Raw genomic sequence first — 57,671 nt, 5'->3', positions numbered from 1 at the left:
CTACGATTTCATCATCGACGGCACCGACAACTTCGCGGCGAAGTTCCTCATCAACGACGCCTGCGTCCTCGCCGGCAAGCCCTACTCCCACGGCGGGATCCTGCAATTCGACGGGCAGACCATGACGATCAAGCCGGGGGAGTCCCCTTGCTACCGCTGCATCTTCCCGGAGCCTCCCCCGAAGGACGTGATACCGACCTGCTCGCGGGCAGGGGTCATCGGGGTGCTGCCCGGGGTGCTCGGCACGCTCCAGGCGACCGAGGCGATCAAGTACCTCCTGGGAGCGGGGGATCTTTTGACCGGGCGCCTGCTTACCTACAACGCCCTCAGGATGCGCTTCAGGGAAATTCCGGTGAAGAAAAGCGCCAAGTGCCCGATCTGCGGCGACCACCCCACCATCACCGAGCTGAAGGACGAGCTCGAAGCCATGACCGTCTGCGACCTAGGGCACTGACATGGTCGAGATCCCCAAAGAGATACTGGCGGCGGTGATAAGCCACGCGCAGAGCGGGTTTCCGCTGGAGGTCTGCGGCATCCTGGGCGGCAACGGCAAGGTGGTCGCGAGCCACCACCCGATGACAAACACCGACGCCAGCAACGACCATTTCATGATGGACCCGAAGGAGCAGTTCGCCGTGGTCAAGGCGCTGCGGGCCAGCGGTGAAGAGATGCTGGTGATCTACCACTCGCACCCCGAGTCCCCCGCCCGCCCCTCCCAGGAGGACATACGGCTGGCGCTGACCCCCAACGTCCACCACCTGATCGTGTCGCTTGAGGCACGGGACAAGCCGGTCGCCAAGGTGTTCCGCATCAATGGCGGCGTGGTCGAACCGGTGGAGATCGTGGTAGCGTGATAAACATCAAGCGTTTTTATGATTTTTAGTCCTTAGGAGAGAAACGTGGCAGAGCAGAAAATAGACCTGAAAAATCTGAAGGCCGGCGGCTTTATCAAGGAGCGCGGCAAGGACATGTTCACAGTGCGTCTGCGCGTGCCCGGCGGCAGGATGTCGGTGGACCGCCTGGCGAAGATCGCGGCGGTGGCGCAGAAATACGGCAAAGGGTTCGTCCACCTTTCCGTGCGTCAATCCATCGAACTGATCAACATCAACTTCACCGATTTCGACGCGGTGGTAGCCGAACTGGGCGAGGAACAACAGAAGGTCGCCTCCTGCGGCGCGCGCGTCCGGGTCCCTACGGCCTGCGGCGGCTGCGAATATAACCCCAACGGCCTGGTCGATACCCAGAAGTCGGCGCTCGAGGTCGACGAGAAGCTCTTCGGCACCGTCACCGGCCACCATAAGTTCAAGGTCGGCTTCGCCGGCTGCCCCTTTGACTGCCCCAAGTCCGCCACCAACGACGTCGGCCTCCAGGGCGCCGTGTGGCCCGTGCTCGACGCCTCCGGCTGCATCAGCTGCGGCCTCTGCGCCAAGTCCTGCACCGAGGGGGCGCTCACCATGGGCGCGGACAACAAACCTGTCTTCGACACCGCCAAATGCATTTACTGTGGCGACTGTATCAAGGTCTGCCCGACCGGCGCTTGGAAAGCCGAGAAGAAAGGTTACACCGCGCGCATCGGCGGCAAATGGGGACGGCGCCCGCTGGTGGGAACCGTGTACGCCACCTTCCTCCCGGAAGATCGGGTCGTCGACTTCATCGGGTCCGTCCTTGCCTGGTACCAGGAGAAGGCCGAAGGCGCAGGACGTGTCAGGATCGGCGATATCATCCTGCGCGAGGGGAACCAGTCGATTCTCGACCATCTGCGCAAAGGGTTCCCCGAGGTCGTCGTAGCCAGCACCATCGACCCGCAGGTCATCAACACCCAGCTGCCGCTGGGTAAGCCCTAGAAGCCCGGAGAGAAAAATGGAAACCATAGATTTACGCGGCGTCTCCTGCCCCACCAACTTCGTTAAGGCTAAACTGGAGCTGGAAGATATCGAAGCCGGGACCACGGTGGAATTTCTTCTGGACGACGGCGAGCCGGTAAAGAACGTTCCCCGCAGCCTCAAGGATGAAGGGCACAAGCTCCTCGGGCTCAAAGAGGTGGACGGCTACTACGTGCTGACTCTGGAAAAAGTGGAAGAGTGATTTCGAACAGAGGCAACTGAACCAAATTGAACAGGGATAAAGGGGATGGATGGGATGGCGCCAAGGCGGCTATTCCCGCATCCCCTTTATCCGTGTTGCAGCAGTTGGTTTTCCAGCTGCAGCTCGGGAGAAGCTTTAATAAATGAGCGATAACTCAGTGAAAAAACGGATACTGGTGGCAATGAGCGGCGGCGTGGATTCATCGGTAACCGCGGCGCTCTTGAAGGAACAGGGACACGACGTGATGGGGGTGTCGCTGCAGCTTTACGAGCGCCCGGAATCGACCAAGAGCGGCGGAAAGACCTGCTGCTCGCTCACCGACGTGATGGACGCGGCCAGGGTCGCTAAAAGGCTCGGCATCCCCTTCGAGGTCGTCGACCTGAGGGAGCGTTTCAAGGAGTTGGTGATCGACAACTTCACCGCCGAGTATGCCTCCGGCAGGACCCCCAACCCCTGCGCCCGCTGCAACGAAAGGATCAAGTTCGGCCTGCTGCTGGAGATGGCCGCCTCCTTTGGCGCGGATCTCCTCGCCACCGGGCACTACGCGCGGATAGAGCAGGATGCCGATGGTACCTACCAGTTGCTGAAAGGGCTCGATCCCGGCAAAGACCAGAGCTACTTCCTTTTCGGGATGAATCAGGAGCAGCTCTCCCGCATCATCTTTCCGGTGGGAAACCTGGAAAAGCGCGTGGTGCGCGAGCACGCGGCACGCTTCAACCTTCCGGTGGCCCAAAAGCAGGAAAGCCAGGAGATCTGCTTCATTCCCGACAACGACTACGTCAGGTTCCTGGAGGAAGCGGGAGTTAGGCCCGAGGCCGGCGACATCGTGGACAAAAGCGGCAACAAGCTCGGGAGCCACGTCGGCATCCACAAGTACACCATCGGACAGCGGCGCGGCCTGGGGATCGCCTGGAAGGAGCCGCTCTACGTCACGGCGATAGACGGCGCTGCCTCGCGCGTCGTAGTGGGCCCGGAGGAAGATCTGAAGAGAGGGGGGCTCGTCGCCGAGGAACTGACTTGGACGGACAAGCCCATCAGCGGCACCTTTAACGGCAGCTGCAGTATCCGCTACCGGATGCAGCCGGTCCCCTGCTCCGCGCGGCTTATCGAAGACGGACGCATGCAGGTGGAGTTCGAGACCCCGCAGCGCGCTGTCACCCCGGGGCAGGCAGTCGTCCTTTACCAGGGCGATAAAGTCATAGGCGGCGGCTGGATAGGTTATGGGTGTCACCACCTGGATGGTCGGCGCGGTGTAGTTGCATAGCGCATAGCTGCAAATTGTGAAGGGAACTTGAGGGCTATGACTTGAGGGTTTTGCCTGCGAACAGTTCCGCAGCTGCGGCAGCACCGATCTCGGCGGCTATGGCCTCGCTGCCGGCGGCGAGCATCTCGGGGAGTTTTTCCGATCTGTGGGCGTCACTCCCCAGGCAATCATAGATTCCTTCCCTCAGGAACAGCAGCGCGTGGTCCCGGACTTCCTTGCCGTAGATGCCGGCGAAGCTGCCGAGATTTCCCTGAAACCGGCACCCTGAACGCTTCAGGATGCGGACGAGGAGATCCTCGCACTCAGGCTCCTTGGCTTTTCCAAGGATGCGGCTGAAGGCGCTGCGGAATCCGCCGCTGCCGGGGGTGGCGGGAGCGAAGGCGGCGCACCTCTCGGGGTGGGCGATGAGGGGTTGCCTGCCGCGGGTTATAAGCTGCGACAGCATGACGGTAAGCATCTCGGACCCACCCCGGAACGGGACTTCCACCAGCATGGTCTTGCCGGCTCCGAAGCAAAGGGCATCGGGAAGTAGTTCAGGGAGGAACTCGTCAAGGTAGTGCTCGGTTCCTGCGATAAGCTGCAGCCCTATCCCCGCCTCTTGCAACAAGCACTGCAGTATCTCCGTGGTTCGGGTGACGCGGGTCGGGTCGTTTTCAAAGCCCCCCTTGATCCAGTGGGGAGTGCAGTGCACGGTGGCAAAGCCGAAGTCATAGAGGATGCGGGCCATCTCCAGAGATTCATCGAGATCGGTGGCGCCGTCGTCAAGGGAGGGAAGCAGGTGGCAGTGGTAATCGATCATCACTTTTTCCATGGACATTCTCTAGCATTAAAGGGGTCTCAAGTCAAAACCATTCGCCAAAGAGAAGGTCTCGAAAAATCTGAGAGAAAAGCAGCTTGAGTTAAAACATCCGGCTGTCCCCTGAGGTTCTCCGATTTTCTCCGGGGCTAACGGTTTGTAGTCATTGCGGGGTTGCCATTGAAAACCTCCTCGGTAGAATTGTGCTTTGTGCGCCGGAGGGGAAATGGCCAAAACAACGTTAAAAAACATACATTTATCTCACTTTCTGGAACTCCTCCGCCTCTTCGGCGAACTCCATGGGCCGGTACTCTCGGACCAGGGGGTTTTCTCCTTCGCACCGCTTGCCTCAGCCTCCGACCTGCAGCTCAATTACTCTAGAACGCAGATTCCCCCCAAGAAATACCTGCTCCCCTTCCGGGAGGAGATCCTGCATTACCAAAAGGGAGCCTACCGGCAAGCTGTCCCGTACGGCTCCGAGACCGTCCTCTTCGGCGTTCACCCCTGCGACCTCGACGCCATGGCCTACCTGGACCGGGTCTTCCTCGCCGAAGCCGCTGACTCCTGCTACGCGACCCGGCGCGCGAACCTCACCCTGGTAGGGCTCTCCTGCCGCCCGGACGATTTCTGCTTCTGCTCGGGACCACGGGAGAGCGCCGCCTGCGATCTCTTCCTGCAGGCCGGCGAGGACGGTTTTAGCCTCACGGCCCGCAGCGCCAAGGGGGAAGCGATAACCGCCGCGGCAGCCGATCTCCTGGTCGAAACGGAAAAAGAGATAGAGCCCCCCGCCTGCGGGTCGTGCAATGTGCTCCCCCAGGACCCGCAGCTGCGCTTCTCCGCCCATCCGCTTTGGGTGAAATTCGCCGAGGCCTGCGTTTCCTGCGGCGCCTGTTCAGTCTGCTGCCCCACCTGCTACTGCTTCGACTTAAGGGAATATCCCTCCCTTTCCGGCGGCGCAGAGAGGGTGCGCGAGTGGGACAACTGCCTTTTCGTTACCCACGGCGAAGTGGCGGGGGGAAACTTCCGGGCCACCAGGCTGGAGCGGCTTCGTTACCGCTTCCTGCACAAGTACTGCGGTTTCACCCCCTTAACCGGGATAACCTCATGCGTTGGTTGCGGCCGCTGCAAGGAATTCTGCCCGGTCGGCATCGACCTGCGCGAGCTGTTCCAGGATCTCCCCCTCGATTGCGGGAGGACGCCATGACCCTCCTGGCAAACCATCCGGACACCCCCTTCGCGGCCAAGCTTTTGCAGCGGCGCCAGCTCTCGGAGGACACTGCGCTCTTCACCGTCGCTCCGGAAGCCGCTGCGCTTCCCTCCCTTTCCAGATTCATCCCCGGGCAGTTCGTCCAGCTCTCGGTTCCCGGCGCGGGCGAAATTCCGATCTCGCCCGCCGATCTCGCCCACGAAGACGGCACCGTGGATCTCTGCGTGCGCCGGGTGGGGCACGTGACCGATGCGCTGCACCAGGCGCCGGAAGGAAGCACGCTGGGGCTCCGCGGCCCGTTCGGCGCCGGCTTTCCCCTGGCGGAAATGACAGGGCACCCGGTGCTCCTCTTGGCGGGAGGGCTCGGCATCGCGCCGCTGCGCTCCCTGCTGCTGCACCTGTTGCAAAACGGCGAGCGCTTCGGGGAGATCACGCTGATGTACGGCGCGAAAAAGCCCACGCTGATGCTCTTTCGCGAAGAACTGGCGGAACTCGCCGCGCGCGGTGGGCTGCGGCTCTACCTGACGGTCGATTTCGCGCCCGAGGAGCCTTGGGGCGGCTTCTCCTGCGCCGTCGGGCTCCTCCCCGACCTCTTGAAGGGGTTCAGCTTCGACGCCGCCAACAGCTACGCCGCCATATGCGGCCCCCCCGCCCTCTACCGCTGCCTGGGCGCCGACCTGGAAAGGGCCGGCGTCGCGCCGCAGCGGATCCTTTTGAGCCTGGAGCGCAGGATGCGCTGCGGCATCGGGCGCTGCTGCCATTGCGCGCTGGGGCAGAAACTTTGTTGCGTGGACGGCCCCGTCTTCCGGCTCAGCGAGCTGAAAGAGATACCGGAGGCGCTATGAACCGCCCAAGGCTTGCCATAGCCGGGCTCACCGCCTGCTCGGGGTGCCAGCTGACCCTTCTCAACTGCGAGGAGGAGTTGGCCGAGGTGGCCGCCCGTTTCGATCTGGTCTCCTTTCCCATGGCGGAGAGCGTCGAGGGGGGAGCGCCCTTCGACGCGGCGATAGTGGAGGGTGCGGTCTCAACTCCGGGCGACTTGGCCAACCTGTTCCGGCTGAGGAATTCCAGCAGGCTTTTGGTGGCCCTTGGCACCTGCGCCATCTTCGGCGGGGTGGCGGCCATGAACAACGGGGTCTCGACGAGAGAAGAACTGGTCGCAGCCGTCTACGGAGATGGGGAGAAGACAGTGGAGAGCTTCGCCCCCGCCCCGCTTACCAACTTCGTAAGCGTCGACTTCTCCATCACCGGCTGCCCCCCGGAAAAGCAAGAGGTCATGGCCCTACTCTGCGCCCTTCTTAATGGAACGCTCCCCCCGCTCGCTACCTACCCGGTCTGCACCGAGTGCCGCAGCAGGGAAAACCTCTGCCTGCTCTTGGAGCGAAAGGAGCTTTGCCTCGGCCCGATCATCCAGGGGGGGTGCAACGCAAGATGCCCGGCGACGGGGATAGTCTGCGAAGGTTGCCGGGGACCGGTGCGCGAGGCGAACGTGGCGCAGGAGTTGGAGCTGTTGTTGGAGCGCGGGTTTGGCAGGAAGGAAATCGAGCGCAGGATGAGCCGATTCAAGCCGGAGTGGGACTATGGGCAGCGTCGTTGAGTTGAACCTGGCCCGGGTGGAGGGTCACGGCAGCGTCAAGGTCTACCGCCAGGGGTCGCGCGTGGAGCGGGTGGAGCTATGCCTCGCCGATTCCCCGCGCCTCTTCGAGGCGCTCCTGGTCGGCAAGAGCTATCTGGAAGTGCCGGAGATCATCTGCCGCATCTGCTCTCTTTGCTCGACGGTGCACAAGGTGACCGCCCTCCTGGCGGTGGAGAACGCCTTTGGGGTGGAAGTCTCGTGGGCGACGGCCCTGACCCGCGAGCTCATCATGCAGGGGGGAATGATCCAGGACCACGCGCTGCACCTGTACTGCCTGCTCCTTCCTGACCTTCTCGGCGTGCCGGGAGTGACCGGGCTGGCCCAGAAGGCGCCCGAACTACTGAAGACGGGACTTGGCATCAAGAGGGTCGGCAACATGATCCAGGAGACGGTCGGCGGCCGCCTGATCCACCCGGTCAACATCCGGCTGGGTGGGCTGGGGCAGAGGGTGAGCAAAAAGGAACTGCTGCGCCTGCGCCATGAGCTTGAGTCGGTCCTTCCCGCCTGCCGCGACGCCTACCGGCTCTTCCGCACCCCCTTCCCTTTCCCGGAACTCCCGTCCCCGAACGCGCTGGCGGTGGACCCAGGCGGCGACGGCCGTTCCGCCGCCATCCGATGCCGCATGGGCGGAGGGGAATCCTTCGCCGTCTCCGGGTACCGCGAGGCGATCAAAGAAAGCGTCCTCCCCCACTCCAACGCCAAATATTCAAAGGTGATGGAAAAAGAAGCCACGGTGGGCGCGCTGGCCAGGCTCTCCCTCGGCGTCCGCCTCAGCGCGCAGGCTCAGGGCGTGTTCGACGAGGTAAAGCACGAGATCCTCGGCAGGGACATCCGGGGCAACACCCTGGCACAGGCAATCGAGCTTTGTGACGCAGCTGAGCGCGCGATAGAACTCATCGACCGACTTCTCGAAAAAGGCCAGGGTTCCCCCGACGACGTCGGACCGGTCCTGCGCGCGGGGAGAGGGAGCGCCGCCTGCGAGGCGCCACGCGGCCTGCTGATCCACAGTTACGACTTCGACTCGGACGGCATCTGCACCGAAGCCGACGTCGTCACCCCCACCGCCTTGAACCAGGGGGCCATGGCGCGCGACCTGCTGGCGCTGGCGCGGGGAATGGAGGGGGAAGAGACGAAAAAGATGACCACGGCGCTGGAGCGCCTGATCAGGTGCTACGACCCCTGCATCTCGTGTGCGGTGCACGTGCTGAAGCTCTGACAGGGGCTCACGGTGCTACTTGCACAGCGTCTGCGACACTGGCATTGCATGCCGTCGCTGCCGCTTCACGTGATGAGGCTGCAACGTTTATTGCCACCGCAACTCTCATACCACAATTTGCCGATTGCACTGTGACAGAGGAGGGCCGACCGGCCCACTAGCAGGCAAAACGATTGAAATGATTTATGGTTCGACCGACTCACGCGGCTCAAAAAATAACTATTTATCGTACACTTGGATCAGATGAAATTAATCTCATCTTTATCTTGACACATAAAATGGCGTTGATAGACTTGCTCACAAGTTTCGCATGTCAGTGCGAGCCGCTCTGGGATACTCGTAGCGCATCCCGTTGAGTCCCTGACTACCTTTCTTTGCCAAAATGTTCCCGGTTTCAGACGTGGTGAGCAGGCCCTCATACAGCAGAGGGAAGCCTGAAGCGTTTCACCGGGCGATATTGCGACTGAGGTCAGTAACTCGGCACTTCCCGCAACGGTATCCCGGAGCAACTTCAAGATTGGCGTTATTCGGGCAACGCTAAACGCGATTTGTCTCATCCGCCAGGCGGCCTCACACCCCGCCTCAAAAAGGAAAAAACCGAAACCGGGTCAACCGCACGGTCGGCAACACCGTACGGCGCCACCGGGGAAGTTTCACCGACGGATTGGTAGAAAGTGTCCCGTTTTAACGCCAATGCAAACCGAAAAGGCCCTGGTTTTCCGAACCAGAGGCCTTTTTTCTGGATTAGGCGCCGCCAGCGCCCGTAATATACCTGCTTTCCGGGCCTGGCTTGGCGCCCGCTTCCATCTTCAATTCAACTGGTTATATTCAGTGGGGATTTGACTGAGGAAGTCTTCCACAAAAGCTGTGGATAACTCTGTGGGAAAAGCCGCATCGGGGAAAAGAAATCTCTGAGTAATCGCCCCCCGATGGCTTTTTGCCTAAATTATAGGCAGCCGAAAACAGGAGGCAGACAAAAGTAATGGCCGCGGTTTTCGCCGCGGCCATTTCGGTTTCCTACCCGTGGGAAAATCATTCCACGTTCAGCTTCTTGACCCTCTGGGTCGCCGCCTCGCTCTTCAATATCCGCACCTCCAGGATGCCGTCCTTGAAGCTTGCGCGCGCCGTGTCGGTGATGGTTTCCACCGGAAGCCTGCACGTTCTCATGAACGAACCGTAGGAGCGCTCAACCCGGTAGAAATCCTTCTATTCGATCCGCTCTGCCTTGCTCTTCTTCCCCGAGATGGTGATGCTGTCGGGGGAAAGCTGCACGTCGATGTCTTCCTTGCGGATTCCAGGGATCTCTGCCTTGACCACCACGGAGTCCCCTTCCTCAAAGACATCGACCGGCAAGTAGAGCTCCTCCATCTCCCCCCCAGCCATCCTCTGCGACCAGAGGGAGAAGAAAGGCTTCTTGAAAACCTCGTCGAACATCCGCTCCATCTGCGCCATGGGGGAGGTCGAGTGCCGCCCCTGCAGTTCGCCCTTCTCGCTCTCGCGCTCTAGCTGCCGTCTCTCGCTTTGCGGCCGGTCGTCACGTCTCAGAATATCCCGTTCTTTTTCGAGCATTTCGCTGTCCTCCGATTAAGGTTGGCGTAAAGATTGGAAAACCTTAATTCGGCGACCACGAAAGTCAAGCCATACGACCCTGCAGGTAAGGCTACCCCTTGAGCCCCGACTCGAGGTCCGGGTAGAGGAGCTCTATCCCCAGCTCCTCGATCAATTTGCGGTTCGACACCACCCTCCCCTCGGAGAAGTAGGAGATCATCAGCGGGCTCATCACCTGGCGCGCCTCCTCCATGGTCACCTGGCGCGGCCTCGGGAGCCCGAGCCGATCGGCGGCGGCATTGAAATAGCTGGTCATGGTGGTGGACTGGCCGTCGCTCACGTTGAAGATTGCGCCGTCTTTTCCCCGCTCCAGTGCGGCGAGGCAGATCCGCGACAGGTCGTCGGCATGGATCCTGTTGCTGGGAAGCGATTCCTCCTCGCGCAACACCGGCTGCCCGGTAGTGAGCTGGGTGACGGGGAGGCGGTCCGCAGCATAAATGGCCGTTACCCTCAGGATTACCACTGGGACGTGGCGCTCCCTCCCCCACTCGCTTACCAAGCGCTCGGCATGCAGCCGGCGCTTTCCCCTGCTGGTCTGCGGGTTGGCCTCGCTCTCCTCGGTGACCGTCGCCGTCCCGCAGTCCCCGTAGACCGCGCTGGTCGATATGTAGACTATCTTTTCCGGCTCTTCGCCGGGGGCGATGGAGGCCAAGAAATTGCGCATCCTGGTATCCTCGTTGCCTCCCCCGGGAGGGGGTGCCAGGTAGATAACTCCAGCACCTTTGACCGGCAGTCCCGCAAGCGTCGCCGGCTGGTCCAGGTTCCCGGTATATGTGGTCGCGCCTGCGACCTCTTCTTCGTTCCTTCTGAAGCTGGAGACCTTCATCCCCCGCGCCAGCGCCAGCGCTGCAACCCGTCGCCCGATGGCGCCGCAACCGACTATCAGCAGTTGTTCCATGTCTGTCCCTTTCCCTATACTGAGTATCGATCATCTTTCGCGCGGAGAGAATGCTGCGCCACTTCGATTGCCCTTGCCGAAACCGAATCCGGGTGCAGACCTCTGGCGCAACCCACCGCTAATGAACACTCCTGTCGGCTCTCTCTATCTACCAGAAAATACACCCCGATGACCAGCAAAATTGCCCCCCTGCAACCGACCAGCCCCACTTTCCCGGTTTCTTTTAAATAATTTTTAATATGCTAAGGTTTACCTTTTTCCGCGAGGGACCCACATGAGACAAGCAACCGGGACATACGTCATGCTGCTCTTGGTGGCCGGACTGGCCACGGGAGATCTGAACCAGAAACCGCAACGGCAGCCGATCGATCAGGAGGAATACCTGGAGGCGGACGACTGGTTCGAAGCGGGGGTGCTCATGAACAGCCAGGGGCGCTACGGCGAAGCGGCCGAGGCCTTCAGCAAAAGCATCGCCCTCTCTCCCGGGAACGCCGTCTCCTGGCTCAACCTGGGGACCGCCCAGGCGCTTACCGCGGACTACCCTCGCGCCGTCGAATCCCTCAAAAGATCAATAGCGCTGGATCCAAAGCTAGCCCTCGCCTTTTCCAATTTAGGGGAAGTCTGTTTCAGGACCGACCGCTATGAGGAAGCCGTCGAAGCTTACACTTCGCTGCTGGAATTATGGCCCGGCAATGCCAATGCCCTCTATAAGCTGGGACTGTCACATCTCTTTCTGAACCAGTGGGGGAAAGCACAGGCCGAGTACCTCACACTGAAACTTGTCGACCCGGAACTGGCAGAAAAGTTGAAAAACGCTATTATCCAGAGTAGTAGTGATTAGAAAGGAGGGATTTCATGCGCTATTCACCGCTGCTCACAGACCTTTACGAGTTGACCATGCTGGCAGGTTACCTGGACCAGGGGATGCAGGAGCACCGCGCCGTCTTCGATCTGTTTTTCCGCACCCCCCCTTTCAACGGAAGCTACGCCGTCTTCGCCGGTCTGGAAAACGCGCTTTGCTACCTGGAGGAACTCCGCTTCAACGAGGAGGAGTTGAGCTACCTGGACGGGCTCAAGATCTTCCGCCCCGCATTCCTGTCGTACCTGGAAACCTTCCGGTTCCGTGGGAGCGTCACCGCCCCGGCCGAGGGGAGCGTGGTCTTCTCGCGCGAACCGCTCCTTACGGTGGAGGGGAGCCTCGCCGAGGCGCAGTTCGTCGAGACGGCGCTCCTGAACATCATCAATTTCCAGACGCTGGTCGCCACCAAGGGGGCAAGGATCACCCTGGCCGCGGCAGGCGGCACCGTCCTCGAATTCGGGCTGCGCCGCGCCCAGGGCCCGGACGGGGGGCTCTCCGAGGCACGGGCCGCCTTCATCGGCGGCGTGCGCTCCACCAGCAACGTCATGGCCGGCAAGTGCTACGGCATCCCGGTCCGGGGGACCCATGCCCACAGCTGGATCATGGCGTTCCCCGACGAGCTTGCCGCCTTCCGCCACTACGCCGGCACCTTCCCAGATTCCTGCATCCTCTTGATCGACACTTACGACACCCTTAAAAGCGGCCTCCCCAACGCACTCACCGTCGCCCGCGAACTGAAGGCAAAAGGGCACGACCTGGTAGGGGTGAGGATAGATTCAGGCGACCTCGCCTACCTCTCACGCCAGGTTCGCGCCGCTTTCGACGCGGCCGGTTTTCCCGGGGTGAAGATAGTCGGCTCCAACGAGCTCGACGAGTACGTGATCGAGTCGATCCGCAGCGAAGGGGGAAAGATCGACATCTACGGCGTCGGGACCCGGCTCGCCACCTGCGCGGGCGAAGGGGGGGGCGCTCTCGGCGGGGTCTACAAGCTGGTCCGGATAGGGGAGGAGCCCAAGCTGAAGCTGACCAGCGACCTGTCCAAGGCTACGCTTCCCGACCGGAAAAAAGTGCTGCGAGCCGTGGCGCCAGACGGCTCCTACATACAGGACGTCATCACCCTGGAAGACGAGGAGCTGCAGCCGGGCGCACTGGTGTTCGATCCGGTCAACCCATTGCAGCATATCCGCCTCCCAGCGAACGCGAGGCTCGTGGAAGTGAGAAGCCAGGTGATGCACGAAGGGGTAAGGTGCGCCCCCTCCCCCACCCTGAACGACTGCGCGGACCGCGCAGCGCGCGAACTGGCCCTGCTCCCGCAGGGGTGTCACCGGCTGGTCAACCCGCACCTCTACAAGGTATCCATCAGTCAGGGGCTGAACACCCTGCGGCTCAAACTCATGTCCCGGATTCAGAACCGGTATGCGGCGGGGCAAACAGAAGGGGATACGGCATAGGAGGCGATCATGCAACGAAGAGGAGCACTTCTTGTTGTCGACGCGCAGGTGGATTTCTGTCCGGGAGGGGCGCTCCCCGTCCCCCGTTGCGACCAGGTGATCCACGCACTGAACCGGTACCTGGATCTGTTCAAGCGCAGGAGCGCGCCCGTCTTCGCCTCGCGCGACTGGCATCCAAAGCAGAGCAAGCACTTCAAGGAAAACGGCGGTGAATGGCCGGCCCACTGCGTCCAGGGGACCCTCGGCGCCGAATTTCACCCGGCACTGGTACTTCCAAGCGACACCATCGTCATCTCCAAGGGGATGGCCTCCTGGGACGACGGATACTCGGCCATGCAGGGGGTAACCGAGAACGGCACCCCATTCGTCATGCTGCTGCGGCACATGGAGCTGGACCGGCTCTACGTCGGGGGGCTCGCCACCGATTTCTGCGTGAGACAGACGGTGCTCGAGGCGTTGAAGGCGGGATTCGAGGTGACCCTCCTGACCGATGCCGTCGGGGGAGTCGACCTCAGGCCGGGGGATTCGGAGCGGGCCGTGGCGGAGATGATCCACTCTGGCGCCGACGTCGCCACCCTCGCCTCCATCGGCACCGCCGTGGCGTGGGATGGCGCGCCGCAGCGACAGCAGGGACGCGGATAGCAAACAAAAATATGCCCTCGGCAAAATTCACCACGCCGGGGGCATTTTTTTTTGACACTACATGAGAAACGCGCTAGATTACAGCACATTAAAAACTGCTAGCGCGGGAGTCTCAGATGATCAAGACCAACAATCTCAAGGTAAGAAGCATCACTCCGATCATTGCACCTACCGATCTCAGACAGGTCTTCCCCATGTCCGAGAAATCCGGGACCTGCGTGAGCAACAGCCGCGCGGCCATCACCAGGATCTTGAGGGGAGAGGACAAGCGGCTCATGGTGGTCGTCGGCCCCTGCTCCATTCACGACCCCAAGGGAGCCCTGGAGTACGCGGAGAAGCTCGCGGCGCTCGCCAAGGAGGTCTCCGAGGAAATGCTGCTGATCATGCGCGTGTACTTCGAGAAGCCGCGCACCACCATCGGGTGGAAGGGGCTCATCAACGACCCTGACATGAACGGCACCCACCAGATCTCCAAGGGGCTCGGCATCGCCCGCGGCCTTCTCTGCAAGATCACCGAGATGGGACTTCCTGTCGCAACCGAGATGCTCGACCCGATCACCCCCGAGTACCTGGCCGATCTCCTCTCCTGGGGCGCCATCGGGGCCCGCACCACCGAATCACAGACCCACCGCGAAATGGCAAGCGGCCTCTCCTTCGCGATAGGGTTCAAAAACGGCACCGACGGTAACCTCCAGATCGCCATCGACGCCATGAAGGCGGCGCTTCATTCCCACAGCTTCCTCGGCATCAACCGCGACGGCCTGACCTCCATCATCCAGACCACCGGCAATCCCGACGTGCACATGGTCTTGCGCGGCGGAAGCAAGAAGCCGAACTACTCCCCGGAGGACATCGCCAAATCCGAGGAGATGATCGCCAAGGCGGGCCTTGCCCCCACCATGATGGTCGACTGCAGCCACGGCAACTCCGAGAAGAAGTACGAGCGGCAACCCGAGGTGATGAAGAGCGTGATCGACCAGATCGCCGCTGGCAACCGCAGCATCTCCGGCGTGATGATCGAGAGCTATTTGAAGGAAGGGAACCAGCCCATGCCGAAAGACGGCGACCCCTCCTCCTTGACCTACGGCGTATCGATCACCGACAGCTGCATCAGCTGGGAAACCACCGAGGCCACCCTGCGCGAAGCCCACCGCAGATTGAAAGCCTGCGGCGGCAGGAAGATTTCTTAGTTAGTTAAAGGCTACAGGCGGAACAGAGAGTTCACGGAGGTTCGCAGAGGACGCTGAGGGAGAACAAGGCATTGAACAGGGATAAAGGGGATACAGGGCCGTTGCAGTTTTAGGGTCTGGTTTCTCCTCTGTGACCGCCTTGGCTTTTCCCCTGTGCCCTCTGTGTTCCGCCTTACGCTTTCAGGTTAAAAAAAAGGCCCCGAGCTTTCGCCGGGGCCTTTTTCTTTGCCTGTGGTTTCCTTCCTACTTCGCGGTCACCAGGTAGAGCGGTTTGACGAAGGTCGCCTCGGTGGCGCCTCGCACCTCTTCCACGACTTCCGGGGTTACGGCGGAGTCGAGGGAGAGGATGACCATCGCCTCCCCTTTCTTCTCGCGACGACCCAGGTTCATCGAGGCGATGTTGATCTCGTGGGTGCCGAGGATGGTGCCGATCTTGCCGATGATGCCCGGACGGTCGCCGTAAGCCATGAGCAGCATGTGCTCTTCGGGGCGGAAGTCCATCTGGTAGTCGCGCAGCTTGACGATGCGCGGGATCCCTTCGAACAAGGTGCCGCTGATGAGCCTCTTCTCGCCGGGGCCCTCGATGGCGATGGTGATCATGTTGGAGAAGGCCTCGGTCTGGTTGGACTTCACCTCTTCGACGACGATCCCCATGCTGTCGGCGACGAGCTGCGCGTTGACCATGTTCACGTCCTGCTCGACCCTGCGGTTCAGAAGCGACGCCAGACCAAGAACGGTGATGGGCGTGCAGTCGTACTGGGCGAGGTTGCCGGTGTAGGTGAAGGTGATCTTGTTCAGGTTGGTGTCCACCAGCTGGATGACGAAATCGGACAGCACGTTCATCAGGTTCAGGTAAGGACGCATCTGCCCCATGAGGGCTGCGTCGAACCTCGGGATGTTGATGGCGTTCTCCAGCGGCTGCTCGTCCAGGTAGTGGATGATCTCACGGGAGACGTCCACCGCCACGTTCACCTGCGCTTCAAAGGTGTTGGCGCCCAGATGCGGCGTGACCACCATCTTCTCGTGGCCGATCAGCTTTTTCAGGGTATCGGTGTCGGGGGGCTCCTGGCTCCAGACGTCGAAGGCTGCGCCGGTTACCTTGCCGGAATCGAGCGCCTCAAGCATCGCCTCCTCGTTGATGATGCCGCCGCGCGCCGCGTTGATGACGATGACCCCTTCCTTCATGGCGGCGAGCTCTTTCTTGCCGATCATGTTGCTGGTCTCCGCGGTAAGCGGGGTGTGGACGGTGATGATGTCGCAGACGCGGACGATTTCATCCAGCGAAACCAGCTTGACGCCAAGGTCGTGCGCCCTTTTCTCTGCGATGTAGGGGTCGCAGGCGAGCACTTCGCACTCGAAAGCCTTGAGGCGGGTAGCCACCCTCCCCCCTACCTTGCCCAGACCGATGACGCCGGCGGTGCGCCCTTTAAGTTCGTAGCCGGTGAAGGGGGCGCGCTTCCAGGCGCCTCCCTTGAGGGACGAGTTAGCCTTGGTGATATTGCGGCAGAAGGAAAGCAGCAGCGCCATGGCGTGTTCCGCCGCGCTGTTGGTGTTGCCGAAAGGTGCATTGACGACGATGACGCCCTTGGCGGAGGCATAGTCGACATCCACGTTGTCGACGCCGACGCCGGCGCGCGCCACCATTTTCAGGTTGGTCGCTGCGTCAAGCAGGGGCTTGTCCACGGTGGTGCCGCTTCTGGTGATGATAACGTCGTAATCACCAATGATCGAGTAAAGCTCTTCCTTCTTCAGTCCCAGCTTGATGTCCATCTGCACGCGCGGGTCGCGCTGCAAAAGTGCCAGTCCTTCCTGAGCCACTTCATCGGTTACGATAATCTTCATTGCCACTCCTTTGGTTTGGGTTAAAACCGCTCATGCTTCAAGGTTCTACGTTATCAGGTACAAACTCCCCCTGCCTTGTGGAAAGGGTCGGGAGAGGGTTCGACTTAAATTAAGGAGACCTTCTTCGCCTCAGCAACGAAACGCCTGACTTTCTCTGGGTCCTTGCGGCCGGGGGCAAGCTCCACGCCGCTGGAGACGTCGACCGCATAAGGGGCGACCTTGGCCACCGCCTGGGCGACGTTGTCAGGGTCGAGCCCTCCTGCCAGAACTATCCTCCCCTGCCCTTTGGCGGCTACGGCGTGATCCCAGTCGAAGCGCTCGCCGGTCCCGCCGGGGGAAGCCGGGGAGTAGGCGTCAAGGAGATAGGCCGAAACCTTGTAGTTGGGAAGTGCGGCAAGGCTCTCGGCGCTGCGCACCCGGAACGCCTTCATCACCCTTCGCCGCACCAGCCCGCAGTATGCCGGGCTCTCCTCTCCGTGCAGCTGAACCAGATCGAGGCCGCAGGTGTCTGCGGTACGGTTGACGAAGTCGAGTTCGGCGTTGACAAAGAGCCCCACCACCTGGACGAAGGGGGGAAGCTCCCGGATGATCCGGGCGGCAGCTTCAGGCGCGATATTGCGCGGGGACTTCTCGAAGAAGACGAACCCAAGGGCGTCTGCCCCGGCGTCGACTGCCATGAGAGCATCCTCAAGCGTTGTTATGCCACATATCTTCACCTTTGTCATCGGCGTATACCCTTAAAATTGCTCAATTTCCCACCTGCCGCCGGGGAATTCCGCCCGAAACGGCCCTTCTTTTCGGCGGAAAGAAACATCCTTTCCAGCAGGCCGATCTTCACGACCCTTGGCATGGGCAATCGCCTCGAAGACATCCCCCCGTCCCGTCAAGGGAGGGGGCAGGGTTCTGCAGAGGCTTAAAAGCAGATCACTGCTGATCGCGAAGGCGGGTGAGGGTTGTCCCTAGCAGCAACGGGGACAGGCACCTTCGGAGCCAGTCCCCTATCGTCCCTAGAAGGAAACCTTCGGCAGCCGCTCCAGCGATTGCCGGATCATCTCCTCCGGATACTCGAAGTCCTCGAGCGCGCCGGAGAGATAGGCGTCGTACGCCATCATGTCGAGCTGCCCGTGGCCGGAAAGCCCGAAGAGGATGGTCTTCTCCTTCCCCTCCTCCTTGGCCAGCACCGCCTCGTCGATGGCGGCGCGCACCGCGTGGGAGGATTCCGGCGCCGGCACGATCCCCTCGCTCCTGGCGAAAAGCAGCGCCCCTTCGAAGCAGGCGTTCTGCTTGTAGGACTTCGCCTCGATCTCTCCGGCGTGGTAGAGCTGGGAGATGAGCGCGGACTCACCGTGGTAGCGCAGCCCGCCGGCATGGATCCCCGGCGGCATGAAGTCGTGCCCCAGGGTGTACATCTTGGTGATGGGGGCAAGCTTCGCCGTGTCGCCGTAATCGAAGGCGTAAATCCCCTTGGTCAGGGTCGGGCAGGAAGCCGGCTCCACGGCCAGGCAGCGCACCTTTTTCCCGTTGGCGCGGTCGGAGAGGAAGGGGAAGGCGAGCCCGGCGAAGTTGGAGCCGCCGCCGCAGCAGGCGATCACCACATCGGGGTAATCCCCGGCCAGCTCCATCTGCTCCTTCGCTTCCAGCCCGATCACGGTCTGGTGCAGGCAGACGTGGTTCAAGACGCTCCCCAGCGCATAGTTCGTGTCGTCGTGGGTCGCCGCGTCCTCCACCGCCTCGGAGATGGCGATGCCGAGGCTCCCCAGGTTGTTCGGGTCGTGCGCCAGAATCGAGCGCCCCGCGTTGGTGAACTCGGAGGGGGACGGGATCACCGTCGCGCCCCAAAGCTGCATCATGCTCTTTCGGTACGGCTTCTGGGTACAGGAGACCTTCACCATGTAGATGGTGCACTCCAAGCCGAACATGGAGCAGGCCAGGGCCAGCGAGCTCCCCCACTGCCCCGCGCCGGTCTCGGTAGCGAGCCTGCGGATCCCCGCCTGCTTGTTGTAGTAGGCCTGCGGGATGGCGGAGTTCGGCTTATGGGAGCCGGCGGGCGAGACCCCTTCGTATTTGTAATAGATCTTCGCCGGGGTCTGCAGCGCCTGCTCCAGCCTTCTGGCCCTGAAAAGCGGGGCCGGCCGCCAGAGCCTGTATTTTTCGCGCACGTCTTCGGGAATATCGATCCAGCGCTCGGTCGACATCTCCTGCTCGATCAGCGACATGGGGAAGATGGCGGTCATATCCTCGGGTGTGACCGGCTTCAAGGTCTGCGGGTTGACGACAGGATGCAGCGGCCCGGGCATGTCGGGGATGATGTTGTACCACTGTTTAGGGATGCGTGATTCATCGAGCATAAACTTGGTATTCATAGCCACTCCTTTGGGACGGATTGTCGTAGTTAACCCAGCAGTTCGCGCAGCTTCGAGCCGAAGTCGTCCTCGCGCATCAGCGACTCGCCGATGAGAAAGGCGTGCAGCCCGTTCGACATGAGGTGCACGATCTCCTCGCGCCTGTTGATGCCGCTTTCCGCTACCACCAGGCGCCCCTGCGGCACCAGCGCGGCCAGACGCTCCGAGGTGCGGATGTCGACCACGAAGCTCCTCAGATCGCGGTTGTTGATGCCGATCATGCTGCAATCGGTCTGCAGGGCCGTCTCCAGTTCCTTCTCGTCATGCACCTCCAGGAGCACGTCCATGGAGAGCTCCTGCGCCAGCGCGGCGAAGTCCCGCAACTGGGGGAGATCCAGCATGGCTGCGATCAGGAGGATGGCGTCGGCCCCGGCGGCGCGGGCCTGGTAGATCTGATAGGGGTCGAAGATGAAGTCCTTGCGCAGAAGCGGGAGCGAAACCTCTTCGCGGATAGCGGCCAAGTAGCTCAGGTGCCCCATGAAGAAATGCTCGTCGGTGAGGACGGAGAGGCAGCTGGCCCCGTTTTCCTGGTAGGTCCGGGCGATCTGCAGCGGGTCGAAGTCGGGCCGGATCAGCCCCTTGGACGGGGACCCCTTCTTCACCTCCGCGATGATAGGGGTCCATCCCGAGGAGAGCGAGTTGATAAGCGCCGCCTGGAACCCCCGGGGGTGGTCCTCCAGTTCGGCGAGCCGGTCCATGATCTCGTTTAGCGGCACTTCCGCCTTCATGGCGGCGACTTCGCCCTGCTTGTAGTCCACTATTTTCTTCAGCACATCGGGGAGCTGCGTCATAAAGTAAATCCTTCGTGATCCTGTGATCCATGACCTAGTCCCCCCTCCCCTAGGGGTGTGCAGACCGAGTCAAGGGTGACATGTGTTCGGGGACATGGGTTACAGTTTCAGTGAAAATTGCTTCAACTTCTGATGGCAGAACGCTGCGTCCATGCCCCCTCTCCCTCTGGGAGAGGGTTGGGGTGAGGGGCGCCGTTCTAGCTTGTGGCATCTCCCTCAACCCTCCCCCAGGGGGGGAGGGTATAAAGGAGCTTCCAGTCTATGCTCTCTCCCCCAGAGCGGGAGGGGGGGAGAACTCTATTCCACCTCGTTGGTAAGCGCGACCAACCGCTCAAGCTGCTTCATCGCCGCGCCGGAGTCGATGGTCTCGGCGGCGAGACGTATCCCCTCGGCGACCTCCTTCGCCTTCCCGGTAGCGACCAGCGCATACCCTGCGTTCAAAAGCACGATGCGCCTCTTGGCGCCGTCCTTGCCGGAGAGGATGTCTCTAACGATAACCGCGTTTCCCAGTGCGTCGCCGCCGTGCAGTTCGGCAAGCGGAGCGCGCTCCAGGCCGAACTGCTCCGGGGTTACCTTGTAGAGCTTCACGCCGTCGGCGGTGATCTCGGCCACGGTGCTCTCGCCGGTCAGGGTGATCTCGTCCATGCCGTCGCAGCCATGCACCACGAAGCCGCTGCGGCAGCCGAGTTTCTTCAAGACCTGCGCGAGCTTCTCCACCAGGTCCTCGCGGTAGACGCCGAGCACCTGGCAGTCGGCGCCGGCGGGGTTGGTCAGGGGGCCCAATATGTTGAAGATGGTACGGATGCCGATCTCGCGCCTGGGGCCGATGGCGTGCTTCATGGCGCCGTGAAGCGCCGGGGCGAAGAGAAAGCCGATGCCGATCTGGGCGATGCTCCGCTCGACCACATCGGGGGTGACGTCGAGGTTCACCCCCAACGCCTCCAGGACGTCGGCCGAGCCGCAGGAAGAGGAGACCGCGCGGTTGCCGTGCTTGGCGACCTTGACGCCGCAGGCGGATACGATGAAGGCTACGGTAGTGGAGATGTTGAAGCTGTTGGTGCCGCTGCCGCCGGTGCCGCAGGTGTCGAGGATGGTCTCGCGGTCGAGGTTGATGTCGTCGCGGTCGATGCCGAGCACGCTCTTCCCCACCCGGATGGGAAGCGCCCGGTCGCGCATGACGCGCGCGGCGCCGGTGATCTCGTCAACCGTCTCCCCCTTCATCCTGAGGGCGGTGATGAAGGAGGCGATCTGCGCCGGGGTGGCGCCGCCGGACATCACCTGGTCCATGACCTCGATCATCTCTGCTTCGGAAAGATCCTGCCGTTCCACTACACGCGCGATTGCCTTGCGAATCATAGCCGCTCCTTTTCAACCAAAGATCAAAAGCATCACCACAGAAAAAAGAAAGGCAGCACTGGGGAAAACAGCGAAGGACGGGGTGATCCGGTGCGGGACGTTCTCCTTGCTGGCCATGCATTTGCGGCGCCAGCCAGGGAACCGGGCCCGGGCGGATGCCATCCGGGTCCCTGGTAGCGCAGAGGTTACTTCGTCATCTGCAGAAAGTTTTGCAAAAGCTCCATCCCGCCCTCGGTGAGGATAGACTCCGGGTGGAACTGCACGCCCCAGATCGGGAGGGTGCGGTGCCGCATCCCCATTATCTCCCCCTCGGCAACCCAGGCGGTCACCTCCAACTCGGCGGGAAGCGACTCGCGCTCGACGATCAGCGAATGGTAGCGCGTGGCCGCAAACGGGTTGGGGAGGCCGGCGAAGAGTTCCTTGCCGTCGTGCAGGATGGGGGAGGTCTTGCCATGCATCAAGGTGGCGCTCTTGACGATCTTGCCGCCGAAGGCGTAGCCGATCGACTGGTGCCCGAGACAGACCCCCAGGATCGGAATGCGCCCGGCGAAGCGGCGCACCACCTCGACCGAGATCCCTGCCTCCTCCGGGGAGCAGGGGCCCGGGGAGATCACGATGCGCTCCGGCGCCAGGGCCTCGATCTGGTCCAAAGTGATCTTGTCGTTTCGGTGCACCCCGACCTCCTCGCCCAGCTCGCCCAGGTACTGGACGATGTTGTAGGTGAAGGAGTCGTAGTTGTCTATCATCAGGAGCATATGAGTAACCTGTCGGAATACAGAAGTTTTATCGGACACTGCGTGGGAAGGAGACGCGGGAGGCCCCGATCCCCACTCGTTTGGTGTTTAATCGGAATCGCAGAAATATATAGGTTTTGCCGACAAAACTCAAGTTATTCCGACAGGAAGTAGGGAGGAGGGTGCAACCGGGAGGCTGCCCGCAAGGCGAAGCAGCCGTTTTTCCGGTCCAGATGGGAGGGAATTTGGAGGGCTACCAGGGGCGTTTGTTCCAGGCCAGCCAGTAAAAGCCCATGTCGCGCAAAAGCTCGCTGAAGGAGTCGAAGTCCACCGGTTTGGTCAGGTAGCTGTTGGCGTAATTCTGATAGGCCTGGGCAAGATCGCGCTCCGCCGCCGAGGTGGTCAGTATCACCACGGGGATCGCCTTAAGCTCTTCCGAGGCCTTCACCGCCTTCAGCACCTCGATGCCGTCCACCTTGGGAAGACGCAGGTCCAAAAGGATCAGGTGCGGGCGCGGGTACTCACCCGGGTCGGCATAGACCCCCCTGTGGTTGAGGAAATCGAGTGCAGCCTCGCCGTCTTCCACATGAAAGATCCTGTTGGCCAGCTTGCCGTCGTCCAGGTTGCGCATCGCCAGTTCGGCGTGATCTGGGTTGTCCTCGACCAGCAGGATGCAAAGCGGTTCGCCGTTCATGTTGTCCCTCCCTTTGTAGCATTGTCATTGTCAGCGGGGTTCTTGGCCCCCAGGGTAAAGCAGAAGGTGCTCCCGAGGCCTGGGCCTTCCGACTCCACCCAGAGCCGTCCGTCGTGGAGTTCGACGATGCGGCGCGCCAGCGCGAGCCCGATCCCGGTACCCTCCGAGTGCGGATCGAGCTTATTGAAGAGCCCGAAGACGGTTTCCCGATACGGCTCCGCGATCCCCATGCCGTTGTCCCGTACCCAGAAAACCTGCTCGCCCTCCCCTTCCCGTACGCCGATCTCCACCAGCGGCTGCAGTTGATCCCCCATGTACTTCACCGCGTTCTCCACCAGGTTTTGCAGCACCTCGGCAATGCGCGGCGCATCTCCCCATACCGCGGGAAGTCCCGGCTGCAGGACCACCTCCACACCGCCCTGCGCGAGCGGGCCGGAAAGCTGTCCCAGCACCTCCTGCGCCAGCAGGTTCAGGTCGATCTGGGAGGGAGGGTTCATGATGCGGCCGATCCTCGATAACTCCAAGAGATCGCTTAAAAGCGCGGCCATCTTGTCGGCGGCCCCCATGATCCTTTTCACGTCCGAATCGAGCCGCGTCAGCTTCCCGGCCTCGAAGTCCTTAAGGACCGCACCGGCGAAACCTTTGATGGTGATGAGCGGGCTCTTCAAGTCGTGGGAGACCGTGTAGGTGAAGCGCTCCAACTCCGCGTTCTTCGCCTCCAGTTCCACCTCGCGCACCATCCGCTCGCGCACCTCGTTCTCCAGGAGCGCTGCCTGTTCCTTCACTGCAGCCTCGACCTTCTTGCGATCGGTGATATCCCGGTTGCTGGCGCGGATGCCGTTCTCGGCCCCTTCGCTTGTGTACACTATCTGGCATATGTGCGAGATCCACCTCACTTCGCCGTCGCGCCTGACGATGCGGAAGTCGATCGGCTCGCCCTTCCCATTCCTCGCCGCATGGAAGTGATTGTCGAAGGCAGCAAGGTCGTCCGGATGGACGATCCGCTTTATAAGCGCTGGGTCGTCATGGAACTCGTCGTGGCTGTAATCCGAGATCTCCTTGCAGGAGGGGGATATGTACTTGAAGGAGCCGTCGAGCCCCTGCCAGTATTCCCAGTCTGCCGTGTAGTTCGCCACGGTGCGGTAGCGCTCCTCGCTCTCCTCCAGGATGCTCAAGTTCCTGGTAACCACCCTGGCACCGACCAGGATCAACCCCATCCCGAAGATCCAGAGCACCCCGTAGCTCAGGAGGCCCGCGACGACTGCGCTTTTGGCATACTCCGCCTTGTTTTCAAGCGGAACCAAGACGCTTACCCCTCCCCGCACGTCGCCCGCCTTGTATCCCTGCACCGCGTGGCATTTGAGGCATCCCTCCTCCGTTATGAAGGGGCGCATGAGCCTCAACTGCTCGTGGCCGCCCACATTTTGGACCTCGCTCACCTCCTGTACCCCGTTCTCGAACTGGCGGAGCGCCTTCGCCTCCCAGGGATCCGGGGTGTTTTCGGGGCGCAGCGGTTTCAAGCTGGTGATGTGGCCGCGAATCTGATCGCCATGCCCGTCCGCGAGCTCGAAGACCTGACGCATCATGTACGCGGGGTTGACGAGGGTAAGCCGCCTTCCGGAGGGGGTGGTTATGTCACGTTCGGCTATGTGGGCCAGGTAAGGATTCGGGAGGGTGGCCTCGGTCACCGGGACGTAGACGCCGCCATGCCTGTTTCCCCAGCGGCGAAACAAGGCGTCCTTGTTGAAGGAGGCGCGGGCCTCGGCACGCGCCACTTCCACCACGCTGTCCATTTCGTGATGATAGAGCCAGGCATACGAGATCGCGATGGCTATGGTCCAGAAACCGGCCAAAAGCAGCGCGAAGCTGCGAATCCGGTGTTTCTGCTTGATCATGCTTCCCCTCCCCTGCCTGATATCCGCGGGGGCCGGTCCAGCATCTCCCGCACCTTTTTGAGCAGGAGCGCAGGCTTGACCGGCTTCATGATCAATTCGGCACTCTCCTCCAACTCGCATCTGCTCTTGATTATTTCAGCCGTGTAGCCGCTGGTGAAAAGAATCCTGGCCTCGGGCCGCAGCCGCCGGATCTTTTCCGCTGCCTCCTTGCCGTTCATGACGGGCATGATGATGTCCATCAGCACCAGCGCTATCTGGTCGTTCTCCTGGAACTTCTGCACGGCTTCCTCCCCGTTGGCAGCGTGGATGATGCAGTAGCCGTACTGCATGAGGACGCTCGTCACCAGCTCCAGGACATACAGATCGTCCTCGGCCACCAGGATGGTCTCGCAGCCGCGCACCTCATCCTCGATGGTGACGGCCTCGGCGCCGGCGACCTGCTCCGGCTCCACCACCGGGAGATAGATGCGGAAGGTGCTGCCGACACCGGGCTCGCTGTAGACGTTGACGAACCCCTTGTGCTGGATGACGATGCCGTAGACGATGGCAAGACCGAGTCCGGTCCCCTTTCCCGACACCTTGGTGGTGAAAAACGGGTCGAAGATCCTGTTTCTGGTCTCCTCGTCCATCCCCTGGCCGGTATCGGAAACGGTCAAGAGGGCATAGCTGCCGGGGGTACCGAAGCCGTGGGCTTGCACGAATCCGGCGTCGATCTCCTGGCGCTCCAACGCTACGAACAGGCTCCCCCCCTTGGGCATGGCATCCCTCGCGTTGGCCGCGAGGTTCATCAGCACCTGGTCGATCTGCCCCGAGTCGACCACGGCCCAGACGGAGCTCTCGGGGACCTTGGTGGAAAGGGTGATGTCCTCGCCGATGATGCGCTGCAGGAACTTCTCCACCCCTCGCAACAGCAGGTTCAGGTCGGTCGGAACCGCCTTCACCTCCCCCTTGCGGCTGAAAGCGAGCAGACTGCGGGTCAGGTTGGAGGCGCGCTCGGAGGCGGCGGATATCTGCAGCACCTTGTCCCGCAGGGGATGGCACGGCGCGAGGTCGAGTTTGAGCATCTCGCAATACCCGCCGATCACGGTGAGGATGTTGTTGAAGTCGTGAGCCACCCCGCCTGCCAAAAGACCGACCGCTTCCAGCTTCTGGGAATGGCGCAACTGTTCTTCGAGCTTGTGCCGCTCAGTGACGTCGATGGCGATCCCCAAAAGGCGATCGCTGCCGTCCACGGTGAGGGTCTCGATGTAGAGTTCGGCCTTGATGGTCCGCCCGCCCCGTGGGTGGAGGCTCAATGCCATCCCCGAGACATGCCCTTCCCGATTGAGGATCTCGAATACGGTTGCCCGATCGTCGCTGCTGATCCAGCCGACCTCTGTGGTGGACTTGCCTATGACCTCTTCCCGGCCCCAACCCGATACTTCAAGGAACCTGTTATTGACGTCGAGGAGGGTGCCGTTTTCCCGCGTCGTGATGGTCATGATCATGGGAGCGTTGTCGAAGGCCTTCGAGAATTTTTCCTCGGAGAGCCGCAGAGTCTCCTGGGCCTGCCGGCGCTCCGCGATCTCGTTTTGCAAAACAACAGCTTGCGCCTGCAGCGCCTCCTGGGCGATCTGCCGCTCGGTCACCTCATGTTCAAGTTGACGGGTCTGCAACAGCAGCGCGTCCACAGCGTGCTTGTGTTCGAGCATCAGGTCCCATTCGCGCAAGGCGCGTTCTATGATGCGCGGCATCGCCTCGAAAACCTCAGGCATTTTGACCACGTAATCGAGCGCGCCGGCCTTCATGGCGTCGACTGCTAGTTGCTCGTTGCCGTGCGAGGTCATGATCACTACCGGCGTGGTCTGCCCGCTTTTCAGCACAAGGTCCACGCCTTTGCCATCGGGAAGGAGGTAATCGGTGAGCACTATGTCGAAGTCGCGAGTCTGCACCCTCGCGAGCGCTTCCTGAAAACTGGTGGCAACAGTCAGACGATACTGGTCGGAGGTGTCGTTGAAACCTCTCCTGATCAGTTCCGCGTGGGACTCGTCATCTTCCACTACAAGGATTTGCTTGATCTGGGATGAAGGGTGCATAGCGTCAGCTCCTGCTCTGGTACAACCAGGGCTCTTTACCGCACCTGTCAGAGCAGACAATGAAACGCTGCTCAATGGATACAGGTTGCAAGTCCATAGTCTTTTCGGGTTGTGGAGAGAGAAGTTTAGAAATTTATGAGATTTCTACAGCGAAAGGGGGGGGGAAATGAGTATAAAGAGGCAGGTGTGGTCCATCAGGTCCATCGGTCCATCGTGGTTCCCAAGGTCCACCTTGGGAACCAGACACTACCTTTACCGTACCTGCTGCCGGGTGACGAAGCGATAGGCGTGCCACGAGTACAGGGCCAGGCCGCTCCAGATGAAGAGGAAGCTCACCATGTGCGTATGGGTGAAGGTCTCGCCGAAGATGGTGATGGCGAGCAGGAAGTGCATGGTGGGGGTGATGTACTGCAAAAATCCGATAGTAGCCAGCCGCAGTTTCTTGGCAGCGGCGGCAAAGAGAAGAAGCGGTATGGCGGTGACGATGCCGGACATGGGGATGAGCAGATCGAGACGGGTGGAATGGGTCAGGAAAACCCCGGCGCCGGTTTGGTTCAGGTGGACCAGGTAGTACAGCGCAAAAGGTGCGAGCAAGAGCGTCTCGACGGTGAGCCCGACCAAAGGCTCCACATGAAGCGCCTTGCGGATCAGGCCGTAAAGCCCGAAAGAAAGCGCCAGCGCCAGGGCGATCCAGGGCATGCTGCCGTACTCGATGGCCAGGTACAGGACGCCGGCAACGGCGAGGGCCAGGCTGATCCACTGCGGACGCTCCAGCCTCTCCCGCAGGAACAAAAACCCCAGCAGCACGCTCACCAGCGGATTGATGAAATAGCCAAGGCTCGACTGCAGCACCTCCCCCACGCTGATGGCGTAGATGAAGACCAGCCAGTTGGTGGCGATGAGCAGGGTGGTCGCAAAGAGCACCGCCAACGATTTGGGGAGGGTGAGAAGCTCCAGCATGCTCCGCCACGCCTTTTTCCAGGTGATGAGCAAAAGCAGGAAAGCCAGCGACCAGACTATCCGGTGCGACACCATCTCAAGCGGCGGCACGACCTTGACCGATTTGAAGTAGAGCGGGAAAAAACCCCAGCAAAGGTACGCGGCAAGACCGTAGATGACGCCAAGGCGCCGCGCCTCGGTCGCAGCCAGTTCGGAAGTGTCGGCAGGTTTGGTCATATCGGGTTCCGGTAATTTAGCGCCCCCTGCGGGAGGGGGCGCTAAGTAGCTAGATGATTTTCAGTCCGCGCAGCAGGATGACGCCGATGGTGATGGGCGCCACATACTTCACCAGGAAGAAGAAGATGCTTATTACGGCACCGTTTCGCAGCGTGCCGTCGTTGGACAATGCCCCCCTCACCTTCTGCTCCCCCCACACCCACCCTACGAAGATGCAGATGAAGAGCCCCCCCACCGGCATCAGCAGGTTCGAGGTAAGGAAGTCGTACAGGTCGAACATGGTCATGCCGAACAGCTTGAAGTTTGCGAGGACGCTGTTGGAGAGTGCGGCAGTGGACCCGATCAGAGCCAGTAGAGTGCCGGTAGCAGCCGTGGCCTTGAAGCGGCTCACGCCGAAGCGCTGGTGCAGATAGGCGACCGGCACCTCCATGATGGAGAGCATGGCGCCCGTCGCGGCAATGGCCCCGAGGACGAAGAAGAGAACCACGAAGACGTTGCCGAAAGGCATCTGGGAGAACACCGCCGGGATGGTGATGAAGAGAAGCGACGGCCCGGCCTCCGGTTTGAACCCGAAGCTGAACACGGCAGGGAAGATGGCGATCCCAGCCAGGATGGAAACGGTGAGGTCCGCAAGCATCACGCGCAGAGCGGTCATGGGAACGTTCTGGTCGTCCCTGAAGTAGCTCCCGTAGGTGATCATGGTCCCCATCCCGACCGAGAGCTTGAAGAAGGCAAGCCCCATGGCGGTGAGCACCACGGCGCCAGTGACCTTGGAAAAGTCGGGGCGGAATAAGAAATCGAGCCCTTGGGCTGCGCCCGGGAGCATCAGGCTGCGCACGCCGATCATAACCAGGATCAGGAACAGGACCGGCATCAGCCGTTTGGTGGTCTTCTCGATCCCCTTGGAAACCCCCATGACGATGATGGCTCCGACGAAGATGATGACCGCGCACTGCCAGAAGACCGACTGCACCGGGTCCGCGATCAGCTTCTCGAAGGCGGCCGAAGTGACCTTGGGATCGGCCGAGAGGATGCTCCCCGAAGCCGCCTTGAAGATGTAGGCGAAGACCCACCCTGCGACCTCCGTGTAAAAGGCAAGGATGAGAAAGGCGGAAAGGACGCCGGCCGCGCCGATGAGCGACCAGGTTTCGCGTTTGGGGTGCAGCACCCGGAACGTGGTCAGTGCGTCGGACTTCGAGCGGCGGCCGAGCATCAGTTCCGCGATCATCACCGGGAGTCCGGCCATAAGCGTCGAGAGGAGGTAGACGACGATAAAAGCCGCCCCGCCGTTAAGCCCAGTCAGCGCCGGGAACTTCCAGATGTTGCCCAGCCCCACCGCGGAGCCGAGAGTAGCGGCGATGACGCCCAAACCCGTGGTGAAACTGTCGCGTGCCTTCACTGCCTTGGGTGTTTCCATGCTTTCCATGCTTGCCATTTTTCCTTTGTCTGCGGCATTAAAAGTCCCCCTCCCGTCAAGGAAGGGGGGGAACTGTTGTCTGCGGTATGCCCCGATGCCCCGTTGCCCCGATGCCCCTTTGCGAAGGCGAGGCTATAGCGTCCCCCCCTTTGCGAAGGGGGGACAGGGGGGATTTGATTGTGAATCTCCCTACGCCGCCAGTACTTTCTTTATGTTCACTACTTCCCCCGAAGTGATCAGGCAGAGCTGTTCCGGGGTCAAAGAGAAGAGCGCGTGAGGTGTCCCCGCCGCTGCCCACAATTCGTCGTAGCCCAAGAGGTCCTCGTCCACGTAGGTGTGCAGTGGAGCCGGGTGCCCCACCGGCGACACCCCGCCGATGGCGAATCCCGTCTGTTCCCGCACGAAGTCGGCGTCAGCCTTCCCTATCTTCTCGCCCACGAGGACCGCCAAGCTCTTTTCGTTCACCTGGTTCGCGCCGCTTGCGACGACGAACACGGCCTTGCCACTCGACTTGCCCCTGAACACCAGCGATTTCACAATCTGGCCCACATCGCACCCGACAGCGTTGGCCGCGTCGACCGCGGTGCGCGTGCTTTCCGCAAGTTCCTTCACCTTGCAATCCAGGCCGAAGCCATGGAGCGCGTCCTGCACCCGTTTGGCGCTTGCACTCAAATTGGAATCCATACCCGCCTCCTGTCGTATAGTTTCAAAAGCCGCACAGCCAAACTGCCCGCACCCCCGCCCTCTCCCAAAGGGGGAGGGGTTCTAGCCCCTACCCCCTCCCCCCTGGCCCCTAGCCCCTGCCTGCTAGCCCCGCCTTTTGCCTCTCGCCGTCACCCTGGTGAAGAGGTAGAGTCCCGAGAAGATGATGGCACCCCCCACGGCCTGGCGCGGGGTCGGGTTCTCGCCCAGGAAGACGGCGGCCCAAAGGATCGCCCCGAGCGGTTCGCCAAGGACGCTCACCGAAACCACGGAAGCCTGCACATACCGGAGCACCCAGTTAAATACGGTGTGCCCCAGGATGGTGCAGACCAGAGCCAGCGCCACGAAGATGAGCCAGTCCCGGGCGGGATGGGGATACATGGGAAACCGTGCGGCCAGAGCGGTCGCGGTCAGCACGATCGCACTCGATCCATAGGTGACGAAGGTGTAGCCGGTAAGGGGGACGTCGCCTCTGAGCCTTCTCCCGATCAAAAGGTATCCGGAGACCATCACGGCGGCAAAAAGGGCAAGCATGTCGCCGATGAAGGCGCTTCCTCCCAGCTGGAAGTCGGTGGCGCCGATGACGACGCTCCCGGCAAAGGCGAGCGCGCCGCCGTAAAGCGCCAGGCGCGGCACCCGCTCCTTGAAAAAGATCCAGGAACCGAGCACGACGAAAAGCGGCTGGGTGGTGACCAGCACGACCGAGCTGGCGATGGAGGTGTATTTGAGCGAGATGAACCAGGTGACGAAATGAAAGGCCAGGAAGACGCCGCTCGCGGCGGACAGGAGTACCTGCCGCTTCGTCATTCCCCTGAGTGCGGGGGCGCCTCCCCAGAGCGTAAACGGCGCCAGGAAAGTGAAGGTGAAGATGAGCCTGTAGGCGGCTATCACCAGCGGCGGCGCGGAGCAAACCCGCACCAGGATCGCGGAGAAGGAGACAGCAAAAACCCCTACCAGGATGGCCAGGTAGGGGTTGATCCAAGGCTTGATGGTGGCGGTTTCGGACACCCTACTCTCCCAGGTACGCCTTCCTCACCTCGGGGTTGGAGGCAAGCTCCTTGGCGTCCCCCTGCAGCACGACCTCGCCGGTCTCAAGGACGTAGGCGCGGTGGGCGATGGAGAGCGCCATGTTGGCGTTTTGCTCCACCAGCAGGATGGTGGTGCCGCCGGCGTTGATCTCCTGGATGATCTGGAAGATCTGCTCCACCAGCATCGGGGCGAGGCCCATGGAGGGCTCGTCGAGCAGGAGCAGCTTCGGACGGGACATGAGCGCCCGCCCCATGGCCAGCATCTGCTGCTCGCCGCCGGAAAGGGTCTTGGCCGCCTGCTTCTTGCGCTCGTTCAGGCGCGGGAAACGCTGGAAGATCTTCTCCATGTCGGAGCCGACCTCGCTGTCGCTGCGGGTATAGGCGCCCATCTCCAGGTTCTCCAGCACGCTCATCTTGGCGAAGACGCGGCGCCCCTCGGGAACCTGCGAGATGCCGAGCTTCACGATCTCGTGCGGCGGGAGCTTGGTGATCTCCCGGTCCAGATAGGAGATCTTGCCGGCGACGGAGGGGACGATATTGGAAATGGTGTTGAGGATGGTGGTCTTGCCGGCACCGTTGGCGCCGATGAGTGCCACGATCTCCCCCTGGTTGATCTGGAAGGAAACGTTTTGCAGCGCCTTGATGGCGCCGTAGTTCACGCTGATGTTCTCTACCTTAAGCATGCGCTGCTCCTTTGCCGAGGTACGCCTCGATCACCTTGGGATTGGTCCGGATCTCTTCCGGAGTCCCCTCGGCGATCTTCACCCCGTAGTCGAGGACGGCGATGCGGTGAGAAATCCCCATGACGAACTTCATGTCATGCTCGACCAGGAACACGGTCACGCCGGTCTTGCTGATCGCTTTCACCATCTCCGCCAGGACCTGTTTTTCCTGCGGGTTCATCCCCGCTGCAGGCTCGTCCAGGAGGATGATCTGCGGCTTGATGGCAAGTGCGCGGGCGATCTCGAGGCGGCGCTGTTCGCCGTAGGGAAGGTTCCCCGCCAGCTCTTCCGCCTTGTGGCAGAGGTCGACCTGTTTCAGGCAGGCCATGGCCAGCTCCTTGAGCTCGGACTCCTCGCGGCGCACAAAGGGGAGGAACTTCAGCACGGCCCCGGTCAGGTCCCATTTCCCCCTGGTGTGGGCGCCGATCAGGACGTTCTCCAGGACGGTCAACTGGGTGAAGAGCCTGATGTTCTGGAAGGTGCGGCCGATCCCCGCGGCGGCGATGTGGAACGGGGTCTTCCCGGAGATGCTCTCCTCCATGAAAGAGATCCGCCCCTCGGTCGGAGTATAGATCCCGGTGATGAGGTTGAACATGGTGCTCTTGCCGGCGCCGTTGGGGCCGATGAGGGCCATGATGCTCCCCTTCTCTACCGTGAGGTTTACCTTGTCCACCGCGACCAGGCCGCCGAAGCGGATGGTGACGTCTTCGAGTTTAAGTATCGACATGCTTTTTCTCGCTAGAGTGAAATTATTTACGTTTCTTGCCGATGGCCCGAAGCAGCAGTTCCGTGAAGTTGACGCCGCCCAGAAGCCCGTTGGGGCGGAACACCATCAAGAAAACCAGCAGCGCGCCGTAGACCAGCATGCGGTACTGGGACATGAAGCGCAGGAACTCGGGCGCCGAGGCAAGCAGGGACGAGCCGATCACCGTGCCCGGAACGCTCCCCAGGCCGCCCAATACCACCATGGCGAGGATATCGACCGATTTGAGGAAGCCGAAGTCCGAGGGGTTGATGTAGCTCAGGAAGTGGGCGTAAAGGCCGCCGCCGACCCCGGCCATGAAGGAGCCGAGCGCAAAGGCCTGGATCTTGTAGCGTGCGGTGTTGATTCCCATCGCCTCGGCTGCGATTTCGTCCTCGCGGATCGCCTTCAGCGCCCGACCGAACCGGGAGGACTGCACGAAGGTGACCAGCACGATGGAAAGGATCGCCACCACCCAGACGTAGATAGGCATGGGGATCATGGTCTTAGCCGGGGGGACGGTTAGGCCGAGCGCCTTGTTGGTCGGCTCGAAGTTCAGGAAGAACACCTTGACGATCTCGGCGAAGCCCAGGGTGCAGATGGCGAGATAGTCGCCGGTCAGCCTCAGGATCGGGAAGCCGATGGCGGCAGCGACAATGCCGGTGACCACGCCGGTAACCAGGAGGTTCAAACTGAAAGGGAGCCCGGTCTTGATGGTGACCATGGCGCTGGTGAAGGCGCCTATGCTCATGAAGGCAGCGTGCCCCAGCGACAGCTGTCCGGTGAGACCGACGATCACGTTGAGCCCCAGCGCCAGCACGATAGCAATGCCGATGTTGACCAGGATCTGCATCATGTACGGGTCGACGGCGCCGACCAAGCTATTAAGGAAATCTGCCATCGAATCTACACCTTCTTTGTAATTTTTTGTCCCAAAAGGCCTGTCGGCTTTACAAGGAGAACGAGCACGAGAATGGTAAAGGCGATCGCGTCACGGTAGGACGAGTACCCGATGGCGACACCAAAGACCTCGGAGACGCCCAAAAGGAGCCCCCCCAGCATGGCGCCGGGAATCGAGCCGATCCCACCGAGGACTGCGGCGGCGAAGGCCTTGAGGCCGGCCATGAGACCCATGTTGAAGGAGACGGCGTTGAAGAGGACCCCGACCAGCACCCCGCCCGCCGCGGCGAGCGCGGAGCCGAGGGCGAAAGTGAAGGAGATGATGCGGTTCACGTTGATCCCCATGAGGGCCGAGGTGTTGTAGTCCTCGGAGGTGGCGCGCATCGCCTTGCCGATCTTGGTCTTTTGGACGATGAACTCAAGAGCCATCATGAGGAGCGCCGAGACGCCGATGATCAGGAGCTGCAAGGTGGAGATGTCGGCGCTGCCGACCTGGATCTGGTGCACCGGGAAGGCGCCGTCGGGGAACCCTTTGGCGTCGGCCCCGAAGACCATCAATGCCAGCGAGGAGAGGAAGATGGAGACGCCGATCGCGGAGATGAGCGCGGAAAGCCTGGAGGACTTCCTAAGCGGCCGGTAGGCGATCAGCTCGATCAGCACCCCCATGATCATGCAGAAGATCATGGCGCCGATAATGGCGACGAAGACGTTGACCTTGAAAAAGGAGACCAGAAGCAGTCCGATGAAGGCCCCCACCATGAAAATCTCGCCGTGGGCGAAGTTGATCAGGGTGATGATGCCATAGACCATGGTGTAACCCAGTGCGATCAGCGCATATACGCTTCCAAGGGCAACGCCGTTGACTAGCTGTTGTAGGAACATGTCGACTTCCTTCGACTGAGATTGCAATCCGGCTAGAGATGCATGTTGCGGTGTGGTATTACCAAAAACAGTGAATCAACTTAAATGATTGCCACTTTACTCAAATAGAACAGCAGATGCCCATGACGTATACCATAAACTCCTTAAAGCAAGCAAGTCTTGATAATTATGAAATTTTTTTAGCAAACAATGTCAACATGGAAATAGAACGTTAGACGACAATGCCAGTTGTCAGTCCAAAATGCCATCAAGGCTGCACAGCCACATCGTTTAATGAGGCGAGCCGGCGATGACAGCGCGACACTGTACAACAGCTTGAACTGTTTCGCAATCTTAAACTTTTGATTACCAACCAAAAAAGTTTAGTCTGCTGTGTCCAGCTTTACCTTGACGGAAACGACCAGACTAAAAGCGGAAAACGAAAAAGGGCAGCCCGAAGGCTGCCCACAAAAGAGGACAGGCTACTTTTTAAAAACAAAAAGTAGCCTGTCCCCCTTTCGCCCTGTCCCCTTTTCACCCTTTCACAGCACCTTCCCGTTGAGCGCGACCTGCATGCGCGAGATCCCCTCCTTGAAGGAGGTGGCCCCGGTAAACCCCGGCCGCGGCTTTCCTGCTAATGCCGCGTACACAGGCTCCAGCACCAAGTGATTCGCGCTGCCGCTCCCAAAGGTGATGTCATGCACCACTCCAACCTGATCCTCCGGCAGCGAAATCGCGACCCTGTGCGTCCCCGCCCGCAACCGCAGGGTCTTGCTAAAGAGGTAGCGGACTCCTTTACCTGCTTCGGGGTCGGCAAACGGGCTCGCTTCCATTCGCTCCGGCCGGGCCTCCCCTGTCACAATCACCACCTGCCCGTCGATGGAGAGGAGCAGCGTGTAATCGGCGCTGCCGTGGCGGTCGCGCACCAGGGACGGGCGCTGCTTATGGGTCTTTATGGAAGCGGTGACGGTGAGATCGGCATACCCTTCCGGAGCCCCCCCTCCCCTCCCCATTTCCCGAAAGACTTCACCGCTTTTTACTATTTCCTGTTTCAGCGTCGCTTGCGGGCTCCCTGCGCACCCACCAAAAACCGCGAAGATGGACCCCAGCGCCAATAACCTTAGTTTTTTCATGTCGCTCTCCTTTTTAACAAATGATTCAATGCAATGCCGGCCGCAGCTAAGGGGGACAGGCTACTTTTTGATTTCAAAAAGTAGCCTGTCCCCTTTCAAGTGCGGCTAGCTTTCCTCTTGAACTTCCCTCTTCTCGAACCAGCTATACACCGACGGGATGATGAGCAGGGTCAGCAAGGTCGAGGTGACGAGCCCCCCCACCACGACCGTCGCCAGCGGTTTCTGGATCTCCGACCCGGTACCGCCGGCCAGGAGCATCGGTATCAGGCTGAAGATGGCGATGGCCGCGGTCATCAGCACCGGGCGCAGCCGGTCCAGGCTCCCCTTCCGGATCGCCTCCTGCAGTTCCATCCCCTCCTCGCGGAGCTGGGAAATGCGCGACACCAAGACCAGGCCGTTCAACACGGCCACGCCGAACAGCACCACGAACCCGACCGAGGCGGGGACGGAGAGGTACTGGCCGGAAAGAAACAGCGCGAAAACTCCGCCGATCAGGGCGAAGGGAAGGTTGGAGATGACCAAAAAGGCGAGCCTGATCGACCTGAAGGTCACGTACAAAAGCAAGAGGATCAGGGCGATTGCCACCGGCCCGATGATCATCAGCTTGTTCATGGCGCGCTGCTGGTTCTCGAACTGGCCGCCCCAGGTCAGGTAGTATCCCGGCGGCAACTTCACCTTTTCCTTTATCTTCTGCTTCGCCTCGGCGACGAAGCCCCCTATGTCGCGGCCGGTGACGTTCATCTCGACGCCGATCCGCCTGACCCCGTCCTGGCGGCTGATCTGCGCCGGTCCCTCCACCATCTTCACCTCGGCCAACTGCTCCAGGGGGACGTTGACGCCGGTCTTGGTCGTGACCAGGAGGTTCTTGATGGCGTCCAGCGAGTTTCTCTGCTCCTCGGGGAGCCGCACCGTGATGTCGAAGCTGCGATTTTCCTCGTAGAGCTGCGACGCGGCCTTGCCGGCGACCGCGATCTCGATCACCTTCTGCACGTCGCTTATGTTAAGCCCGAAGCGCGCGATCTTCGCCCGGTCGATGTCCACGGTCAGGTAGGGCTGGCCCGAGACCTTCTCCGCGTTCAGGTCCGTCCCCCCCCTGACGGTGGAAAGCACCTTGGCGATCTCGGCGGACTTCTCGCTCAGGACGTTTATGTCCTCGCCGAAGAGCTTCACGATCAGCTGGGCGCGGGTTCCGGCCACCAGTTCGTCGATGCGGCACTGGATCGGCTGGCTGAAGCCGAAGTTGATCCCGGCGATGGACTCCAGCGACTCGCGCATCTCGTTGGTGAGCTCTTCCTTGGTGATGTCGCGCTTCCACTCGCTTTTGGGCTTGTAGATGCCGACATACCCCGTCTTGTCGGAGCCGCGGGTGTCGAGCGCCACCCCGGTCTGCCCGGTCCTGGAAATCACCGTGTCCAGTTCCTGGAACTGCTTCAGCTTCTCCGCGGCCCGCTGGTTCACCTCCATAGCCTTCGCGAGCGACACGCCGGGAAGGAGCGCCACGTCCATGTCGAAGGACCCCTCGTCCATGACGGGTATGAATTCCGTCCCGAGCTTCGTGACCAGGAGCAGCGAAACCAGCAGGAGCAATCCGGCCCCGGAAAGAACCAGCTTCCGCTTCTTTATGGCCCAGTCCAGAAGCGGCAGATAAAGTTGATTCGCCTGACGCATCAGGTAGCTCTCCTTCTCCGGCTGCGGCTTCAGGAACATGATGCAGAGCACCGGGATCACGAAGATGGAGAGGAACAGGGAGGCCAAAAGCGCTATGGCGACCGTGATGGCGAGCGGGCTGAACATCTTCCCCTCGATACCTTCCAGGGAGATGATGGGGATGAAGGTAAGCGCGATGATCAGCTCTCCGAAGATGCTGGGCTTTCGCACCTCCATCACCGCTTTCAAGACGGTGGCAAGCTTCGGATGCTTCCCCCCCTCCTCGCTCAGGTGCCGCTGCACGTTCTCGACCTGGATGATGGTGGTGTCGATGATCATGCCGATGGAAATGGCGAGCCCGCCGAGCGACATCAGGTTTGCGCTGATGCCGGCAAGCTTCATGACGATGAAGGTGGCCAGAAGCGACAGCGGCAGGGCGATCAGGACCACGAGGCTCCCCCGGAAGCTGTTCAGGAGCAGGTAGAGCACGATGAGGACCAGGATGGCCCCCTCGATGAGCGCTTTGTTCACCGTCCCCACGCTCGCCTTGACGATGTCGCTGCGGTCGTAGAAGGGAACGATCTTCATCCCGTCGGGAAGGACGTTGTTCTCGTTCATCTCCTTGACCTTGGCCGCGACCCGCCGCACCACGTCGCGGCTGTTCTCGCCGCGCAGCATCATGACGATGCCCCCGACGCATTCGTCCTTGCCGTTTTTCATGGAGGCGCCCATCCGGACCGCCTCCCCCACCTTAACCTGGGCCACGTCGCGCAGGTAGGTCGGCGTCCCCCCCGGCGACTTGAGGACGATGTTCTCGATGTCGGCCGTGTCGCGGATGAGCCCCACGCCGCGGACGATGTACTGGTCCGTCCCCCGCTCCAGCAGGTTGCCGCCGACGTTTTCGTTGTTGCTGCCGATGGCCGAGTAGACGTCCTCCACCGTGACCGCGTGCTTCAAAAGTTTTTCCGGAGAGACCAGCACCTGGTACTGCTTGAAATAGCCGCCGAAGGAGTTGATCTCGTTGACGCCTGCCACGTTTTTCAGCTGCGGGGTGACTATCCACTCTTGGACGGTGCGCAGGTTGGTGAGATAGGCGATCTTTTGCTGCGGGTCCTCCGGCATCCTCCCTTCCAGGGTGTACTGGTAGATCTCACCCATGGCGGTGCCGATGGGCCCCATGGCGACCTCGACCCCCTTGGGGACTTTCTCCCTTGCCTCCGCCAACCGCTCGAAGACGAGCTGCCGGGCGAAGTAGATATCGACGTTGTCCTTGAAGACGATGGTGACGATGGAAAGGCCGAACTTGGTGACCGAGCGCATCTGCTCGATATCGGGCAGGCCGCGCATGGCCATTTCTATCGGGTAGGTGACGTTTCTCTCGATCTCGATGGCGGATAGGCCGTCCGCGTGGCTCACCACCTCGACCTGGATGTTGGTCACGTCGGGAAAGGCGTCGATGGGCAGCCGGTAGTACGAGTAGAGCCCGAACGCGATAATTAAGAGCGACAGGAAGAGGATCATCGCCCTGTGCCGCAGCGTATAAGAAACTATTTTCTCTAGCATGGTCCCTCGCTATGAATCACTGTAAGCGCTGCAGGTCATTTTCCATGGCCGTGTTCGTCGACCACTTCCCCTTTTTTCACTTCCGACTTGAGGATGAAGGCCCCCTTGGCGGCGTAGCTCTCCCCTTCCTTCAGGCCGGAGGCGATCTCCACCACCCCCGCGGCGCTTCTTCCCAACTGCACCTGGCGCGCCTCGAAGCGGTTCCCCTCTTCGGCGACGAAGACCACCTTCTTGCCGTCCAGCTCCTGGACCGCGTCTTCCGGGACCGCGAGTACCGGGGGGGCGTCTGCCGCCAGGGCGAGTTCCGCCGTGGCGAACATCTCGGGTTTAAGCTTCCGGCCGGGGTTAGCCACTTCGACCCTCGCCTTCACCGTGCGGGTCGACTCGTCCACCAGGTCGGCGATGTAGGTGATGCGCCCCTTGAGCTTCAGGTCGGGGAAAGCCCCGACGGTGACCACAGCCCCCTGCCCTTTGTGGACCTTCGCCAGGTCCTTTTCGTTTATGTCCACCAGCACCCAGACCGAGGAGAGATCCGCGACCGTGTAGAGGCTCTTGGAGGGGTCGGCAAGCTCGCCGACGATGGCGTGTTTCTCGGTGACGATCCCGCCGATGGGGGAGCGGACCGGCAAGAGCGGCTTCCTGGCGCCTCCCCTGACCTCTACGACGGATACCCCGTACAGGGTGAGACGCTCCTCGTCGGTAGCGAGCTCGGTCTGCGCCGTCTTGTAGTCGGTCTCGGCCTGGAGTATGTCCTTTCTCGCCGCAATCTTCCTATCCACCAGGGCTTTGACCCGGTCCATGTTTCCCTGCGCCAGGGTGAGCCTGGTCTTCGCCTGGCGGTAGCGGCCGATCGCTTCCCCGACCTCGACGCTGTCGAGGGTCGCCAGGGACTGCCCAGCCGACACGCTGTCGCCAAGGGAAGCCCGCACCGAGATTACCTTCCCCGGGATGCGGGGCGCCACGTGCGCGATCCGGTCCGCGTTCACCTCGACTTTGCCGGTCGCCCGTATCACTCCCGCCAGCCGCAGCGGCTTCGCGGCCGCCAGCACCACGCCATTTTGCTTCTGGATCTCGGGTTTCATGGTCACGCTGCCGGCAGCTCCGTGTTCGTCATGCCCCGCTTCTCCGGCATGCTCTCCCTCGTGCCCCTTTTCCTCCTTGGCGTGCCCCTCTTCCTCATGCTTTGCCTCGGTATGCCCGGCCTCGCCGGCATGCTCGCCTTGTTCCGAACCTGCGGCGCCCATCTGGACGAAACGATAGGTAAAGGCTCCCGTCAGGGCGAGGGCCAAAATTATTCCAACGATCTTCGCTTTCTTGCTCACTGCACACCTCCGGTAAGTTCGGTTGCCGCCGCCGCTTCCAGTTTAAAAAGCGCCTGCTGCCGCTGGTTCAGGGCTTCCAGGTACCCCTGGTTCACCTCGAGGTACTTCTTCTGCTCCTCTAAGACCGTCAGTACAGGAACTTCACCCAGTTGATAGGCCTCGCTGGCCAGCTTCAGGTTCTCCTCGAGCTGCGGCAGGACGTTCCTGAGGTACAGGGAAAGAAGCGCTTCGGCGTTGGAGAGGCTGGCGTACGCCGTCGCCACCTCGCGCTCTACCCGTTTCACCGCTGCGGCTAGCCGGCTGCCGGCGCTGTCGCGTCTGACGCTCGCCTCGCGGACCCCCGGCTGGTTCTTGTCGAAAAGAGGTATCGGCATGGAGAGAGTGAGCCCGACGGTATAAGAGGTGTCTTTCCCTTCCAGCCCCGCCACCTCGACGGCGGTGGTGTCGCGCTTGAGCCCAAGGCCGGCGGTGAGGTTAGGGACCCCCTCGGCCTGGGCCAGCGAAAGCTCCGCGCTCCCCCGCTCCGCCTCGGCCTTAAGCGCCTTTAGATCCGGGCGCCGTTCCAAGGCGAGCCGGAAGAGGTCAGCCTGCGCCTCCTTTACCGCCCCTCCCGCTTCCAGGGACCCGGTCGGCAGCGCCGGCTCGACCTCGCTCCCCCCCAAGATGAGGGAGAGCTCGGCACGGCTGGCTAAAACAGCCTCAAGGGCGGCGGTTTTCTCCCCCTCGCTTCTGGCCAGCTCCACCTGCACCAGGTTAAGTTCCAGTTCAGGGATGTCGCCGGCGGCGAGACGCTCCTTGGCCACCTGATAAAGGTGGCGGTTCAGCTCGATCCCACCCTCAGCCAGCTTTAGCTTCCTGACGTCCAGCAGCACCTGATAAAACCGCGACTTCGCGTCGAGGCGGAGCAGCCTCTCCCGATCGGCCAGTTGCCAGCGGTATACCTCCAGTTCCTTTTGCGCCAGGGTAAGCCTCTTCTCCCTTTTTCCCGCTAGGAGAAACTCCTGCGATACGCCGACGGAAAAGGCATTCTCCCCGCTGTTGCCGGTCAGGGCGCCGGATTCGAGGCCGAGCTCCAGCGTCGGGTTGGGGAGCAGCCCCGCCTTCGTCTTCGCCGCTTCGCGAAGTCCCTCTTCTTTGCGGAAAGCGTTCAGCTCCGCGTTATTTTGGACAGCGATCTCCACTGCCTGTTGCAGCGAAATCTCCTCGCCCCGGACCGGTCCCGCAGTAGCGCAGAGCAGCAAGGACATGGCAGCGGCCAGCAGGCCATATTTATTCATCAGCGGCACATCAAACACGTACCAACCTCCTAAAGTAGTTTTTCGGTTGTTCCTTGCCGGCAGAGGCAGGTGCTGACTGCACGGATCCCTTTGCAGCTGCGCCTCCAGGGTTGAACCATGTCAACGCCGCAAAGACGGAAGCTGTGCAGGGATGCGCAAACGCGTGCCTAACGCGACGCGCAAAGGCCACGGGGGACAAAGAAGCGGTCAGTAATCTGGCCGACAAGGTGCTGGCAAGGCCAAGCCGCGCCAACAGTCAATGGAAATACAGCTGGGGATTAAGCGAGATTCTGGGGGGGGATGAACTTGGGCAAGTAGACTTCGGGAATAAATCTGAAAGCAGTAAAGAAAGAGAGATTGGAAAAGACAGGTAAGTAGTTCAGGCTGAAAAGCTGGGGAACGACAGTGACGTGGCACAGGCAATTGACGCAGTCATCGCATGCGGGGCCGCCTGAGTCATGGTGGTCGTCAGGACAGCAGGGAGTATCGACGCTGTTCGCTGTGCCGGTGACGACGGAATCCTGCGAGTTGGAGATCTGGGACTCCAAGGCATGGGCCGTACTGCATACACCGTTGCAAAGCACCACAAAAACGGAGGCAAGTATGAACCAGGAGACGAGTTTGAAAAGTGGTTTCTCTATCATAATCTGGCGCGAATATAGCGAAGGTATACGGACCGTGTCAAGAGAAACCACTTAACTGTAACAGTCGTCATTAATCGAAAAGCTCCTCCAGGAAAGACTTTTTACGGTAAGGCTTGTGACCGTAGCCATGACCGTGGTCGTCATGCTTATATCCATGATGCTGTTGCTGCCCCTTGTATTGAGGTTGCCCTTGGTACGGGGGCTGACCCTGATACTGCGATTGCTGCGGCTGCTGGAGTGGCGCCTCGTTCAGGAAGGAGCGCTCTACGATCTTGTCGAGTTCGCCGCGATCGAGCCATACGCCTCGACACTCAGGGCAGTAATCGATCTCGACGCCCTGACGCTCCGCCATCACCAGATTCACCGTGTTGCATACCGGACACTTCATGATGATTCCTCCTTTGGGTTTAGGTTGATGCTTTTTCGATTTTCTTTTTACTGCGCCGCCATGCGCTTCAGTACCTGCTCCAACTTGCGCAGCTGTTCTCCGTAGCCGGCCCAATCTCCCTGGCGCTGCAGGTTCATGGCCCGCTGGTAGATGTCCATCGCCTCCTTGGCAAGCGCCGAGTCGGGCTGCCCCGCTGCCGCCGCACCAGCTGCGCCGGAGCCTATGGAAGCAGCTGCGGCTGAAGCGGCCGACACCCCTTTGCCCGCTCCGAAAAGCCGTTGCAGCGCAATTTCCAGGTTCTCCTCCATCACCACCTGGTCGCCGAAGGCGACGATCACCCGCTTCAATTCGGGAAGCCCCGCCTTGTCGGCCGCCAGAAAGAGCGGCTGCACGTAAAGCAGCGACTTCTCTATGGGGATCACCAGCAGGCTCCCCCGGATCACCTCGGAACCGCGCTGGCTCCAGAGCGTGAGCTGCTGCGAGATGAAGGAATCCTGGTTGATGCGCGCGTCGATCTGCTTGGGGCCGTAGATCAGCCGGTCGCGCGGGAAGGTGTAGGCCCTGATCTTGCCGTAGTTTTCGCCGTCGCAGCGCGCCGTGAGCCATGCGGCCAGGTTGTCGCGGTTGGACGGGGTGAAGGGAAGCAGCAGGATGTACTCCTCCGTCTTCTCCCCCGGGAGTTTCATGATGGTGTAGTACGGCTCCATCGGCTTTTCGCCCAAAGCCGGGACTTGCCAGAGGTTCTCCTTGTTGTAGAACACCTTCGGGTCGGTCATATGGTAGGCGGCGTAGAGGGCAGCCTGCACCTGTAGGTACTGGTGCGAGTACCTGACATGTTTCCTCAGGTCCGCAGGCATGGCGCCGATCGGCTGAAACAGCCCGGGGAAGACGCGGGAGTAGACCTTGACCATCACGTCGTTGGGATCGCTGACGTAATAAGTAACCGTGCCGTCATAGGCGTCCACCACGGCCTTGACGGAATTGCGCAGGTAGTTGCCGCCCCCCTTGACCGGCCTCGAATAAGGAAGCCGGTCCGAAAAGGTGTAGGCGTCGATGATCCATTTGAGCTTCCCCTGCTGGTCGACCACCATGTAGGGGTCGCTGTCGAAGTTGAGGAATGGGGCAATGGCGCTCACCCTTTCCCTGATGTTCCGGTTGTAGAGGATCCGGCTCTGCGGCGTGATGTCCGAAGAAAGGAGGATCTTCTCTGTCTTGAACCTCCCTGCGAAGAGCGCCTTTCTGAGCAAGGAGTCGAGAGGCACCCCTCCCTTGCCGGCGTAGGTGGTGTTGACGTTGCCGGTGGCGGTGGGATAGCTGAATTCCGGAACCTTGGTCTTCACGATTACGTAGTCGTTGGAGAGCTCGCCGTAATAGATCTCCGGGCGGTTCACCTTGATGTCGGCGAGGCTCACCGCGGGGATGTCTTTGACGAAGAACTCCGGCAGTCCTTCCTTGCTGATGCGGCTCACCGGGCCGAAGGTGATGCCGTTACCGTGGGTGAAGATGAGCCTTTCGTTGATCCAGTTCTTGCTGGGGAGGTCGTTGTAGGAAAGCTCGCGCGGCGACAGCATGACCTGGGAATAGCTGCCGTTCACCATGTAGCGGTCGTTGTCGACGTCGAAGAATTTGTAGTAGGTCCGGATCTGCTGCAGCTGGCTGTAGGTCTTCAGAAGCGGCGCATGGTCCCAGAGCCGAATGTTCTTCATGGTCGCTTCGTTGTTGGCGATGTCTGCGGCGGTGAGCTTGGCGTCCACGTCGAAGGGGACGGTCTCGATCTTGTCGAGGTCGTAGCCGTAGCGGGTGAACTTCAGGTGGTTCTCCAGGAAAGGCGTCTCCAGCGTCAACTCGTTGGGGGCTACCTTGAACTTATGCAAAAGGCCGGGATAAACCCGCACGCCGACAAGATAAAGCGCCGCCACCACGATGGGAGGGATGAGAGCGACGCGCCAGTTCCCCTTCCAGATTCCCGCCGCCAAGAGGGCGCCGGCAACGGGGGTGGCGAAGGTGACTATGCGGTACATCGGTAGCCTGCCGTGGACGTCGACGTATCCGGCGCCGGTAAAGATGCCGTTGTTGGCAAAGAGCAGCCGGAAGCTCTCCAGGTAAAGCCCCCCAGCGATGACGAGCGAAAAGCAGCCGACCAGTACGGCCAAGTGCCGGCGCGCCCTCGGGTCTATTCCGGCTCCCTGGTCGTTGAGAACCACTCCCCCCTTGACCACGTAGACCGCCGCCGTGAGGACTAGGGCAGCCAGCACCATGAAACCGGCGAAGGTCTGCACCATCTCCAGAAAAGGAAGGGTGAAGAGGTAGAATCCGACGTCCTTGCCCAGAACAGGATCAGCCATTCCGACATCGGCACGGTTCACGAACAAAAGGAGCTTGTCCCAGCGGTACGAGCCCCAGGTGCCGCCCAAAAAGGCGAGAACCAGCGAGATGAGAACCCCCAGCGGCCGCACCACCTGCCCCAACGCGCGGCCGTTGAAGCGGAGGTCGCGCCCTCCGACGATGTGGATGCCCGGCACCGGGAACTCGCCGCGGTTAGCGTACTGGAGGTTCATTTGCAGGAAGAGAAACAGCAGCAGCCCGAAAACAAGGCCGGCTATGCTCTGTGCGTACATGGTAGTGATGAAGACGGAGGCGTAACCCGTCTCATTGAAGAACAACCAGTCGCTGTAAAAGTTCAGCAGGTAACCAGCGGAGGGCAACAGAAACAGCAGCGCCAGCAGAACCAGCGTCGATTTTTGTCTAAGCATCGGCATCCCCTTTCACGGGCAAAGCATTTATTTCGACTATCACGCAGTCGTCTCGATTGTCCCCCGGAACCTTTTCTGGTTCCCAAGCTCCGTTTTTTCTCGTTCCTAAGCTCCAGCTTGGGAACGCAAGGCATTAGAAGCTCCGCTTCGCACTGTCGCAATCCAAAGCGACGCGATTCTTTCCCGTCTCAGAGGGGGAGCCCGAGCAAGCTCCGGCTACTTCTCGGAGTCGAGGTGCGGTTCGTGCAGTTTGACCGGCGTGCCTCTGCGCATCCTCAGGTTGAGCATCTCGACCATCACCGAAAAGGCCATGGCGAAGTAGATGTACCCTTTGGGGATGTGCATGTCCAACCCGTCCCCGATCAAGGCGATGCCGATCATGAGCAGGAAGCTCAGCGCCAGCATCTTGATGGTGGGATGCTTTTCCACGAAAGCGCTGATCTTGCCGGAGAAGAGCATCATGAAGCCGACGGCGATCACCACCGCGGCGATCATGATGAAGAGCTGGCTCGCCATGCCGATGGCGGTGATGATGGAGTCGAGCGAAAAAACGATATCCAGCAGCAGGATTTGCACCAGAACCGCCCCGAAGGTCGCTCCCACCTTGGCGGAGGCAACCACCTCCTCTCCCTCCAGTTTCTCGTGGATCTCCATGGTGCTCTTCCAGATGAGGAACAAGCCTCCCGAGATGAGGATGAGATCGCGGCCGGAGATCTCGTTGTTGAGGACCGAAAAGAGCGGATCGGTAAGCCCCATGAGCCAGGAAAGCGAAAAAAGAAGCGCCACCCTGATGAACATCGCCAAGCCAAGACCGGTAAGCCTCGCCTTTTCCTGCTGGTGGGCCGGGAGCTTGCTGGCCTGAATCGAAATGAAGATGATGTTGTCTATCCCCAGCACTATCTCAAGGGCGCTCAGTGTAACCAGTGCCAGCCAGACCTGCGGGTCGGAAATCCATTCCATTAAACGTTCTCCTTATAAGTAAGTAAAAGTCCAGTTCCAGCCGAGCCTGCCGCTGCCGCGTCTGTCCCCCCTCCTGACCTCCCCCCAGCGGGGGGAGGTCGGGAGGGGGGACAGAGCAAGAACCTACTATCTCGCCATCTGTTCGAGCCTCGCTATCCGCTCCTCCATGGGGGGATGGGTCGAGAAAAGCGATGCGATGCCGCCGCCTGTAAGCGGGTTGACGATGAACATGTGGGCGGTGGCGGGTCGCGCCTCCTGCATCGGAAGCGCCTGCGACGCCATGTGGAGTCTCCTGAGCGCAGAGGCCAGCGCCAGGGGGCGGCCGCAGATTTGTGCCCCCGAAGCATCTGCCAGGTACTCACGCGAGCGGGAAACCGCCATCTGGATCAGCATGGCGGCGATGGGCGCGATGATGGCCATGGCGAGAGAGCCGACCAGCCCCCCCATACCGCCCCCCTCTTCGTCGTCGCCCCGCCCTGCCCCGAACATGGCGCCCCACTGGAGCATGTTGCCGATCATGGAGATGGCGCCGGCGAAGGTGGCCGCGATGGTGCCGACCAGGATGTCGCGGTTTTGCACGTGGGCGAGCTCATGCGCCATCACCCCCTCCAGTTCTTCCGGGGAGAGGATGCGCAGGATCCCTTCAGTCGCCGCGACCGCGGCATGCTCAGGGTTTCGCCCGGTGGCGAAGGCATTGGGGCTGTCCGAGGGGATGATATAGACCTTGGGCATAGGAAGGCCCGCACGGGCGGCCAGGTGGCGCACCATGTTGTAGAACATGGGGTGGTCGTGCTCCCCGATCTCCTGAGCGCCGTACATTTTTAGGACGATTTTGTCGGAGAACCAGTAGGAGAAGAAGTTCATGCCGAGCGCCAGGACGAAGGCGGTCACCATGCCGGTCCTGCCGCCCAGCGCGCTTCCCATGGTGACCATGAGAACGGTGAGGAGAGCCAGTAGGAAGGTTGTCTTGAGTCTTTGCATAATATTTACCTCGACGATTGTAGTAAGTCCGCTGTTGGGACCGTTTTGTCACCGGGCAAATAAAAAAAACCTTTACCCGCGACACATAATGCCTGGATAAAGGTCTTGTTGACAGGATATCTGCCCCGGCTCCGGGTCCTAAGACCGTATTGACGGAAACCGGGTCGGCCATTTCTCCGGCCGATAACTACTCCCCTTTAACGGTATGTAATATAATTTTTCCCCTTGTCCTTGTCAAGGGGCAAACCGTAAGCCAGGGATAAAATCTGAGAGAAGCAGGAAGCAGGCATTGAGTAAGAGCGCAGTCTCAGCGGTGTCGCTTCTCCCAATGTTGTCTCCGACTTGCGATTTTCTCAGACTTTCTCAGATGTTCTCCGTGCCAATGGTTTGGTTTTAAGACTTAAAAAAAAGCGGCCCCTGTCGAAACAGGGGCCGCTGGTACTGCGGGGTTCAGGCCTTAGTCCATTTTGACGGGGACTTTTGCCTTCAGCACGAACTTGCCGTCCTTCACGAAGAGAAGGGAGAGCGGGCTCTTGATCGGCTCGCGGTTGGCCTGCATGCTGATGGTGCCGGAAACGCCTTCGAAGCCTTTGGTCTTGGCAAGGGCATCCTTGAAAACCTTGGCTTCTACGCTGTTGGCGCGCTTCATGGAGTCGGCCAGGAGCATCACTGCGTCGTAGCCTTGGGCGTCGAAGAGGCCCGGGAGTTCGCCGTTGTGCTTCGCCTTGAACGCCTCGATGAATTTCGCGGTCGCAGGGGAAGCCTGCTCGGTGGAGAAGCCCAGAGCGGACATGGAGCCCTCGACTGCGGGGCCGCCAAGCTCGATGAATTTAGGCGAGAAGAGTCCGTCGCCCCCGAACATCGGAGACTTGAGACCCTGCTTGCGCGCCTCTTTCATGATGAGAGCGCCCTCGGTGTAGTAACCGGAGAAGAGGATGACGTCGGGTTTCTTAGCCTTGATGTTGGTGATCTGAGCGGAGAAGTCCTTGTCGCCGTCCTTCACCTTCTCGTCGGCTACGATCTTGATCGAGGGAACCTTGGCAGCGGCATCGCGGAAGGTCTGGGAAAGGCCGACCGAGTAGTCGTTGTTGTCGGAAGTGATGATGGCGACCTTCTTGAAGCCGAGGTCCTTCGCGAAGTACTGGATGCAGGCCGGAATAGCGATGGAGTCGAGCAGGGTGTCGCGGAAGATGTAATCGCCCACTTCAACCACGCCCGGGCCGGTGGCGCCGGCGGAGAGCAGCACCACGCCTGCCTTCTGCGCGATGGGAGCGGCAACCTTGGTGATGCCGGTGGTCGGGTCGCCGACGATGGCGGTCACGTTGTCGCGGGAGATGAATTTCTGGGTGACCGAGGCGCCTTCCTGCTTGTCGCCGCGGTTGTCGGCCTCGACGATCTCGATCTGCTTGCCGAGAATGCCGCCGCCTGCGTTGATTTCAGCAGCAGCCATCTTCATACCTTCGAGGGTCGGCTTGCCGAACATGGCCACGTCGCCGGTGAGAGCGCCGAGGAAACCGATCTTCACGGTGTTGCCTGCCGGTTTGGCGGCTCCTGCAGCCGGGGCTGCGGCCTCTTCCTTCTTCTTGCAGCCGAATGCGCCGGCTGCCAGCATCGCTACCAAGAGCAATGCGCTGATCTTCTTAAAGCTCATGCAGACTACCTCCTTTGGATGTCGTTCACATTGTAAAGACAAGACTCACACGTCAACTGATTCTAATTGTCACTACTTGATTGTCAAGACAGACACAGACGCAATTTATCTTCCCCGGTACAGAGAGCACCGGGGAAGATCTTATGCGTCTTAGAAGTTGTACTTGGCAATGAGCTTGGCGTCGTACAGGTTGTCTACATTGTTGGCGAAGTAATCGCCCACGAACACGTAGCCTGCGCGAGCGCCCAAAGTCACGTTAGCAGTCAGCTTGTAGTAAGCTTCAGCGTTAACCTCGGTACCGAGGTAGTCGCCGTTGCCCCTGGTGAGAGTCCCTCCATAGAAAGCGTTACGAGCTGCAGCGCCGTTTGCGTCGTCGGCGATGGCGGCGAAGCCAACGTTAGCGCTGCCGGAAACCTTGTCGTTGAAGGTGTAGTCATAACCGACGGTGCCCATGATGACGCCTTCGTTGAAGTTGTTGACGTCATAGATGAGGGCGTTATCGATCGTGGTCGCGTACTTGTCGCGGCCCAGCATGATCATCTCTGCGTCGTAAAACTGGCCACCTTCGGTGAAGCCGGGCTCGCTGTGAGTGACGTAGAATGCATCTTTGCCGCCGCTTACGTAGAGGAACTCGGAACGCAGGGTGCCACCAGCCAGGGGCATCTTCGCGCCGACGTTAAAGGAGTAGCCTTTGGCGTCGGTGTTCTTGGAGAGGTCGCCGAACTGCTTCAAGAAGAAGCCGTTCAGGGCAATCGGGCCGACGTTGCCGGCAGCGTTGACACCAAGGTTGTGAACCTTGGCGTTCTGATTGGTGGAGGCACTGAAGTCATTGCTGTCGTCACTGATGTAGTAGTAGGCAGCACCTACGGTCAGGTCCTTGGAGACGCTGTACTTGCCGTCCAGGGTGAACATGTCGTTGGTGTTTCTGCCCAGGCGGGTGTTATCCTGCGCGCCGATTTTGTTGGAGTCCATCAGGCGGAAGAAACCTGCGGAAATATTTGCATTGGAGTAATCGTGGGAGAGAAGGATGCCGGCCATGTCGGCGTCGAATATCAGACCTTTGAAGGAATCGTTGTACGGCATCATACCGATCTTGGTGTTGAGCTGCGGATAGGTAAGATCGAGATAGAGGTGCTTGGTTTCCATATTGACGGAGTCTGCCCCGATAGCGCCGCCGGTACCGCGGCCGACGGTGTAGGAGCTGTTACCCCAGTAGTTGTAGTCGAATTCGAACTTGGTGACCAGTTTGACGTGGTCGTCAGCCTTGGCAGTGTAGCCCAAACGAACCCGCTGCACGAAATAGTTGGTGCTGGGTGCGTCCTTCTGCACAACGCCACTGGAAGTGAAGTTGGAGTTGTCATAGTACGCGGTGAAGGCGCCGTTGAACTGGTTCTCCAGTGCCAGGGCGGGTACTGCGGACGCTGCGGACAGAGCTGCTGCAATTGCTGCCACCAAAAGCTTTTTGTTCTGCTTCTTCATTTAACATCCTCCTCTTTTAAGTTAATTGCATGTCCTGCTGGTACAACTGGCCTGCTAGTTAACCCGGGGGAAAACGACCACCACCTTTCCATTCAACTGGAATAGAAACAAATTATGCGCCGCCATGGCGCCCTAGAGCGCCGCGGCGGCGGCTACAGTATCTGGCTTAAGAACAACTTCGCCCGTTCGTGGGAAGGTGCAGTGAAGAAATGCTCCGGCGTCCCCTCTTCCACGATCCTCCCGGCGTCCATGAAGATCACCCGGTCCGCCACCTCGCGGGCAAACCCCATCTCGTGCGTTACCACCGCCATGGTCATCCCATCCTTGGCGAGATCCTTCATGACGTCCAAAACCTCACCTATCATCTCGGGGTCGAGCGCCGAGGTCGGCTCATCGAAAAGGAGCATCTTCGGATCCATGGCGAGCGAGCGGGCGATAGCCACGCGCTGCTGCTGGCCGCCCGAGAGATTCCCCGGGTATGCCTTGGCTTTTGCCACCAGCCCGACTTTCTCCAGGAGCATCATCGCCTTTTCTTCCGACTCGAACTTCGAACGCTTCCTGACCACGGTCTGCGCCAAGGTGAGGTTCTCCAGCACCGTCTTGTGGGGAAAGAGGTTGAACGACTGGAACACCATTCCCACCTCCTCGCGCACCTTGGTGATGTCGGTCTTGGGGTCCATGATATCCATGCCGTCCACGATCATCTTGCCCCGGTCGATCTCCTCGAGCCTGTTGATGGATCGAAGCAGCGTCGACTTGCCGGATCCTGAGGGGCCGATGATGACCACCTTCTCGCCGTCGAAAATGTCCAGGGAAACCCGGTCCAGTGCCCGGAAAGAACCGTAGATCTTGACGATCTCGGTCGCCTCAACCATCTTTCTGCGCTTACTTGTTGACACTGACACGCTCCTCCATGACGCCGATGATCTTCGATAAGAATAAGGTGATGATCAGGTAAATCAGCGCTATGACCGTGTAGGTCTCGAAATAGGTGAAAGACTCGGAGGCGAATTCGCGGCCGCGGCGCAAAAGATCCGCAACGGCGATGATGGAAACGAGCGAAGAATCCTTCAAAAGCGCGATGAACTCGTTGCCCACGGGGGGCAGGATCACCTTCACGGCCTGCGGCAGGATGACGTGGATCATGGTCTGGCGCCCGTTCATGCCGAGCGAAAGCGCTGCTTCCCTCTGCCCCTTGTGGATCGACTCGATCCCGGCCCGCACCACCTCGCCCATGTAAGCGCCGTAGCAGACAGCCATGGCGATTATGGCGGAAAGGATCGGGGGGACCTGCACGAAGCGCCCGAGGGCGTAGTAGATGTAGAAGATCTGCACCAAAAGTGGGATGCCCCGGATGATCTCTACGTAGAGAGACGCTGCGCCGTTGAAGAAACGGTTCTTGGAGATCCTCCCCAGGCCGGTGAAAAGGCCGAAAACGATGGCTAAAAGTATCGCCCCGAGGGTCACCTGGAAAGTAACCAGTATGCCGTCGGGAACGAACTTGAGAATGTTGAGGTACGGGTCAGGTTTTGTCTGTACCAGATAAATCAGGGTGCCGATGGCCCCGAAGAAGGCTATGCGCCACGCGGTGAAGAGCCCGCGGTCGCTTTTGCGGGGGATGGCTGCGCCGTCCCCGACGTCGATGATCTGCTTTTTTGCATCAATGCTCATCAGTTTTTCATACCGTCCTGGCCGGGCTAACATGCCGGCTCAACTTTGATTTTTCAACTTTTCCGTATACGTCGTCGGGCCAAAAAACAGCTCCTGCAGGGGGCTTCGGCGGGGTCAGCGCCATTGCGTGCCGCTCCTGCAGGAGCCAATCGTGCACTACTTAAGGTGCCACTTCTTCTTGATCTGCTGGTCTATCTTTTTCTTCTGCACTGCCGCGATTCCCTTGTTCAGCTGGTCCACCAGCACCTTGTTACCCTTTTTGACCACGATGCCGTAAGCCTCTTTGGTGAAGGGCTGGCCCACGATCTTGAACTTGTTGCTGTACTCCTTCTTGTCCAGCGCGTAGGTGACGGCGGTCGGCTGATCGCAGACGACACCGGAGATGCGCCCGGCTGCCATGTCCTCGAAAGCGAGACCTACTTCGTCATAGGTCTTCAGTTCCACGCCGGCGACCTTCTTGATCTCCATGGCACCGGTAGTGCCGATCTGGGCGCCGATTTTCTTGCCCTTCAGATCGCCGATCTTCGTCCCCTTCTCGGCTTTGGGTACCACCAGAATCTGGCCGATGCTGATGTAGGGAACGGTGAAGTCGAACTTCGCCTTGCGCTCGTCGGTGATGGTGACTGAGGAGATGATGGCGTCGTACTGGCCGGCGGCGATGCCGGCGAAGATGCCGTCCCAGGCAGTGTTCTTGAAGGAGGCCTGGAAACCCGCCTCTTTGGCGACAGCGTTCATGAAGTCGATATCGAAACCGACGATCTTCTTGTTGGCATCCACAAATTCCATCGGGGGCCAGGTCGCGTCGGTGGCGACGGTTACGGTTTTCGGTGCGGCCAGGGCTGCAGAGGCAAAACAAAGACCTGCGAATGCCACAACGGCTGCCATGATACGAATAGCTTTCATACTTCCTCCTTGGTTCCCTTTAATATTAAACAGAACACACCTTTAACATTTTCGCGCATACTTTTAAAGATAAAATCGTCTCTTGTCAACCACTTAATAAATAAGCAGTTGCACCGTTTGAAAGCTCATGTTAAGTTGTCATACCACAATTAAGTGAAATCAAGGTTTTATGAGGTCAAACAACGTTGAAATCCGTGAAAAAAATTCAGGCAGGTATACTGCTTCTGATAACGACGTTCTTCTGGGGAGTAACTTTTACCATAGTAAAAGATGCAATCAGTCAGGTTGATGTCTTTGTTTTTCTTTCACAAAGATTTTTAATTGCTTCCACAGTCATGCTTCCTCTTGCCTTTGCACGCGCTAATAGATTAAACGCCCGCCTTCTCTTAAGCGGTTGCGTGCTAGGCATTCTGCTTTTTGCTTCCTACGCCTTTCAGACCATGGCGCTGCAGTACACCAGCGCATCTAACACCGGCTTTCTTACCGGTCTGAACGTGGTGCTGGTCCCCCTGTTCGGCGCGCTCCTCTTCAGGTTGCCTGCAGGCCCCGGCATCCGCTGGGGCGTGGCTCTTGCGACGCCCGGGCTTTTTCTCCTCTGCGGCAACGGCAGCCTCAGTTTTAACTACGGCGACATCCTTGCCGCCGTCTGCGGCGCCTGCGTGGCGCTGCATCTTCTCTATACCAGCCACTTTTCCAGGCAGGCATCGAGCGACGTCTACCTTCTGACCACGCTGCAACTCACCGTGGTCGGACTCTTGAGCCTGGCAACGGCTACGGCGCGCGGCAAGGAGGTTTTCGTCTGGCATCCCGATCTTTTCTGGACCCTGGTGGTATGCGTGCTGATCGCCACCGTCTTCGCCTTCCTGGTGCAGACTACCATGCAGAAGTTCATCAGTCCGGCCCACACCGCCCTTATCTTCTGCACCGAGCCGGTATTCGCTGCCGGCTACGCCTATTACGCCGCAGGCGAGCGGCTGGGCTTTTTCGGGATGACGGGGGCGGCGCTGATTTTCGCAGGGATGATCGTGTCCGAGCTGCTGCCGGACGAGGGGAAAGAAGAAGCTGAATCGGCCGCCGTTGTCGCTGAAGGATAGGGACTTATACGGTTGACATAATTTTGCCCGTATAATAATGCTAAAAACACTCATACAGAGATGAATGGGATACAGGGGATAACTGCTAAAACAAAAACTGTACTGCTTAAACCAGAAACTGTTTTGGGTTTTATCCCTTCCATCCCCTTTATCCCTGTAAAAATGCTTTTTTGGTTGGCACCACACCGATAACTGACAGGCGAGGAAAAAGATGAACGAGAAAAATCATAGCGGACACAGCGAGCTGAAGCACCATTTTGCCAGCGACAACTATGCAGGGATATGCAACGAAGCCTGGGCGGCGATGGCGGAGGCCAATCGCGGCATGGCCAGCTCCTATGGCGACGATTATTGGACCGCCGAAGCCTGCGAAAAGATCCGCGAACTGTTCGAGACCGACTGCGAAGTCTTCTTCGTCTTCAACGGCACCGCAGCCAACTCGCTCGCCCTTGCCTCCTTGTGCCAGTCCTACCACTCCATCGTCTGCCACGAGATGGCGCACATAGAGACCGACGAGTGCGGCGCCTCCGAGTTCTTCTCCAACGGCACCAAGGTGCTGCTGGTTCCGGGAGAAAACGGCAAGATCGACCTCGATGCGGTTGAGCACACCATCCACAAGCGCACCGACATCCACTACCCCAAGCCGAAAGCGTTAAGCATCACCCAGGCCACCGAGCTGGGGACGCTTTACAGCGTGCAGGAACTGCAGGCGATTGGGGAACTGGCCAAGAAGCACTCGTTGCGGGTGCATATGGACGGCGCACGCTTCGCGAACGCAGTAGCGTCTTTGAACGTCGCCCCGAAAGAGATCAGCTGGCAGGCCGGGGTCGACGTCCTCACCTTCGGGGGGACCAAGAACGGTTTTGCCATAGGCGAGGCGGTAGTCTTCTTCAACAAGGAGCTCGCCTTCGAGTTCGACTACCGCTGCAAGCAGGCGGGACAGCTCGCCTCCAAGATGCGCTTTCTCACCGCCCCCTGGATCGGCATGCTGGAAAGCGGCGCCTGGCTAAAGAACGCGGCGCACGCCAATAACTGCGCGAGGCTTTTGGAAAACGAGATCAGGAAGATACCGCAGGTGCGGGTCATGTTCCCGAGCCAGGCGAACTCCGTCTTCCTGGAGATGGCGCCCGAGGCGCTGGAGGCGCTGCGCGGTCGCGGCTGGCACTTCTACACCTTCATAGGGTCCGGCGGCGCCAGGTTCATGTGCTCCTGGGACACCGATACCGCCGAAGTAGCCAACCTGGTAGCCGACATCAAAGCCTCGGTGGCATAAATCGAAAGTCACTCACCACAGAGGGGCACAGAGGAAAACAGAAGCAGGAAAGTCCAGACCTTTCCCAGGCGAACCACAGGTTCATAGCAACGCGAAGAAGAACCTTTAAGAAACGCCTGATAAAGCTTTAAAAACAAAGGGGACAGGCAGATGCATCATGCATCGTCCGTCCCCTTTTTTGGTTTTTCCTCTGTGGTTCCTCAGTGGTTCCTCAGTGGTGTGCCTCTTTCCCCTATGGTTCCATTTGTCAATGGTCAATTGCCTTTCAGTTGTCAATTGTCAATTGTCAATCGTCAATTGGTTCTTTAACCGCCGCCTCTATTTTAGCGACGTCTATCTTGGTCATCTGCATCATCGCATCGAACGCACGCTTGGCGGCAGCGGTATCGGGATCCGTTATCGCGCTGGTCAGGACAATCGGTGTAATCTGCCAGGACACCCCCCACTTGTCCTGGCACCAGCCGCACACATTCTCTGCCCCGCCGTTGCCTACGATGGCGTTCCAGTAACGATCGGTTTCTTCCTGGTCAACGGTCGCGACCTGGAACGAGAATGCCCAGTTGTGTTTGACCTCCGGTCCGCCATTGAGCCCGAGGCAAGGAATTCCCATCACGGTAAACTCCACCGTCAACACATCCCCCTTCTTCCCGGACGGATAGTCACCCGGTGCAAGGTGCACCGCATCGACCGATGAATCGGGAAACGTCTTGGCGTAAAACTGCGCCGCCTCCTCCGCATCGCCGTCGTACCAAAGGCAAACCGTGTTCTTTGCTGGTGTAGTCATGTCATTTCTCCTTTGTGCGCTACCCCAATTCCCACCATGACATGCATCATATAGGTTGTATAGAATCCGTCATGACCGGCAAACAACTCAAAAAGTATCTCGAAGAACAAGGCTGGTTGCTCGATCGCGTCTCGGCCAGTCATCATATTATGGTTTAGGTCAATTCCCATTCCGATTCACGGTTCGACCGACCGGCCTAAAGGGCTTGTGCACGCCATCCTGAAGCAGGCAGGCATAAAGGAGTAAACATCATGTTGGCTTATCCGGCGCATATTGAGCAGCAAGACGACAGCTACTTGGTCACTTTTCCGGATCTCGAAAACGTCATAACCTATGGAGCTACCCTGAAGGAAGCTCTTGTCAATGCAGAAGAGGCGTTGAACGGCTGTATCGAGTCTGATTTCGAGCGCAATTTTTCCCTTCCTTCCCCCTCAAATATTTCCGGCGAAGACATATTCTCTATCCCGGTTGCCCCGCATATAGCCGTTGCTATCATGCTGCGCACCTTGCGTGCGGACAGGCCACAGGTTGAAGTAGCGCGCCAGCTCAAAATTTCGTATCAGGTTTATCAACGTCTCGAAAACCCGCGCAAAGCCAATCCCACGGTCAAAACTTTGGAAAAGATCGCCCAGGTTTTTGGAAAGCGGGTTGAGTTGGGGTTTGTCTAAGGCATCACCGCTTACCTTTTCGCACCTCGCCCACCTCATGACGGGCGGGCGGGGGTCGCCTCGCCCCGTCTTGGCAGCCTCATCGCACGGACAGTGTCTACGATGTCGGTTGAAAATCGCGCTTGGCGATGACCCTTCTCTGCTATTTGAAAAAATAAGACACGCGGTATTCAAGTTTCATGTTGTCAAGAAGGTGACGAACATCGGAGTTTTTCCTGTGCCGATCTCGAATCCTAATCCTTGGTAGAATCCTACTTCTTTATCATAGGCAATAAGTACTTTACGAGCGTAGTCGTTATACTTACCCAGAGCGAGAGAGGCGAGTTGCTTTCCTACGCCCTTGGCCTGGTACTCGGGATGCACTAGTAAATAGTGAAAGTAGGCTGTCATAACACCGTCGGAAAGTGCGTTTATGAGTCCGACCAACATATCGCCATGCCATGCCGAAATAACACAATCAGAATTTTTCATGGCAATCTGCAATTTGTCAGGGTATTGCCCAGAAGACCACTGGACGGAAAGAAAAAGGTCATGCAGTTGGTTCTGTTCAAAATCCTGGGTGTATCTGTACTCAATATCCATAGCCCCTCCTCAACTTTGAAATGTCAGTAATCCACCTTCCAGGTGAGAATCCATCCCCCTCCCACTAAATGAGATATGCGAACGCTACCCACACCTAACTTTAATTTGAGCACGTTAAAGTATCGACAATGTATAGACATCCATCCGTGTCAAAGGTGAAGTTGATGAACGGCCCCCTGAACCCGGCCTGTCAGTAGTCCCAGCGCATCGCCGATGAAAGCGCCCATTATTGCACCGGCGGCGCGGTCCTGGATAGTTGTGTTTGACATTTCTGGCCCCCTTTTTCTTAAGGCAACTTGACTTGATTATTTGGCATCGGGCTTCTCTTTTTCCATAGAATTAAATAATTGCGTGGCTGACAGGGCATTGAATGGTAAAGATATATTGTGTTGAAGCCCCTCGTTGAACGTCGCTTTCAAGTCTTTAAGTAAAACAGCTAAGGCAGTTTCTGCTGTCCATCTTGAAACATCGCTCCAGTTTCTGACTACCCAGCTATCACCGGTACTAACTTTTAACAGGCTGAATAACTCTTCTTGAGGCAATTTATAGTGGTTCCCTAATTTAAGTCCTTCGGCCACAGCATTCATATTAATACCGAGAATCATATTATTAACTAGTGTCCGTCCGGAAAGGGCAGTTTTCTGAACTTCGTGGTGACAAAGATGTCCGAAATGCACCGAAATCGTTAAGAGCGTGCTAACGCACTGAC

At 59.9% G+C, this 57,671-nt stretch carries 51 protein-coding genes, 1 other RNA gene and 1 pseudogene (1 of these 53 running past the window's edge); 17 read left to right on the top strand and 36 right to left on the bottom strand.

The window, feature by feature from the left end:
• The 5 genes from K419_RS0112135 to mnmA form a co-directional block, all read left to right on the top strand.
• Positions 1 to 454, top strand: partial view of a HesA/MoeB/ThiF family protein gene (locus K419_RS0112135; protein WP_026841835.1) — the 3' portion only. The gene continues 359 nt to the left of window position 1, outside the view; 454 of the gene's 813 nt are visible here — the last part of the coding sequence; its start codon lies off the left edge, out of view; it ends in the stop codon at positions 452 to 454.
• 1 nt (position 455) lies between these two features.
• A complete protein-coding gene (locus K419_RS0112130) occupies positions 456 to 854 on the top strand; it encodes a M67 family metallopeptidase (RefSeq protein WP_026841834.1) in 399 nt (132 codons plus the stop codon).
• 45 nt (positions 855 to 899) lie between these two features.
• On the top strand, positions 900 to 1,844 hold the full coding sequence (locus tag K419_RS0112125; protein WP_026841833.1) for a 4Fe-4S dicluster domain-containing protein: 945 nt from the start codon (positions 900 to 902) through the stop codon (positions 1,842 to 1,844).
• A gap of 16 nt (positions 1,845 to 1,860) precedes the next feature.
• The gene (locus K419_RS0112120) at positions 1,861 to 2,085 is read left to right on the top strand and encodes a sulfurtransferase TusA family protein (protein WP_026841832.1); all 225 of its coding nucleotides are present in this window, start codon (positions 1,861 to 1,863) and stop codon (positions 2,083 to 2,085) included.
• Positions 2,086 to 2,227: 142 nt separating this feature from the next.
• On the top strand, positions 2,228 to 3,349 hold the full coding sequence (gene mnmA / locus K419_RS22020) for a tRNA 2-thiouridine(34) synthase MnmA (protein ID WP_051293009.1): 1,122 nt from the start codon (positions 2,228 to 2,230) through the stop codon (positions 3,347 to 3,349).
• A gap of 34 nt (positions 3,350 to 3,383) precedes the next feature.
• Here the strand turns inward: mnmA and K419_RS0112110 are convergent, their stop codons facing one another.
• Positions 3,384 to 4,160 carry a tyrosine-protein phosphatase gene (locus K419_RS0112110; protein ID WP_026841831.1) on the bottom strand — a complete coding sequence of 259 codons (777 nt, stop codon included), beginning with the start codon at positions 4,158 to 4,160 and terminating at the stop codon, positions 3,384 to 3,386.
• Positions 4,161 to 4,371: 211 nt separating this feature from the next.
• Between K419_RS0112110 and K419_RS0112105 the strand changes: the two genes are divergently transcribed.
• The 5 genes from K419_RS0112105 (at position 4,372) to ssrS (ending at position 8,715) form a co-directional block, all read left to right on the top strand.
• On the top strand, positions 4,372 to 5,349 hold the full coding sequence (locus tag K419_RS0112105; protein WP_026841830.1) for a 4Fe-4S dicluster domain-containing protein: 978 nt from the start codon (positions 4,372 to 4,374) through the stop codon (positions 5,347 to 5,349).
• Complete coding sequence (locus K419_RS0112100; RefSeq protein ID WP_026841829.1) at positions 5,346 to 6,197, top strand: FAD/NAD(P)-binding protein; 852 nt, start codon at positions 5,346 to 5,348, stop codon at positions 6,195 to 6,197. The genes K419_RS0112105 and K419_RS0112100 overlap by 4 nt, the downstream gene beginning before the upstream one ends.
• Positions 6,194 to 6,949, top strand: a complete 756-nt coding sequence (locus K419_RS0112095) for an NADH-quinone oxidoreductase subunit B family protein (RefSeq protein WP_026841828.1) — start codon at positions 6,194 to 6,196, stop codon at positions 6,947 to 6,949. The genes K419_RS0112100 and K419_RS0112095 overlap by 4 nt, the downstream gene beginning before the upstream one ends.
• Positions 6,933 to 8,204 carry a Ni/Fe hydrogenase subunit alpha gene (locus K419_RS0112090; RefSeq protein ID WP_026841827.1) on the top strand — a complete coding sequence of 424 codons (1,272 nt, stop codon included), beginning with the start codon at positions 6,933 to 6,935 and terminating at the stop codon, positions 8,202 to 8,204. The genes K419_RS0112095 and K419_RS0112090 overlap by 17 nt, the downstream gene beginning before the upstream one ends.
• A gap of 322 nt (positions 8,205 to 8,526) precedes the next feature.
• Positions 8,527 to 8,715, top strand: a non-coding RNA gene (ssrS, locus tag K419_RS23170) — 6S RNA.
• A 521-nt stretch (positions 8,716 to 9,236) separates the two neighbouring features.
• Here ssrS and K419_RS24120 read toward each other — a convergent pair.
• Positions 9,237 to 9,638, bottom strand: a pseudogene (locus K419_RS24120) (Hsp20/alpha crystallin family protein).
• Positions 9,639 to 9,864: 226 nt separating this feature from the next.
• Complete coding sequence (locus K419_RS0112080) at positions 9,865 to 10,710, bottom strand: NAD-dependent epimerase/dehydratase family protein (protein ID WP_026841826.1); 846 nt, start codon at positions 10,708 to 10,710, stop codon at positions 9,865 to 9,867.
• Between the two features lie 274 nt (positions 10,711 to 10,984).
• Between K419_RS0112080 and K419_RS0112075 the strand changes: the two genes are divergently transcribed.
• The 4 genes from K419_RS0112075 to K419_RS0112060 all read left to right on the top strand — a co-directional run bounded on the left by K419_RS0112075 (position 10,985) and on the right by K419_RS0112060 (position 14,852).
• A complete protein-coding gene (locus tag K419_RS0112075; RefSeq protein WP_026841825.1) occupies positions 10,985 to 11,551 on the top strand; it encodes a tetratricopeptide repeat protein in 567 nt (188 codons plus the stop codon).
• Positions 11,552 to 11,565: 14 nt separating this feature from the next.
• Entirely contained in the window at positions 11,566 to 13,020 is a 1,455-nt protein-coding gene (locus tag K419_RS0112070; protein WP_026841824.1) for a nicotinate phosphoribosyltransferase, read from the top strand.
• A 9-nt stretch (positions 13,021 to 13,029) separates the two neighbouring features.
• Positions 13,030 to 13,662 carry an isochorismatase family protein gene (locus K419_RS0112065; RefSeq protein ID WP_026841823.1) on the top strand — a complete coding sequence of 211 codons (633 nt, stop codon included), beginning with the start codon at positions 13,030 to 13,032 and terminating at the stop codon, positions 13,660 to 13,662.
• 116 nt (positions 13,663 to 13,778) lie between these two features.
• Entirely contained in the window at positions 13,779 to 14,852 is a 1,074-nt protein-coding gene (locus K419_RS0112060; protein ID WP_026841822.1) for a 3-deoxy-7-phosphoheptulonate synthase, read from the top strand.
• A 243-nt stretch (positions 14,853 to 15,095) separates the two neighbouring features.
• Here the strand turns inward: K419_RS0112060 and serA are convergent, their stop codons facing one another.
• From serA to K419_RS0111900, 30 genes are all read right to left on the bottom strand, one after another.
• On the bottom strand, positions 15,096 to 16,694 hold the full coding sequence (gene serA, locus K419_RS0112055; protein ID WP_026841821.1) for a phosphoglycerate dehydrogenase: 1,599 nt from the start codon (positions 16,692 to 16,694) through the stop codon (positions 15,096 to 15,098).
• 104 nt (positions 16,695 to 16,798) lie between these two features.
• A complete protein-coding gene (locus K419_RS0112050; protein ID WP_026841820.1) occupies positions 16,799 to 17,419 on the bottom strand; it encodes a phosphoribosylanthranilate isomerase in 621 nt (206 codons plus the stop codon).
• 282 nt (positions 17,420 to 17,701) lie between these two features.
• Positions 17,702 to 19,057: a TrpB-like pyridoxal phosphate-dependent enzyme gene (locus tag K419_RS0112045; protein ID WP_026841819.1), complete on the bottom strand. Its 1,356-nt coding sequence runs from the start codon at positions 19,055 to 19,057 to the stop codon at positions 17,702 to 17,704.
• A gap of 29 nt (positions 19,058 to 19,086) precedes the next feature.
• Positions 19,087 to 19,887: an indole-3-glycerol phosphate synthase TrpC gene (gene trpC, locus K419_RS0112040; protein WP_026841818.1), complete on the bottom strand. Its 801-nt coding sequence runs from the start codon at positions 19,885 to 19,887 to the stop codon at positions 19,087 to 19,089.
• Between the two features lie 297 nt (positions 19,888 to 20,184).
• The gene (trpD, locus tag K419_RS0112035) at positions 20,185 to 21,243 is read right to left on the bottom strand and encodes an anthranilate phosphoribosyltransferase (RefSeq protein WP_026841817.1); all 1,059 of its coding nucleotides are present in this window, start codon (positions 21,241 to 21,243) and stop codon (positions 20,185 to 20,187) included.
• Positions 21,244 to 21,428: 185 nt separating this feature from the next.
• A complete protein-coding gene (locus tag K419_RS0112025; protein ID WP_026841816.1) occupies positions 21,429 to 21,998 on the bottom strand; it encodes an anthranilate synthase component II in 570 nt (189 codons plus the stop codon).
• A gap of 232 nt (positions 21,999 to 22,230) precedes the next feature.
• Entirely contained in the window at positions 22,231 to 22,671 is a 441-nt protein-coding gene (locus K419_RS0112020; protein WP_026841815.1) for a response regulator, read from the bottom strand.
• Complete coding sequence (locus tag K419_RS0112015) at positions 22,668 to 24,566, bottom strand: ATP-binding protein (protein ID WP_026841814.1); 1,899 nt, start codon at positions 24,564 to 24,566, stop codon at positions 22,668 to 22,670. The genes K419_RS0112020 and K419_RS0112015 overlap by 4 nt, the downstream gene beginning before the upstream one ends.
• Positions 24,563 to 26,641 carry a response regulator gene (locus tag K419_RS0112010; RefSeq protein ID WP_026841813.1) on the bottom strand — a complete coding sequence of 693 codons (2,079 nt, stop codon included), beginning with the start codon at positions 26,639 to 26,641 and terminating at the stop codon, positions 24,563 to 24,565. Before K419_RS0112010 ends, K419_RS0112015 begins: the two co-directional genes overlap by 4 nt.
• 252 nt (positions 26,642 to 26,893) lie before the next feature.
• Positions 26,894 to 27,817: an EamA family transporter RarD gene (gene rarD, locus K419_RS0112005; RefSeq protein WP_026841812.1), complete on the bottom strand. Its 924-nt coding sequence runs from the start codon at positions 27,815 to 27,817 to the stop codon at positions 26,894 to 26,896.
• Between the two features lie 49 nt (positions 27,818 to 27,866).
• On the bottom strand, positions 27,867 to 29,243 hold the full coding sequence (locus K419_RS0112000; RefSeq protein ID WP_226377693.1) for a sodium-dependent transporter: 1,377 nt from the start codon (positions 29,241 to 29,243) through the stop codon (positions 27,867 to 27,869).
• A gap of 180 nt (positions 29,244 to 29,423) precedes the next feature.
• Positions 29,424 to 29,918 carry a YbaK/EbsC family protein gene (locus tag K419_RS0111995; RefSeq protein WP_026841810.1) on the bottom strand — a complete coding sequence of 165 codons (495 nt, stop codon included), beginning with the start codon at positions 29,916 to 29,918 and terminating at the stop codon, positions 29,424 to 29,426.
• Positions 29,919 to 30,041: 123 nt separating this feature from the next.
• Positions 30,042 to 30,944, bottom strand: a complete 903-nt coding sequence (locus tag K419_RS0111990; protein WP_026841809.1) for a DMT family transporter — start codon at positions 30,942 to 30,944, stop codon at positions 30,042 to 30,044.
• A gap of 1 nt (position 30,945) precedes the next feature.
• Positions 30,946 to 31,647: an ABC transporter ATP-binding protein gene (locus K419_RS0111985; RefSeq protein WP_026841808.1), complete on the bottom strand. Its 702-nt coding sequence runs from the start codon at positions 31,645 to 31,647 to the stop codon at positions 30,946 to 30,948.
• A complete protein-coding gene (locus K419_RS0111980; protein WP_026841807.1) occupies positions 31,640 to 32,413 on the bottom strand; it encodes an ABC transporter ATP-binding protein in 774 nt (257 codons plus the stop codon). The genes K419_RS0111985 and K419_RS0111980 overlap by 8 nt, the downstream gene beginning before the upstream one ends.
• A gap of 22 nt (positions 32,414 to 32,435) precedes the next feature.
• Positions 32,436 to 33,329: a branched-chain amino acid ABC transporter permease gene (locus K419_RS0111975; RefSeq protein WP_026841806.1), complete on the bottom strand. Its 894-nt coding sequence runs from the start codon at positions 33,327 to 33,329 to the stop codon at positions 32,436 to 32,438.
• Positions 33,330 to 33,334: 5 nt separating this feature from the next.
• Positions 33,335 to 34,210 (bottom strand): branched-chain amino acid ABC transporter permease, encoded by an 876-nt coding sequence (locus K419_RS0111970; protein ID WP_026841805.1) that lies wholly within the window; start codon positions 34,208 to 34,210, stop codon positions 33,335 to 33,337.
• A 521-nt stretch (positions 34,211 to 34,731) separates the two neighbouring features.
• Positions 34,732 to 35,322, bottom strand: a complete 591-nt coding sequence (locus K419_RS0111965; protein ID WP_026841804.1) for a hypothetical protein — start codon at positions 35,320 to 35,322, stop codon at positions 34,732 to 34,734.
• Between the two features lie 105 nt (positions 35,323 to 35,427).
• On the bottom strand, positions 35,428 to 38,532 hold the full coding sequence (locus K419_RS0111960; RefSeq protein WP_026841803.1) for an efflux RND transporter permease subunit: 3,105 nt from the start codon (positions 38,530 to 38,532) through the stop codon (positions 35,428 to 35,430).
• 35 nt (positions 38,533 to 38,567) lie between these two features.
• Positions 38,568 to 39,854 (bottom strand): efflux RND transporter periplasmic adaptor subunit, encoded by a 1,287-nt coding sequence (locus K419_RS0111955; protein WP_026841802.1) that lies wholly within the window; start codon positions 39,852 to 39,854, stop codon positions 38,568 to 38,570.
• Positions 39,851 to 41,149 (bottom strand): TolC family protein, encoded by a 1,299-nt coding sequence (locus K419_RS0111950; RefSeq protein WP_026841801.1) that lies wholly within the window; start codon positions 41,147 to 41,149, stop codon positions 39,851 to 39,853. The genes K419_RS0111955 and K419_RS0111950 overlap by 4 nt, the downstream gene beginning before the upstream one ends.
• 696 nt (positions 41,150 to 41,845) lie before the next feature.
• Positions 41,846 to 42,163, bottom strand: coding sequence for a TFIIB-type zinc ribbon-containing protein (locus K419_RS0111940; protein WP_026841799.1), 318 nt, complete (start codon positions 42,161 to 42,163; stop codon positions 41,846 to 41,848).
• A gap of 47 nt (positions 42,164 to 42,210) precedes the next feature.
• On the bottom strand, positions 42,211 to 44,916 hold the full coding sequence (locus K419_RS0111935; RefSeq protein WP_026841798.1) for a UPF0182 family membrane protein: 2,706 nt from the start codon (positions 44,914 to 44,916) through the stop codon (positions 42,211 to 42,213).
• Between the two features lie 216 nt (positions 44,917 to 45,132).
• Positions 45,133 to 45,876, bottom strand: coding sequence for a TerC family protein (locus K419_RS0111930; RefSeq protein WP_026841797.1), 744 nt, complete (start codon positions 45,874 to 45,876; stop codon positions 45,133 to 45,135).
• 126 nt (positions 45,877 to 46,002) lie between these two features.
• Positions 46,003 to 46,857, bottom strand: a complete 855-nt coding sequence (htpX, locus tag K419_RS0111925; protein WP_026841796.1) for a zinc metalloprotease HtpX — start codon at positions 46,855 to 46,857, stop codon at positions 46,003 to 46,005.
• 457 nt (positions 46,858 to 47,314) lie between these two features.
• Positions 47,315 to 48,508 carry an ABC transporter substrate-binding protein gene (locus tag K419_RS0111920; protein ID WP_026841795.1) on the bottom strand — a complete coding sequence of 398 codons (1,194 nt, stop codon included), beginning with the start codon at positions 48,506 to 48,508 and terminating at the stop codon, positions 47,315 to 47,317.
• Positions 48,509 to 48,658: 150 nt separating this feature from the next.
• Positions 48,659 to 49,987, bottom strand: coding sequence for a porin (locus tag K419_RS0111915; protein ID WP_026841794.1), 1,329 nt, complete (start codon positions 49,985 to 49,987; stop codon positions 48,659 to 48,661).
• A gap of 152 nt (positions 49,988 to 50,139) precedes the next feature.
• A complete protein-coding gene (locus K419_RS0111910; RefSeq protein WP_035497202.1) occupies positions 50,140 to 50,886 on the bottom strand; it encodes an amino acid ABC transporter ATP-binding protein in 747 nt (248 codons plus the stop codon).
• A complete protein-coding gene (locus K419_RS0111905) occupies positions 50,873 to 51,658 on the bottom strand; it encodes an amino acid ABC transporter permease (RefSeq protein WP_026841792.1) in 786 nt (261 codons plus the stop codon). Before K419_RS0111905 ends, K419_RS0111910 begins: the two co-directional genes overlap by 14 nt.
• A 156-nt stretch (positions 51,659 to 51,814) precedes the next feature.
• On the bottom strand, positions 51,815 to 52,561 hold the full coding sequence (locus K419_RS0111900) for a basic amino acid ABC transporter substrate-binding protein (protein ID WP_026841791.1): 747 nt from the start codon (positions 52,559 to 52,561) through the stop codon (positions 51,815 to 51,817).
• Between the two features lie 194 nt (positions 52,562 to 52,755).
• Here K419_RS0111900 and K419_RS0111895 point away from each other — a divergent pair, with 194 nt between their 5' ends.
• Positions 52,756 to 53,655 carry a DMT family transporter gene (locus K419_RS0111895; RefSeq protein WP_226377692.1) on the top strand — a complete coding sequence of 300 codons (900 nt, stop codon included), beginning with the start codon at positions 52,756 to 52,758 and terminating at the stop codon, positions 53,653 to 53,655.
• Between the two features lie 211 nt (positions 53,656 to 53,866).
• On the top strand, positions 53,867 to 54,928 hold the full coding sequence (locus K419_RS0111890; protein ID WP_051293007.1) for a threonine aldolase family protein: 1,062 nt from the start codon (positions 53,867 to 53,869) through the stop codon (positions 54,926 to 54,928).
• 286 nt (positions 54,929 to 55,214) lie between these two features.
• Here the strand turns inward: K419_RS0111890 and K419_RS0111885 are convergent, their stop codons facing one another.
• Positions 55,215 to 55,712 carry a VOC family protein gene (locus tag K419_RS0111885; protein WP_026841788.1) on the bottom strand — a complete coding sequence of 166 codons (498 nt, stop codon included), beginning with the start codon at positions 55,710 to 55,712 and terminating at the stop codon, positions 55,215 to 55,217.
• A gap of 251 nt (positions 55,713 to 55,963) precedes the next feature.
• Between K419_RS0111885 and K419_RS0111875 the strand changes: the two genes are divergently transcribed.
• Positions 55,964 to 56,380, top strand: coding sequence for a type II toxin-antitoxin system HicB family antitoxin (locus tag K419_RS0111875; protein ID WP_026841787.1), 417 nt, complete (start codon positions 55,964 to 55,966; stop codon positions 56,378 to 56,380).
• Positions 56,381 to 56,557: 177 nt separating this feature from the next.
• Here K419_RS0111875 and K419_RS0111870 read toward each other — a convergent pair whose 3' ends face one another.
• Both K419_RS0111870 and K419_RS23160 read right to left on the bottom strand, forming a co-directional pair.
• Positions 56,558 to 56,962: a GNAT family N-acetyltransferase gene (locus tag K419_RS0111870; protein WP_026841786.1), complete on the bottom strand. Its 405-nt coding sequence runs from the start codon at positions 56,960 to 56,962 to the stop codon at positions 56,558 to 56,560.
• A gap of 305 nt (positions 56,963 to 57,267) precedes the next feature.
• The coding region (locus K419_RS23160) for an NAD-binding protein (protein ID WP_156912209.1) at positions 57,268 to 57,671 on the bottom strand (404 nt) is incomplete at its 5' end.

It is taken from the genome of Citrifermentans bremense R1 (genome assembly GCF_000426865.1).
Taxonomy (GTDB): Bacteria; Desulfobacterota; Desulfuromonadia; order Geobacterales; family Geobacteraceae; genus Geomonas; species Geomonas bremensis.
This window is presented reverse-complemented; position numbering and strand designations above follow the sequence as displayed.

Coding starts and splice junctions, on each gene's coding strand:
- K419_RS0112050 (WP_026841820.1), bottom strand. CDS start 17,419: ATGACAAAGGTGAAGATATGTGGCATAACAACGCTTGAGGATGCTCTC.
- K419_RS0111970 (WP_026841805.1), bottom strand. CDS start 34,210: ATGTTCCTACAACAGCTAGTCAACGGCGTTGCCCTTGGAAGCGTATAT.
- K419_RS0111960 (WP_026841803.1), bottom strand. CDS start 38,532: ATGCTAGAGAAAATAGTTTCTTATACGCTGCGGCACAGGGCGATGATC.
- mnmA (WP_051293009.1), top strand. CDS start 2,228: ATGAGCGATAACTCAGTGAAAAAACGGATACTGGTGGCAATGAGCGGC.
- K419_RS0111985 (WP_026841808.1), bottom strand. CDS start 31,647: ATGCTTAAGGTAGAGAACATCAGCGTGAACTACGGCGCCATCAAGGCG.
- K419_RS0111890 (WP_051293007.1), top strand. CDS start 53,867: ATGAACGAGAAAAATCATAGCGGACACAGCGAGCTGAAGCACCATTTT.
- htpX (WP_026841796.1), bottom strand. CDS start 46,857: ATGCAAAGACTCAAGACAACCTTCCTACTGGCTCTCCTCACCGTTCTC.
- trpD (WP_026841817.1), bottom strand. CDS start 21,243: ATGATTCGCAAGGCAATCGCGCGTGTAGTGGAACGGCAGGATCTTTCC.
- K419_RS0111975 (WP_026841806.1), bottom strand. CDS start 33,329: ATGGCAGATTTCCTTAATAGCTTGGTCGGCGCCGTCGACCCGTACATG.
- K419_RS0111935 (WP_026841798.1), bottom strand. CDS start 44,916: ATGCTTAGACAAAAATCGACGCTGGTTCTGCTGGCGCTGCTGTTTCTG.
- K419_RS0112045 (WP_026841819.1), bottom strand. CDS start 19,057: ATGAATACCAAGTTTATGCTCGATGAATCACGCATCCCTAAACAGTGG.
- K419_RS0112090 (WP_026841827.1), top strand. CDS start 6,933: ATGGGCAGCGTCGTTGAGTTGAACCTGGCCCGGGTGGAGGGTCACGGC.
- K419_RS0112110 (WP_026841831.1), bottom strand. CDS start 4,160: ATGGAAAAAGTGATGATCGATTACCACTGCCACCTGCTTCCCTCCCTT.
- serA (WP_026841821.1), bottom strand. CDS start 16,694: ATGAAGATTATCGTAACCGATGAAGTGGCTCAGGAAGGACTGGCACTT.
- K419_RS0112000 (WP_226377693.1), bottom strand. CDS start 29,243: ATGGAAAGCATGGAAACACCCAAGGCAGTGAAGGCACGCGACAGTTTC.
- K419_RS0111980 (WP_026841807.1), bottom strand. CDS start 32,413: ATGTCGATACTTAAACTCGAAGACGTCACCATCCGCTTCGGCGGCCTG.
- K419_RS0112095 (WP_026841828.1), top strand. CDS start 6,194: ATGAACCGCCCAAGGCTTGCCATAGCCGGGCTCACCGCCTGCTCGGGG.
- K419_RS0111885 (WP_026841788.1), bottom strand. CDS start 55,712: ATGACTACACCAGCAAAGAACACGGTTTGCCTTTGGTACGACGGCGAT.
- K419_RS0112105 (WP_026841830.1), top strand. CDS start 4,372: ATGGCCAAAACAACGTTAAAAAACATACATTTATCTCACTTTCTGGAA.
- K419_RS0112075 (WP_026841825.1), top strand. CDS start 10,985: ATGAGACAAGCAACCGGGACATACGTCATGCTGCTCTTGGTGGCCGGA.
- K419_RS0112060 (WP_026841822.1), top strand. CDS start 13,779: ATGATCAAGACCAACAATCTCAAGGTAAGAAGCATCACTCCGATCATT.
- K419_RS0111915 (WP_026841794.1), bottom strand. CDS start 49,987: ATGAAGAAGCAGAACAAAAAGCTTTTGGTGGCAGCAATTGCAGCAGCT.
- trpC (WP_026841818.1), bottom strand. CDS start 19,887: ATGACGCAGCTCCCCGATGTGCTGAAGAAAATAGTGGACTACAAGCAG.
- K419_RS0112010 (WP_026841813.1), bottom strand. CDS start 26,641: ATGCACCCTTCATCCCAGATCAAGCAAATCCTTGTAGTGGAAGATGAC.
- K419_RS0112070 (WP_026841824.1), top strand. CDS start 11,566: ATGCGCTATTCACCGCTGCTCACAGACCTTTACGAGTTGACCATGCTG.
- K419_RS0112120 (WP_026841832.1), top strand. CDS start 1,861: ATGGAAACCATAGATTTACGCGGCGTCTCCTGCCCCACCAACTTCGTT.
- K419_RS0111995 (WP_026841810.1), bottom strand. CDS start 29,918: ATGGATTCCAATTTGAGTGCAAGCGCCAAACGGGTGCAGGACGCGCTC.
- K419_RS0112015 (WP_026841814.1), bottom strand. CDS start 24,566: ATGATCAAGCAGAAACACCGGATTCGCAGCTTCGCGCTGCTTTTGGCC.
- K419_RS0112080 (WP_026841826.1), bottom strand. CDS start 10,710: ATGGAACAACTGCTGATAGTCGGTTGCGGCGCCATCGGGCGACGGGTT.
- K419_RS0112025 (WP_026841816.1), bottom strand. CDS start 21,998: ATGCTCCTGATGATAGACAACTACGACTCCTTCACCTACAACATCGTC.
- K419_RS0112065 (WP_026841823.1), top strand. CDS start 13,030: ATGCAACGAAGAGGAGCACTTCTTGTTGTCGACGCGCAGGTGGATTTC.
- K419_RS0111870 (WP_026841786.1), bottom strand. CDS start 56,962: ATGGATATTGAGTACAGATACACCCAGGATTTTGAACAGAACCAACTG.
- K419_RS0112100 (WP_026841829.1), top strand. CDS start 5,346: ATGACCCTCCTGGCAAACCATCCGGACACCCCCTTCGCGGCCAAGCTT.
- K419_RS0111965 (WP_026841804.1), bottom strand. CDS start 35,322: ATGAAAAAACTAAGGTTATTGGCGCTGGGGTCCATCTTCGCGGTTTTT.
- K419_RS0111940 (WP_026841799.1), bottom strand. CDS start 42,163: ATGAAGTGTCCGGTATGCAACACGGTGAATCTGGTGATGGCGGAGCGT.
- K419_RS0111905 (WP_026841792.1), bottom strand. CDS start 51,658: ATGAGCATTGATGCAAAAAAGCAGATCATCGACGTCGGGGACGGCGCA.
- rarD (WP_026841812.1), bottom strand. CDS start 27,817: ATGACCAAACCTGCCGACACTTCCGAACTGGCTGCGACCGAGGCGCGG.
- K419_RS0111900 (WP_026841791.1), bottom strand. CDS start 52,561: ATGAAAGCTATTCGTATCATGGCAGCCGTTGTGGCATTCGCAGGTCTT.
- K419_RS0111875 (WP_026841787.1), top strand. CDS start 55,964: ATGTTGGCTTATCCGGCGCATATTGAGCAGCAAGACGACAGCTACTTG.
- K419_RS0112130 (WP_026841834.1), top strand. CDS start 456: ATGGTCGAGATCCCCAAAGAGATACTGGCGGCGGTGATAAGCCACGCG.
- K419_RS0112020 (WP_026841815.1), bottom strand. CDS start 22,671: ATGAACGGCGAACCGCTTTGCATCCTGCTGGTCGAGGACAACCCAGAT.
- K419_RS0111920 (WP_026841795.1), bottom strand. CDS start 48,508: ATGAGCTTTAAGAAGATCAGCGCATTGCTCTTGGTAGCGATGCTGGCA.
- K419_RS0111930 (WP_026841797.1), bottom strand. CDS start 45,876: ATGGAATGGATTTCCGACCCGCAGGTCTGGCTGGCACTGGTTACACTG.